Below are 55,729 nucleotides of genomic sequence, written 5' to 3' on the forward strand. Positions count from 1 at the left end.
CGCTCAAGGGGAACCTCTGCCGGTGCACCGGGTACCGGTCGATCCGGGATGCCCTCGCCGGCCGCGTGAACACCGAGGTGGCTCAGGCGGGGGAGGCGTTCGGGCGCGCCGTCGTCGCGCCGGCCGCCGCCCGGATCGTGAGCGGCCGTGAGCCGTACACCCTGGACGAGCCCGCGCCGCCCGGCCTGCTGCACGTCGCCGTGCTCGGCAGCCCGCACCCGCACGCGCGCATCACCCGCATCGACGCGACGGCGGCCCGCAGTGCCCCAGGCGTGCACCTCGTGCTCACCCACCACGACGTCCCCGGCACGCTCTACTCGACCGCCCGGCACGAGAACCGCCTCGACGACCCCGACGACACCCGCATCCTCGACCCCGTCCTCCGGTTCGCGGGCCAGCGGGTCGCCGTCGCGGTCGCCGAGACGCCCCGGCAGGCGCGCGACGCGCTCGCGCTGGTGGACGTCGAGTACGAGCCGCTGCCCGCCGTCTTCGACCCGGAGGCCGCGCGCCGGCCGGGCGCGCCCCTGCTGCACCCGGGCAAGACGCCCGCCGAGCACCGGGTCGCGGAGGCGAGCCGGAACGTCGTCGTGCAGATCCACGAGGAGCACGCGGACCCCGGGCACGACGGCGTCGACGCCGCCCTCGCGGCGTCGGCCGCCACCGTGACCGGCACCTGGACCACCGACCGCGTGAACCACGTCGCGCTGGAGACGCACGGCGCACGCGCCTGGCTGGAGCCGGGACCCGAGAACGTCCTGCACGTGCGCACCTCCACGCAGGTGCCGTTCCTCGTGCGCGACGAGCTGGCCCGGCTCCTCGACCTCCCGGAGCACCGGGTCCGCGTCGTGGCCGGACGCGTCGGCGGCGGGTTCGGCGGCAAGCAGGAGCTGCTCGTCGAGGACGTCGTGGCGCTCGCGGCCTTGCGCACCGGCCGGCCCGTCCAGTGGGAGCTCACCCGCGAGCAGCAGTTCACGACGGTGCCGTGCCGGCACCCGATGCGGGTCGGCGTCCGCGCCGGTGCCGACGAGAACGGCATCCTGACGGCGCTCGCGATCGACGTCCTGGCCGACACCGGCGCCTACGGCAACCACGCGCCCGGCGTCCTGTTCCACGGCGTGCACGAGTCCATGGCCGTCTACCGCGCCCCGAACAAGCGGGTCGACGCCGAGTCCGTCTACACGAACAACGTGCCGTCCGGGGCGTTCCGGGGGTACGGGCTGGGTCAGGTGCAGTTCGCCATCGAGGGCGCGATCGACGAGCTGGCCGCGCGGCTCGGCATCGACCCCGTCGAGATGCGGCGGCGGAACGTGATCCGGCCGGGCGACCCGTTCGTCGTCGGGCAGCCGGTGGACGGGGACCTGGAGTACGGGTCCTACGGGCTGGACCAGTGCCTCGACCTCGTCGAAGACGCGCTGAACCGGCAGCCCTTGGTGGTCGAGCCTGTCGAGACCTGGCTGGACGAAGGGTGGTCGGTAGGCCGCGGAGCAGCCCTCGCGATGATCGCGACCATCCCGCCGCGCGGGCACTTCACGCACGCCAAGGTCACCGTGGCCGACGACGGCGACTTCGTGGTCGACGTCGGCACCGCCGAGTTCGGCAACGGCACCACCACGGTGCACGCGCAGATCGCGGCGACGGAGCTCGGCGTGCCGACGAGCCGCGTGCGGGTCCGCCCGTCGGACACAGCGACCGCGGGCTACGACACCGGCGCCTTCGGCTCGGCCGGCTCGGTGGTCGCGGGCCTCGCGGTCGAGCGCGCGGCGGCGGCGCTGCGGGAGAAGCTGGACGGAGCGGGCCCGGCCGACGTCGCCGGCCTCTCCGCCGAGGCGACGCACGACGGTTCCCCCCGCTCGGTCGCGTTCAACGTGCACGGGTTCCGGGTGGCGGTGCACCGGGAGACCGGCGAGCTGCGGATCCTGCAGTCGGTGCACGCCGCCGACGCCGGAGTGGTGATCAACCCGGAGCAGCTCCGTGGGCAGATCGACGGCGGCGTCGGGCAGGCGCTCGGCTCGGCGCTCACGGAACGGATGGTGGTGCGCGACGGCGTCGTCGTGACGCGCACGCTGCGGCACTACCGGGTGCCGCAGCTGGCGGACGTCCCGGTCACGGAGGTGCTGTTTGCCGATACGGTCGACCGCCTCGGGCCCCGCGGCGCGAAGTCGATGAGCGAGGCCCCGTACAACCCGGTGGCCCCGGCGCTGGCCAACGCGATAGCTGACGCCACGGGGGTGCGCCCGCGGGACCTGCCGATTCAGCGGGACCGGCTGTGGGAGCTGCTGCACCCCGCCGATTCCTGACCTGAGCGGCAGGTCCACGCCGGTGCGTGATGATCAGTACGTGATGTCGAAGGTGGCGTCCTGGCGGTCCGTCGCCGACGAGCCGCCGCTCAGGACGTCGATGCGCAGCGCGAACCCGGAGTGGCGGATGTACCGGTCCGGGAAGTTGTAGGACCGGAACGACGTCCAGGAGCTGTCCCCAAGACCCGCGGTGGGGTAGAACGTCGCGTCGGCGCGAAAGATCGAGGTGCCGTCGTTCGGGTCGAGCCGCAGGTTGTAGTCGAAGTGCCGCAGGTACCTGCCCGGGAAGTTGACGGACTCGAAGGACACCCCGGCGGAGTCGGCCAGTCCAGGGACGACGCGCCACTGCTGGTCGGCGGTCGGGTCCATGGGGAACGGGTCGATCCGCGCGACGTTGTCCGCGTGCCGCACGTAGCGACCGGGGAAGTTGTACGACTTCAGCCGGTTCCAGCTCGGGGCGCCCCAGCGGTTGACCAGCGCGTCGTACTCGGCCGAGGTAATCGGGGTGATCGTCGTGTGCTTGGCGTTGATCGGCGGCGTGAACGCCTGCTGATTCATCACCGACCACGAGCCGCCGTCGACGTTCGCCGTCTGCCAGCCGTAGACCACGGCGTTGGCCGGCGCAAACGAGTCGCCCCACAGCCAGACCGTGCTGCTCGTGTTCGACTTGACCAGCACCGGGGCCTCGATCGCGTCGCCCTGCCGCATCCCGCCGCTGATCGTGGTGAAGCTGTTCGGAGCCCCGGTGGTCGAGCGCGCGACGTACAGATTGCCGTCGCCGATGTTCTTGTAGGACAGGTAGAACGTGGAGCCGTCGACCAGGACGTCGCCGTCCAGGACGTTGAACCCCGGGTCGAAGAAGACCTCCGGGGTGCCCATGTTCACGAAGTCGGTCGTGTAGTTGACCATGAACACGTCGCGAGTGCCGTTGTTCGCGGAGTAGATCACCGCGTACTGGTTCCGGGACGGCACCCAGAACGCCTCCGGCGCCCACGAGTGCGTCGCCATCGAGTGCAGCTTGACCCGCCGGTAACCCGTGAAGCTGGTCAGGTTCGTCGAGTCCCACACGTGGATGTACTGGTTGTTCTCGTTGAAGACGCGCCCCGTGAGGTCGGTCGCGAGCGCCACGAACGTGCCGTCCTGCTTGCGCAGGATGTACGGGTCACGCAGTCCTCGTGTGCCGTCGGTCGGCGTGACCACCGGGTCGTTCTGGTTCAGCGGCATCCAGTCCAGGCCGTCACGGCTGACCGCCAGGTGCAGGGCGTAGCTGTCCCCGGACGCGTTGGGCGACTCCTTGAAGTAGCCCATGACATAGGCGGAGTAGTTGGCGGCTGCTGCCGGCGGTGCGGTGAGGCTCACGGCGACGAGCGCGCCGGCGGCGGCGGTGGCCAGTGCGGTGAACGCCGCGAGAAGGCGGTGGCGCAAGGACATCGGTGGTTCCCTCCGGATGGGGCGGGCCGCGAGCGCGCGACGACCACCGGGTTGTGAACCCCGGCGCGATCACGGCGCTGTGTACTCGCGGTCCTTCGGCTGCGGTGACGAAGGTGGTGCACGACGGCGGCCATGTGAGCGCTAACATCTGACCGACTCGTACAGTGTGGGTAGCGCGGATCGACTCTGTCAAGAGTCGAGATGTCCGTTTGGTCCGAGGCGTGGGGCGCCGACGTCCTGGACCGGGTCAGCCGCCGCTGGACCCCGTCCGGGACACGCGCTACAGCAGCCGGACCGACCGGCCGTGCGGGTCGGTGAGCGCTACCGGCTCACCGTCCCGGGCCAGGATGAACTGGGGCGAGAGGCCATCGGGGAGCCGGGCCGCGACGTCGGGCAGGACGGTCCAGCCCTCGTTGCTCAGCCAGACGACGCCGCGCTCCCGCCGCAGCCGGTCCATCGTGGCGACGAAGGTCTCCAGGTCCGCCGGAGTGAGGTAGTAGAGAGCGGCGGAGTTCTGCACCACCACCGTGGCCTCGGCGGGCGCGTCGGCGACCAGGTCGGCGAGCCCCACCCTGAGGTCGCCCGTGACGAGGTCCGGCGGGTCGGCCGCCACTACCCGCACGGCGGCCCGCAGGGTCTCGACGCGGTCGGTGTGCTCGGGCCACACGAGGGCCTCGAGCCAGGCGACGTCGGCCGGGTCGCGCACGTCCAGCGGGTTGAGGTCGAGGCCGGCGCGCCAGACGATGTCGGGCATCCGCGTGGGCACCGGGCCCTCGATGGCGCAGGGCAGCAGCACGTCGCTCGGGCCGTCGGCCGGGTCGAGGCGGGTGCGTGTGCCGTCCGCGGAGGTGTACTCGTACGAGTACCGGTCGGGGTAGAGGCACAGCCCCGCCGACGCGCCCACCTCGATCAGCGCGATCGGACCGTCGATCGCCGCGAGGGTCGGCAGGAGCGTCGAGCAGCGCCGCGGCTCGTTGGTCTGGGTGGCGCGGGCGCGCATCTCGCGCTCCACCTCGGGCCACGCGGTCAGCAGCCAGGGCCCCACCCCGGCCCAGCCGCCGGACGGCGCCCCCGCCAGCCGCGCCGCCGCGAACAGCAGGTTGGGCTGCCGCTTGGGCTCGGGAAGGGCGTCCAGCAGGGCGCACGTCTCCGGATCGGCGGCGACACCCCGCGCCCAGTCCTGGTAGGTGGGTGAGCCGCCATTGACCGCCTGGACCTCGGCGAACTCGGCGTATGCAGCGGCGGTCTCCATGCCGCTCACGGTACCGACTCGGCGGCGTCCGTCTCTCAGGTGCCGAACGTAGGCCTGGTCGCTCCATGAGTGCTCTTGCAGCGACCAGGCCTGCGTTCGGCGGCAGTCGCGAAACTGGTGTTTCTTCGGGGTGACCTGCTGGGAATGTGGTTGAAACCCGACAGTGCGAGCATCGAAGCGTGATCAGTCCTATGGAGACGTCCGGCACCCCGTCCTCGGTGCCCGTGAGCGACGACGACGAGGCGTGGCTCGCCCGTGCCATCGAGGTCGCCAGCCAGAACGTGGCCGACGGCGGTGGCCCCTTCGGGGCCGTCGTCGTGCGCGACGGCGTCGAGGTGGCGGCCGCCGGGAACCGCGTGACGCGCGACCTCGACCCGACGGCGCACGCCGAGGTCGTGGCGATCCGCGCCGCCTGCCGGGCGCTGAACACGTTCTCGCTGGCCGGGACCACGCTCTACGCGTCGTGCGAGCCGTGCCCGCTGTGCCTGTCGGCGGCGCTCTGGGCCCGGGTCGACCGCGTGGTGTTCGCCGCGGACCGGCACGACGCCGAGCGGGCGGGCTTCGACGACCGCGAGTTCTATGAGCTGCTCGCGCGCGACCGGGCGACGTGGCCCAACCCCGTCGTCGAGCATCGGATCGCGCGTGCGGGCGAACCCTTCGAGGCGTGGCGGGCGTTCACCGCGCGGATTCAGTACTGAACCACCCGCGGACCCCAGGCCACCCCGCCCGGACCGCAGATCCAACCGGCCCGTCCCGCGAAGCCCGGAACCAAGCGGCTGCGGCCGGATAACGATCCGGTACCGCGCCCCACGTTTAACGACTGCGTAACCGGCCGACGCCGGGCGTGTAACCACGCGTCCCTAGCGTCCTCCGAGTGAGAAACGCGGGTTTCGGCTCACCCCACCCAGCACAACAGGAGAACCACTCATGAAGCTTTCCCGTCCTGGGCGCGCACTGCGCCTGACGGCCGTCGTGGCCGCTGCCTCGCTCGCCCTCGCGGCATGCGGCTCCGGCGACGACGCCCCCGCTGAGGGGGAGGGCCTCGGCGACCTCACGGTCCAGCTCTCCTGGATCAAGAACGCTGAGTTCGCCGGCGAGTTCATGGCCGACAGCAAGGGCTACTACCAGGACGCCGGCTTCGGCAAGGTCACGCTCAACGCGGGCCCCGGCGCCACCGAGAACCTGGTGGCCTCCGGCAAGGCCGACTTCGGCCTCACGAACGCCGTCACGGTGGGCCAGGTCGTCGCCAACGAGGACGCCCCCATCAAGATCGTGGGCACCACGTTCCAGAAGAACCCGTTCACGATCCTGTCCCTCAAGGACGGCGCGAACATCGAGACGATCGACGACCTCAAGGGCAAGAAGATCGGCGTGCAGGACGGCGGCAACGGGCTCCTGTTCGAGGCGCTCCTGGCGGCCAACGGCCTCACCAAGGACGACGTCGAGATCGTGCCCGTGCAGTACGACCCGCAGCCGCTGGTCAACGGCGAGGTCGACGGGTTCCTCGCGTACGTGACCAACGAGTCGATCATCGTCGAGTCGCAGGGCAAGGAGGTCACCAACCTCCTGTTCGCGGACAACGGCCTGCCGTTCGTCGCCGAGTCGATCATCGCCACCGACGAGACGATCGCCGAGCGCCCTGAGGTGGTCAAGGCGTTCCTGGAGGCCGAGATCAAGGGCTGGACCGACGCCTGCGCCGACCTGGAGGGCGCCGCGAAGCTCGCCGTCGACGACTACGGCAAGGACCAGGACCTCGACCTGGACAAGGAGACCCAGCAGAACACGATCCAGTGCGAGGACCTGATCAACACGGACGAGACCGCGGAGAACGGCCTGTTCACGATCAGCGACGAGCTGCTGGCGCAGAACCTGGAGACGTTCGAGGCGGCCGGGATCGACGCCGCCCAGGAGGACGTCTTCGACCTGTCGCTCCTGGGGGAGCTGCTCGAAGAGAAGCCCGAGCTCAAGGGCTGATCGTGACCGACCAGTCGATCACCGATGTCCCGGTAGGTGCCGGTCCCGCCACCAAGGGCGGGGCCGGCACCGGCCTGCACATCGCCAACCTGTCCAAGACGTTCGGCTCGGGCCGCAAGACGGTGACCGCGCTCGACGACGTCACGCTGCACACCGACCAGGGCAGCTTCCTGTCCCTGCTGGGCCCCAGCGGCTGCGGGAAGTCCACGATCCTGCGGATCCTCGCGGGGCTGGAGGCGGCGACCTCAGGCACCGCCAAGGTGGACGGCAAGGACCCGAAGCAGCTGCGCGCCGGTCACGAGCTCGGGATCGCGTTCCAGGACTCTGCTCTGCTGCCCTGGCGCTCGGTCGAGTCCAACCTGCGGCTCCCGTTCGAGGTCTCGGGCGAGCCCGTCGACCGCGCCCTGGTGGCCGAGCTGATCCGGCTCGTGGGCCTGACCGGCTTCGAGAAGGCCAAGCCGGGCCAGCTCTCCGGTGGCATGCGGCAGCGGGTGTCCATCGCGCGCGCCCTGGTGGTCAAACCGTCGGTGCTGCTGCTCGACGAGCCGTTCGGCGCGCTGGACGACATGACCCGGCAGCGCCTCAACCTGGAGCTGCTGCGGATCTGGACCGAGAAGCCCGCCACGACCCTCATGGTCACGCACGGCATCTCGGAGGCCATCTTCCTGTCGGACCAGGTGGCGGTCATGAGCCCGCGCCCGGGCCGGATCAAGGAGGTCATCGAGGTCGACCTGCCGCGCCCGCGCCTGCCGGAGATGATGCGCAGCCCGGAGTTCCACGCCCTGCACGACCACGCCTCGGAGCTCCTGTTCGAGGCGGACGCCGGGACCGACGTCGGGCAGAGCTCGGCCGCCACCGCAGAGAGCGCGGCCGGCGATGCGTGACCGGGCCCGCACCCGCGCCTGGCTGGGCGGCGCGGCCGGGCTGGCGGGCCTGGTCGCACTGTGGTGGCTGCTCGCCCTCACGGTCTTCGACGGCTCGTCCATGCCGACGCCGCCCGGCGTGCTGCGGCAGTACGCCGCCGACGGCTGGGCGTTCTACGCGACCAACTTCGGCGGGACCGTCGTCGAGGCCCTGATCGGGTTCGTGTGGGGCAACGGCCTGGCGCTCGTGCTCGCGGCCCTCGTGCTGCTCACGCCGCGGCTCGAACCCGTGATCTCCCAGATCGCGGTCATCAGCTACTGCGTGCCGACCATCGCGGTCCTGCCGATCCTGTACATCGTGCTCGGCCCGCCGGACCCGGGCGACCCCGCGCCGACGGCGGTGGTGCTGGCGGCCCTGTCGGTCTTCTTCACCACTGTGGTCGGTGCCGTGCTCGGCTTCCGGTCGGCGGACCGGGCCGCGCTCGACGTCGTCCACGTCTACGGCGGCGGCCGCTGGCGGCAGCTCGTCACGGTGCAGCTCGTCTCCGCGCTGCCGGAGATCATCAGCGCGCTCAAGATCGCGGCGCCCGCCGCGTTCCTCGGCGCGATCCTCGGGGAGTACATCGGCGGCGTCGACCGCGGCGTCGGACCCGCGCTCATCGCCGCAGGCCAGGGCCTCATGGTCGAGCGCGCCTGGGGCATCATGTTCGCCTGCGCACTGGTCGCGGGCATCGGGTACGCGGTGTTCGGCCTGCTGGGCCGGGTGGCGGTGCCGTGGTCGACCGGAGGGGGACGAGGATGAGCGGGGTCTCGACAAGCAGCACGCGGGTTGAGCCTGTCGAAACCAGGGTCTCGACAAGCTCGACCGGCGGCGGCTCGACCGGCGGCGGCACCGGCCGCGCCCTCGCCACCGGCCTGGGCAGGGCGCTCGGGACCGCGCTGCTCATGCTGACGATCCTCACCGTGGTGTGGGTGGTGTCCGTGGCGCTGGTCGACAACACGTTCGTCGCGAAGGGACCCGCGGAGGTCTACGAGTTCCTCTTCGCCGACGACGACGCCGCCCAGACCCGCGCCCAGATCCTCACCGGACTCGGCGTCACGCTGGGCGACGCCGCCATCGGGTTCGTGGCCGGCATGCTCGCGGCGACGGTCGCGGCGGCCCTGATCGTGCTGTCCAAGCCGGTCGAGACCGCCGTCATGCCCGTGGCCCTGATCCTGCGCGCCGTGCCGCTGATCGCGCTCACGCCGATCATCCGGCTGCTGTTCTCCGACGAGCTGGTCCGCGTCGCCGTGGTGTCCGGGATCGTGGTGCTGTTCCCGGCCCTCGTGAACGTCGTGCAGGGGCTGCGCTCGGTGTCGGCCCAGATGTCCGACGTCGTGCACGTGTACGGCGGCGGACCCCTGGCCCTGCTGATCCGGGTGGCGTTCCCGTCGGCGCTGCCCGCGCTCTTCGCGTCCGTCCGGATCTCCGTGCCGGGCGCGATCACGGGTGCGCTGCTCGCCGAGTGGCTGATCACCGGCCGGGGAATCGGCAGCATGGTGGTCAACGCCGTGGGCCAGTCCGAGAACAACCTGGTCTGGGCGTGCGTGCTGGTGGTGACGCTGGCGTCGCTCGCGCTCTACCTGGTGGCGCAGATCGTGGAGTCGTTCGTCCTGGCCCGCTACGGCCGCCGATAAGCCGGCCGGTCGAGAACACGGCTAGGTTCGTGTCATGCCCAGCAGCGGACACAACCCCGTTCTCGCCGAGGCGGTCGGGGTTGTGTTGGCCGCGGGGGCCGGCAGCCGGTTCGGAATGGCCAAGGCGCTCGTTCGGGGCGACGACGGCGTTCCGTGGGTCCAGCTCGCCTGTCGGGCGCTGCTCGACGGCGGGTGCCGGGACGTTGTCGTCGTGCTCGGGGCGCGGGCCGGCGAGGCCGAGGAGCTGGTGCCCGCCGGCGCCACGTCCGTGGTCGCGGCGGACTGGGCGAGCGGGATCGCGGCGTCGCTCCGCGCCGGCCTCGCGGCGGCAGGGGACACGGGGGCGGACGCCGCCGTCGTCTCCCTCGTTGACCTGCCCGGCCTGCGGGCCGACGCCGTCCGCCGGGTGCTGGCGACCGTCCCCGAGCCGGACACGGCCCGGCACGCGCTCGCCCGCGCGACCTACGGCGGCGAGCCGGGGCACCCCGTGCTCCTGGGCCGGGCGCACTGGCGCCCGCTGGCCGCCGCGGTGCACGGCGACACCGGCGCGGGACCCTACCTCCGGGCCCACGGCGCGGCACTGGTGGACTGCACCGACCTGGGCGGCGGGGACGACGTCGACCACCGGAGCTGAAGGTGGCGGTAGGGGCGGGGCCGCCCCGTGGCCTCGGGGTTCCCCCTGACGTTTCCCCGGTCCTGCCCGAATCATCTCGCCGTGCCCGGTCACGCTCCGTAGTCTCAGGAGCGTGGAGGCCACCGAACTCGCTCGCCTGCAGTTTGCCCTGCTCGCCGCTGTCCACTTCCTGTTCGTCCTGCTCACGCTGGGACTCGGCCCGGTCGTGGCGATCTTCAACATGCGCTGGGTGCACGCGAAGGGCGACCGGGCGCTCGTCTTCGAGAACGCGACCCGGTTCTGGGGCCAGCTCTACCTGGTGAACTACGCGCTCGGCATCGCGGCCGGGATCGTGCTGGAGCTCCAGTTCGGCCTCCACTTCCCGGGCCTGCTCGACGTCGCGGGGGAGGTCTTCGGTGCCCCGCTGGCCGTGGAGACCCTCGTCGCGTTCTTCCTGGAGTCGACCCTGCTGGGGCTGTGGGTGTTCGGCTGGCACCTGTTCCCGCGCGTCCTGCACGCGGGCATCTTCTGGGCGGTCGTGCTGACCGGCTACGTGTCGGCCTTCACGGTGATGGTGGCCAACGGGTTCCTGCGCAACCCGCTGGGGTACGCGCTGGAAGGCCCGCCGGACGCGCAGGTCGCGCGCATCACCGACGTCGGCGCGCTGGTCACCAACCCGGCCGCGCTGCTCTCCAGCCTGCACGTCGTGGGGGCCTGCCTGATGGCGGGTGGGTTCGTGCTCGTCGGGGTCTCGGCGTGGCACCTGCGGCGCACCGGCGGCGGCCTCCGGCTGCCGACCGGGCCCGACGAGGACCTGTGGCGCCACTCCATGCGGGCCGGCATCTGGACCGGCGCGATCGGTGTGCTGTTCGCCCAGGCGTTCGGCTACTCGCAGTTCGAGTACATCGACGAGACGGGGGCGGTGGACGGGAACGTCGACGTCAGCGTCCTCCTCGAGGTCATGATGCGGTCCGCCGACCTCGTGCTGCTCGGTGCGTTCGTGCTGCCGTTCCTGCTCATCGCCGGCGCCCTGTTCCGGATGCGCGGACGGCGAGCCCTGTACGCCACGCTGACCGCGCTGCTGCCGCTCCCGTTCGTGGTGGCGATCCTGGGCTGGCTCGCGCGCGAGCTGGGCCGCCAGCCGTGGATAGTCCAGGGCGTGCTGGGCGTGGACGACGCCGTGTCCGACCAGTCGAGCCGCACCGTCCTCGCCTCGCTGGTCCTGCTGGTGGGGCTCATGGTCACGCTCGCGGTGCTCGACTGGTGGGTGCTGGGCCGGCTCGCCCGCGCCGGTACCGACCGGCTCGTGCTGGGCGCCGCGGCGGGCGACGTCCTGCGCGACGACGGCGCGAGCGCCGACGTCCTGCTCCGGTTCGGCGCGGTGCCCGCGGCCGGTGCGCCTGGCGCGCCCCGTGCGCCGGGCGTCGAGCCCGGCCCGGAGGGAGCCCGATGAACGCCGCGGCCTGGGCAGTCCTGCTGACCGTCCTGGTGGTCGGGTGGGTGGTGCTCGACGGCGCGGTCCAGGGCGCCGGCGCGACCCTGCTGCAGGAGCGCGACCAGGACGGCGGCGCCCGGCGGCGCGAGCCGGACGAGCGGCGCGTGGTGCTGGCCGCCGTCGGGCCGCTGCTGCTGCCCGGCGAGGTGTGGCTCGTGGCCGGGCTCGGGGTGCTGGTCGGCGTGTTCCCGCACGCCGAGGCGGACCTGGTGAACGCCGGGTATCCCGTGGCGATCACGCTTATCGGGGCGTGGGCGCTGCGCGACGCCGGGATCTGGTTGCGCAGCAGGCGTCCCGGGCGGGTCTGGCGGAACGTGTGGGATGTCGTGCTCGTCGTGGCGAGCATCGTGCTCGCCGCGAGCTGGGGCGCGCTGCTCGGCGTCGCGTGGGGGAGCGGCCTCGCCGCGCTGGCCCTGGGCATCGTGGCGGTGGTCGTGACGCGCCTGCACGGGGACGCCGTCGTCGGGTGGCGCCTGCGCCGCACCGGGCCGCTGCCGGTGGTCGTGACCTCCGTGATGATCGCGGCCCCTGTGGTGGGTACGGCGATCGCGGCGTGGCCCCGGCTCGTCGGGGGCGGGATCTCCGACCAGGCCATGGCGGGGCTCGGCATCGTGGCGCTCGTGGTGCTGCCTGTGATACTCGCGGTGCAGGCCGTCGTCTGGTGGCTCGTGTCCCGGCCGCTGGGCAAGCGGGACACGCTGTTCTTCTGAGTTTTTCGCGGCCGGAACTTCGGCGTCAAAACGGACTTATCGCTCCAGCGCGCGACGAGATGCCGGTAAAGTCCTACCTACCATGACCATGAAGAACCGCATCATCTGCGCGCTCCTCGGCGCCCTGGCGTTCGCCGTCGCGACCCTGCTCCTGCCGTGGCTCCCGGATGCGCTCGTGGGGCTGCTCGGGACCGGTGGCGTGCTGCTGTTCCTGGCCGCGCTCGTGCTCCCGACCAGCACCCGCCAGCCGCCCGTGCACAGCCTGACGATCCTCGACAAGGGCTACCTGACGCCGGCCGAGATCCACCAGATCCTCGGGATCTGGCTGCCGACGGGCAGCTCCGCGCTGGACGCCCGGGACGCGCAGTGGACGGTGGCCCGGCACGTCGCCAAGTGGCGCGCGGACCACGTGGTCAACGTGATGGACTACCACGGCGTCGTCGCCGAGCGGCGGATCGAGCTGCTGTCGGCGGTCCAGTGGGTCGGCGTGCAGCTGCTGCCCGCGTTCCTCGGCCTGATGTTCCTGATCCCCACGCTCGCGCTCACCGGGTTCGACAAGATCGGCAACAACTTCCTGCAGACGATGCTGCTCTTCGCGATCTGGGGCACCGTCGCCCTGATCGCGCGCGGCATCCTGGAGAAGCACGTGATCCACCGGTTCGTGTGGGAGCCGGAGCTGACGTCGGACGGCACGCGCTTCGTCGAGCGCTGACCCGAGGAAGCGCGAGAGAAAGCATCGAGCGCTGACGTCTCGACAGGCTCGACCCGCGGGTGTGCCGGAGTGTCGGTGACTAGAGGCAGAATGGCTACGTGCCCCTGTACCGAGACGACGCGATCGTGCTGCGCACCCACAAGCTGGGTGAGGCGGACCGCATCGTCACGTTCCTGACGCGCGAGCACGGCAAGGTGCGCGGGGTCGGCAAGGGCGTACGGCGTACGTCGTCCAAGTTCGGGGCGCGGCTGGAGCCGTTCATGGCCGTCGACGTGCAGTTCCACACCGGCCGCAGCCCACGGCCCGGCATGGGGCTCGAGACCGTGACGCAGGTCGAGACGATCGGCGCGTACGCGCGCGCCATCAGCCAGGACTACGGCCTGTACACGGCGGGCACCGTGATGCTGGAGGCCGCCGACCGGCTCGTCTCGCAGGAGCACGAGCCCGCGGTGCAGCAGTACTGGCTGCTCGCCGGCGGGCTGCGCGCGCTGTCGGAGCGGCACCACGACGCCGGCCTGGTGCTCGACTCGTACCTGCTGCGGGCCCTCGCGGTGGCGGGCTGGGCGCCGTCGTTCGAGGACTGCGCACGCTGCGGCGAGCCGGGGCCGCACCACTCGTTCAACGTGGCGCAGGGCGGCGCCGTCTGCCCGCGCTGCCGTCCGCCGGGCTCCATCGCGCCCGCACCCGAGACCTTCGCCCTGCTGTCCTCGCTGCTCGCGGGCGACTGGGAGACCGCCGACGCGTCCGACGCGCGGCACCGCAAGGAGGCGAGCGGCATGGTCGCCGCCTACGGCCAGTACTACCTGGAGAGAACGTTGCGATCGTTGAAGATGGTGGAGCGCTGATGGCCCGGAACGCGAGCCGGCAGCTGGTGGCGCCGTACCCGCACCCGTCGGGCGAGCGCGCCCCGCGGATCCCCAAGGAGTTCGTGCCGCGCCACGTCGCGATCGTCATGGACGGCAACGGGCGATGGGCCAACTCGCGGGGCCTGCCCCGCATCGAGGGGCACCGCGCGGGCGAGAAGTCGCTGCTCGACGTCGTCGCCGGGGCCGTCGACGTGGGCGTCGAGTACGTCTCGGCGTACGCGTTCAGCACCGAGAACTGGAAGCGCTCGCCCGAGGAGGTGCGCTTCCTGATGAACTTCACCCAGGAGGTCATGCAGCGCCAGTGCGACGTCATGGCGTCGTGGGGCGTGCGGATCCGCTGGGCCGGACGCCGTCCGAAGCTGTGGAAGTCCGTGATCAACGTGCTCCAGGAGGCCGAGGAGCGCACCAAGGACAACGACCTCTGCACCCTGACGATGTGCGTCAACTACGGCGGCCGGGCCGAGCTGGCCGACGCCGCGGCTGCCATGGCGCGCGACGCCGCCGCCGGCCGCCTGGACCCGAAGCGGGTCAACGAGAAGACCGTGCAGAGGTACCTGTACCTCGCGGACCTGCCCGACGTGGACCTGTTCCTGCGGTCGTCCGGCGAGCAGCGCACGTCGAACTTCATGCTGTGGCAGGCGGCGTACGCCGAGATGGTGTTCCTCGAGGAGCCCTGGCCCGACGTCGACCGCCGCCACCTCTGGCGCGCCGTCGAGGAGTACGCGAAGCGCGACCGCCGCTACGGCGGAGCCCTGGACACCCCCACCGCCGCGAAGTGACCGTTGAGTGCGGGGTATTTGTTGGATCAGAAGGCCCGATCCAACAAATACCCCGCACTCAACGGTCACGGCGGGCGGTTACTCGGCCAGGGTGGTGGCCAGGGAGTCGATCAGCTTCGGCATGCCCTCGGGGTACTGGACCGAGAGGGCCGTGGGCGGCGAGACCGCGGAGACCGCGACGGTGCCGACCTGCTGCACCACCATGCCGTCCTTGACAGCAGGCAGGGCCTGCAGCTCCTTCTTGGTCGGGAGTGCCTTGGCCTGCTCCTCGGTGTACGTGTAGGCGACGACGAGGTCCGAGTCGAGCTTGTCGAGCTCCTCGTACGACAGCGTGTAGTAGAACTCACCGTCGTCCGGCGCGAGCTCCTCCACGGCCGGAGCGGTCTTGAAGCCGAGGCCTTCCAGGAATCCGGCGCGCGGGTCGCCGGCGCGGTAGACGTAGACCAGGCCCTCCTCGGGCGAGTCCACGATCGCCGCGACCGTCTTTCCCGCGAACTCGGGGTGTGCCTCGGCCTGGTCTGCCAGGTACTGCTTGATCTCGTCGACCTTGGCCTCGCCCGCAGCGCTGCGGCCCAGGGCGTCGTCCGTGGCGGTGATGATCTCGTCCCACGGCGTCTGCCACGCCGTCTCCGGGTAGGCGACGGTCGGGGCGATCTCGCTGAGCAGGTCGTACTGCTCCTGCGTGAGGCCCGAGTAGGTGGCGATGATGACGTCGGGCGCGGCGGCCGCGAACTCCTCGTAGGGCACGGTCGCGCCGGACTCGGCGTCGGTCAGCACGGTGGGGTGGTCGACGCCGGCCTCGTCATAGGCGTCCTCGACCCACGGCAGGAGGTTGCCCTCGCCAACCGTCCAGGTCTGCTCGGCGACCGCGACCGGGTACACGCCCGCCGCGATCGCGGCCTCGGTCGAGCCCCAGCCCCACGTCGCGACGCGCTCGGGCGCCTCGTCGATGGTGGTCTCGCCGAGGGCGTGCTTGATGGTCAGGGGGAACTCGTCGGTCGCGCCGGATGCGTTGGCCGACGGCGCCGCGTCGTCCGCCGCCGGGGCTTCGGACGCGCAGCCGGCGAGGGCGAGGGCGGACGCGGCGACAAGGCCGACGGCCGCCGCGAGGGAACGACGAGGGCGCACGGTAACTCCCGGGTGATCAGTCGAACGGCCGGCGGGCGCCGGTCGATGTGAGGGTAGCCTAACCACATTTGGTCACGGCGATGTTGCGGAATTGTGGAAGCGCCCCATGGGGACCACGAGCGGGGAGCCCGCCACCGGGTCCGGCACGACCTGGGCGCGCAGCCCGAACGCCTCGTCGACGACCTCGCTGGTGAGCACGCCCGACGGCGCCCCCTCGGCCACGATCCGCCCGGCCGACATCACGACCAGGTGGTCGGCGTACCGGGCGGCGAGGTTGAGCTCGTGCAGCACCATCACGACGGTGGTGCCCCGGTCCCGGTTCAGCTCCGTGAGCAGGTCCAGCAGGTCGAGCTGGTGGCGCACGTCGAGGAACGTCGTCGGCTCGTCGAGCAGCACGATGTCCGTCTGCTGCGCCAGGACCATGGCGATCCACACGCGCTGGCGCTGGCCGCCCGACAGCTCCGCGACCGGCCGGTCGGCCAGCTCCGCGATGCCGGTGGACTCCAGCGCGGTGGTGACCACCGCGTCGTCGTCGGACGAGTGCCGGCCGAACCAGCCCTGGTGCGGGTACCGGCCGCGGCTGACGAGCTCGGCGACCCGGACGCCGTCGGGCGCGATGGACGACTGGGGGAGCATTCCGATCTTGCGAGCGAGGTCCTTGCGGGGCATGGCCGTGATGTCGGCGCCGTCGAGCGTGACCCGGCCGCCGTCGAGCGGGTGCAGGCGGGCCAGGCCGCGCAGCAGCGTGGACTTGCCGCAGGCGTTCGGTCCGACGACGGCGGTGATCTTGCCGTCGGGCAGCGTGAGGTCGAGGCCCTCGATGACCCGCAGGCCGTCGTAGCCCAGGCTGACGCTCTCGGCGCGCAGGTTGGTCATCGGCTCCTCTTCTCGTTCGTGGCGAGCAGCCACAGCAGGTAGGGGGCGCCCACGAGCCCCGTGACGATGCCCACCGGGGCGGCGACGCCGAGCAGCCCGTGCTGCCCGACGACGTCCGCCACCAGGGTCAGGGCCGCGCCGGTGGCGGTGGACGCGGCCAGGGCGGCACCGCCGTCGTTCACCAGACGGCGGGCGATGGCCGGGGCGACCAGGGCGACGAAGGCGATCGGCCCTGCCGCGCTGGTCGCGAGTGCGACGAGCGCCACCGCGAGCAGCAGGGTGCCGACCCGGGCGGCGTCCACGCGCACGCCCAGGGCGCGCGCGTGGTCGTCGCCGAGCGATAGCGGGCTCTGCGTCCGCGAGACGACGGCGACCGCCGCGAGCAGCACGAGCGTCCCGGCGGCGACGAGCGCGAGCTGCTCGCCGCGGACGTCGGACACGGAGCCGACGGTCCAGGTCAGGACGGCGGCCGCCTCGCGCTCCTGCGAGCGAGCCATCATCCACGCCAGCAGGGACGAGCACAGGTAGGCGAAGCCGACGCCGACCAGCACGAACCGGATCGAGTGCAGTCCCTTGCGCCAGGCGAGGAGCCAGATCGCGAGGGCGATGACCCCCGCGCCCGTGAACGCCAGGCCGGACAGCGCGACACCGCTCAGCCCCAGGCCGAGCAGGCCGATCACGGCGCCGAGGCTGGCGCCGCTGGAGATACCGAGGATGTCGGGGGAGGCGAGCGGGTTGCGCAGCGTCGCCTGGAACAGGGCGCCCGCCAGGCCGAACGCGGCCCCGACCACGACGGCGGCCTCGACGCGGGGCAGGCGCAGCATCTGGATGATGAAGACGTCGCCCTTGTCGCCCAGTCCCAGGGCGCCGGCGATCGCCTGGCCTGGGGTCAGGCCTGCGGCGCCGATCAGGAGCGCGCCCGTCCCGACGACGAGCACCACGAGGACCATCCCGGCCACGACGATGAGCCGACGGCGGCGCCGGACGGCGCGCAGGTCCGCGACGGCGGCGACCGTGGTCGTGCTGACGGGGGCCATCAGGCACCCACCACGTTCCGGCTTCGGGCGACGGCGATCAGCACCGGCGCGCCCAGGAGAGCGGCGACGACGCCGGCCTCCAGCTCCGACCGGGGCAGGATCAGCCGGCCCAGGACGTCGGCGGAGAGCAGCATCACCGGGCCGAGCAGCGCGCCGATCCCCATGATCCAGCGATAGTCCGTGCCGACGAGGCGCCGCGCCGCGTGCGGGACCACGAGCCCGACCAGCGCGATCGGCCCGGCGAGCGACGTCGCGGTGCCGGCGAGCAGCACGATGGCGATGGCCGCGAGGGCGCGCGTGGTGCCGACCCGCTGCCCGAGCGCCGTCGCCACGTCGTCGCCGAGGGCCAGCATGTTGAGCCGGTGCGAGAGCACGGCGGCGAGAACGATGCCGACCACGATGAACGGCCACAGCCAGAGCACGGTGTCGAGGCCGCGGCCCGTCAGGGAGCCGACCGACCAGAACCGGTACAGGTTGAACGCCTCCTGGTCGCGGAGCAGGACCAGGGTGATGAGCGGCGTGATGAGCGCCGTCACTGCGGCGCCGACCAGCGCGAGGCGCACGGGCTGGCCGCGCCCCACCGAGAACACGATCGCAGCAGCGGCGGCCGCACCGAGGAAGGCGAACCAGACGTAGCCGATCGGCGAGGTGACGCCGAACAGCCAGACCGCGCAGACCACCGCGAGCGACGCGCCGGAGTTCAGGCCCAGCAGGCCGGGGTCGGCGATCGGGTTGCGCGTGACTCCCTGGATCAGGGTGCCCGCCGTGCCGAGCGCGACCCCGGCCGCCAGACCCACGATGGTGCGCGGCAGCCGCTGGTCCAGCACCACGTCGTGGTCCACGAAACCGGCGACCGGCGCGGTCAGGGCCCGCCAGACCTCGGCAGGGGCGATGTCGCGGACGCCGAGCGCGAGGCTCGCGAGGACGACCAGCAGCAGGGCGGCGAGCGCCGTGACCAGCGCGAGCGTCCGACGTCGGGCACGGTGGGCTACGGCTTCCGCACCCTCACGGCGTCCTGCGGGCGCAGCCGCAGGTGAGGTAAGCATTGCCTAAGTGTTCCACAAGGCAAGGGGTGGTCAGTACGCGCCGATTCGCCCTCGCCGGTACACGCTTCGGGTCAGTAGGAGTAGATGTCGCAGCCCCAGCCGTCGTTGTCGGCGTCGAGGTTGTGGTAGTCGCGCGAGCCGACCCAGACCGTCTTGCCGATGTCGGGGCAGTCGAGGTCGGGGTTCGTGGGCGAGACGGGGCACTGCCAGCGGCCGGCGCTGTAGACGCAGACGCCGTCGGCCGCCCTGTCGGACTGGTAGAGGCTGTTACCCGGGTACTTCACGATCCACGTGCCCGAGCGGGTCGCGGTGAACGTCTTGGCGTATCCGCCGGTGCTGGTGCTGCGGACCGCGCCGACCTCGCGGACGCCGTCCGTGCCGGCGGGGTCGAAGTAGATGGTCATGACCCTGTCGGACAGCGGGCGCCACTGCCCGTCCCGCTTGACCTTGATGTGTCCCTGAACGGTGATCGTCTTTCCCTTGGCCACTGGCTCGGGCTTGGCGTCGGCCGTGACGTTGGTGTCTTGGGCGGCCAGGGGTGCTGGCGCTGGCGTGAGCGCTGCGTGTGCGGGCGCGGACGCTGTGAGAGCCAGCGCGAGAACGCTCACTGCGGTGACGATGGTTCGGGGGATCATGGGGCCAGCTCCTGGGGCTCGTGGTGCCGGTCTGGCACGCTACGAGTGGGAGCCGCGGAGCGGTGGATTCTGACTTGATTCGGCCCGATGTCACCCAGGTGAAAGCCGCAGGTCGGAGACTTGATTTGGCCCGATCTCACCCAGGTGAAAGCCGCAGTCGGAGGGGAGATCCGGCCCCGGCAAAGTGCCTACCTCCCCAGGGTGTGTTGCCACGCGTAGACATTGTCAACGCAGCGCAACACCGACGGAGAACACCGAGCGCGCGGTCGTCGTCGCCGCGGAGCACGCGCCGCTTCGCGTCCAGCCGCTCCACGAGATCGAGCCGACCGACAGAGACGCCGCGCGCGTCCTGCGCCTGCTGCGGGAGCAGGCGCAGGACGCCTAACGGTGGTCGAGCTTGTCGAGACCTGGTTTCGACAAGCTCAACCAGCGATCGTCAGGCCCCGACGAGGTGACCGGCCAGGTAGCCGACCACCTTGTCGAGCGCCACGCGCTCCTGCTGCATGGAGTCGCGGTGCCGGATGGTGACCGCCTGGTCGTCCAGGGTGTCGAAGTCGACGGTGATGCAGAACGGCGTGCCGATCTCGTCCTGGCGGCGGTAGCGCTTGCCGATCGCCTGGGTCACGTCATAGTCGATGTTCCAGTACTTGCGCAGCTCGGCGGCCAGCTTCTCGGACGCCGGCAGCAGGTCCGCCGTCTTGGACAGCGGGAGCACCGCGGCCTTGACCGGGGCCAGGCGCGGGTCGAGGCGCAGCACCGTGCGCTTGTCGACGCCGCCCTTGGTGTTGGGCGCCTCGTCCTCGCCGTAGGCCTCCACGAGGAAGGCCATGAGGGACCGGGTCAGACCCGCGGCCGGCTCGATGACGTACGGGAAGTACTTCTCGTTCGTCACCGGGTCGCGGTACTCCAGGTCCTTGCCGGAGTGCTCCGTGTGGGTCTTCAGGTCGAAGTCCGTACGGTTCGCGATGCCCTCGAGCTCACCCCACTCGCTGCCCTGGAAGCCGAAGCGGTACTCGATGTCCACGGTGCGGGTCGAGTAGTGCGACAGCTTGTCCTTGGGGTGCTCGTAGTGGCGCAGGTTGTCGGCCGAGATGCCGAGGTCCGTGTACCAGTCGGTGCGGTAGTCGATCCAGTACTGGTGCCACTCCTCGTCCTCGCCCGGCTTGACGAAGAACTCCATCTCCATCTGCTCGAACTCGCGGGTGCGGAAGATGAAGTTGCCCGGCGTGATCTCGTTGCGGAACGACTTGCCGATCTGGCCGATGCCGAACGGCGGCTTCTTGCGCGCGGCCGCGGCGACGTTGGAGAAGTTCACGAAGATGCCCTGCGCGGTCTCGGGGCGCAGGTAGTGCAGGCCGGACTCGTCCTCGACGGGGCCGAGGTACGTCTTCAGCATCATGTTGAAGTCGCGCGGCTCGGTCCACCTGCCACGGGTGCCGCAGTTGGAGCAGACGATCTCGGCGAGGCCGCCCTCGGGGGCGCGGCCCTTCTTCTCCTCGAACTCCTCGATCATCTGGTCCTCGCGGAACCGCTTGTGGCACGAGAGGCACTCGGTGAGCGGGTCGGTGAACACACCGACGTGGCCGGAGGCCACCCAGACCTGACGGGGCAGGATGACCGACGAGTCGAGGCCGACGATGTCGTCGCGGCTCGTGACCATCGCACGCCACCACTGGCGCTTGATGTTCTCCTTGAGCTCCACACCGAGGGGGCCGTAGTCCCACGCAGAGCGCGTACCGCCGTAGATCTCACCCGACGGGAAGACGAAACCTCGTCGCTTCGCGAGCGAGACGACGGCGTCGAGCTTGGCGGTCTGCGCAGAGCGCACTGACTTGTCGGACACGAGGGTCTCTCCAGGGGAACAGGCGGGAAACAATGTCCGCCCAGCCTACCGTCCGGGCCGGTTGGGCCCCGCGCGAATAAGCCGACTCCCGTCGGTCGATCTGCACCCTCCGCTGGCCGAGCTTGTCGGGACCTGGTTTCGGCAGGCTCAGCCCGCGAGTGCTCGACCAGCGGGTCGTGACCGACCTCTCGCCGTCGATCTTTGACAACGGTTCTCAACAGGCGTGAGAATCGTTCTCATGACATCGACTCGCGCCGCTGGCGCTGGCCTGACCAGCCTCGTTCTCGCCGGTACGGCGACCCTCGCAGGCTGCTCCGCTCAGGGCATGAGCAGCGCCGCAGAGGAGTCCGACGGCGTCACCGTGCTCGCCTCGTTCTACCCGCTCCAGTACGTCGCCCAGCAGATCGGCGGCGACCTGGTCACCGTGGAGAACCTCACGCCCCCGGCCGCCGAGCCGCACGACCTCGAGCTGTCCCCGGTGCAGGTCCGGGAGGTCGGCACCGCCGACCTGGTGGTCTACCTGTCCGGCTTCCAGAACGCCGTCGACGAGGCCATCGAGGCCCGCGCGCCCGAGCACGTGGTCGACGCCGCCGACGCCACCGAGCTCGTGGTGCACCCGGAGATGATGGAGGAGGGGCACGAGGGCGAGACGGAGGAGGAGCACGCCGAGGAAGAGGGCGACGGTGCTACCGACCCGCACTTCTGGCTGGACCCGAGCCGGCTCGCGACCGTCGGGCAGGCCGTCGCCGACGAGCTGGCCGCCACCGACCCCGAGCACGCCGACGAGTACGCGGCCGGCGCCCTGCGCCTCGGCCAGCGTCTCGACGAGCTGGACCAGGAGTTCGCGGACGGCCTCGCCGCCTGCCAGGGCGCGGCCCTGGTGACGAGCCACACCGCGTTCGGCTACCTCGCCGACCGCTACGCGCTGGAGCAGGTCGGCATCTCCGGGCTCGACCCCGAGGCGGAGCCGTCCCCGGCCCGCCTGCGCGAGATCGGCGACCTGGTGAAGGAGCGCGGCGTCAAGACCCTGTACTCGGAGACCCTGGTGAGCCCCAAGGTCACCGACACCCTCGCGTCCGACCTGGGTATCGACACCGCGGTGCTCGACCCGCTCGAGGGCCTGTCGGAGGACGCCACGGCCGCGGGCGAGGACTACGTCTCGGTCATGCAGGGCAACCTGGCGGAGCTGGAGGAAGGCCTGGTCTGCGCATGACGGACACTAGGCAGGTGACCGAGACGAGCGAACCCGTCATCGAGGCCCGCGGCCTGCACTTTCGTGCGGGCGCGAGCCACATCTTGCGCGGCATCGACCTGACGGTCGAGCGCGGCGAAGTCGTCGCGCTGCTCGGCGCGAACGGCTCCGGCAAGTCCACGCTCGTGCGGGCGCTCGTCGGCATCAACGCGCCGTCGGAGGGCGGCGTGTGGCTGTTCGGCGAGCCAGTCGGGTCCGGACGGCGCAGCGCGGCGGTCGACTGGAGCCGCATCGGGTACGTGCCCCAGCGGGCCGGGGCGGGCGGCGGCATCCCGTCGACCGCGCAGGAGGTCGTCGCCTCCGGCCTGCTGCACGGCCGCCGCCTCCGGCTGCCGCGCGACTGGCGCGACCGGGTCGCGGCCGCCCTCGAGCAGGTGGGCCTCGCCGACCGCGTGCGCAACCCGGTGCATCTCCTGTCGGGCGGGCAGCAGCAGCGCATCCTCATCGCGCGTGCCCTGGTCCGCGATCCTGACCTGCTCGTCCTCGACGAACCCGTCGCCGGCGTCGACGTCGCCAGCCAGGAGGCGTTCGCGGCCACCATGCGGCGGCTGGTCGACGGCGGCCTCACGGTGCTCGTCGTGCTGCACGAGCTCGGGGAGCTCGAGTCCCTCGTGTCGCGCGCCGTCGTGCTGAAGCACGGCAAGGTCGTGCACGACGGCGCCCCGCCGCGCGCCCGGTACGACCACGACGGGGCGGGACACCGGCACCAGCACCCGCACGCCGACGACAACGGCAGCCGGGTCGCGCGGGAGACCGCCGAGACCCGGGCCTTCGACCTGGAGGTGCGCCCATGATCGCGCTCATGCTGTCCGACCCGTTCATGCAGCGCGCCCTGCTGGCCGCGCTGCTGGTGGGCGTGACCGCGCCCGTTGTCGGCACCTACCTTGTGCAGCGCAAGCTCTCCCTGCTCGGCGACGGGATCGGGCACATCGCCCTGACCGGCGTCGCCCTCGGCTGGCTCGTCGGCGCGGGCATGGGGCTGGCCCCCGACGACGTCCTCGCCGTCCCCGGCGCGGTCATCGCCGCGGTGGTCGGCTCCGTCCTCATCGAGGTGGTCCGACGCCGCGGCCGCACCTCCGGCGACTTGGCCCTCGCGATCATGTTCTACGGCGGCATCGCCGGCGGCGTCCTGCTCATCGGGATCGCCGGCGGCTCCTCCGGGAACCTCATGCAGTACCTGTTCGGCTCGATCTCCACGGTGTCCGACGCCGACCTCTGGCTCACCGTCGTCCTCTCGGTGGTGGTCCTGTCCATCGGTGTCGGCCTGCGGCACGCGCTGTTCGCGGTGAGCCACGACGAGGAGTTCGCCATCGCGTCCGGCCTGCCGGTCTGGGCGCTGAACGTCGTCGTCGCGGTCGTGTCGGCGCTCACCGTGACCGTCGCGATGCGCGTCGTCGGCCTGCTGCTGGTCAGCGCGCTGATGATCGTGCCCGTCGCCGTGGCCCAGCAGGTCACGCACGCCTTCGGGCGGACCATGCTCACGGCGTGCGTCGTCGGCGTCGTGGTCTGCCTGTCCGGGCTCACCATCACCTACTGGTACAACGTCTCGCCGGGCGCGACTATCGTGGTGCTCGCCATCGCGGTGTACGCGGTGGTCTCGCTGGTGGCCCCGCTCCTGACCCGACAGCGCCCCGCCCACGACCCGCATCCCGACCTACCCGACGACGTCGACCTGCCCGCTGCCGCCACGGAACGTGCTGCAGCCGCCGCGAAGGAGTGCCGCTGATGGCCGCACGCATGACCCGCCAGCGGACAGCCGTCGTCGAGGCGCTCGACGAGCTCGCCGACTTCCGCTCGGCCCAGCAGCTCCACGAGACCCTCCGCGCCCGTGGCGAGTCCGTCGGCCTCGCCACCGTCTACCGGGCGCTGCAGGCCCTCGCGGAGGCGAGCGAGGTCGACGTGCTGCGCGCCGAGGACGGCGAGAGCCTCTACCGCCGCTGCGTGCGCCGCGAGCACCACCACCACCTGGTGTGCCGGCACTGCGGCAGGACCGTCGAGATCGACGGCCCCACCGTCGAGGCGTGGGCCTCGAAGGTCGCCGCCGCCCAGGGCTTCGACGACATCGAGCACACGGTCGAGCTGTGGGGCACCTGCTCGGACTGCCGCGCCGCGGCGTCGAAGTAGAACCCCGGCGGGATCGGCAGGGAGCGGTGGTTTCCGCTTTGAACTGGTCGATGTGCAGGAAGAGTTCCGGTGGGTGTCCGCATTCGCCGGAGCACGTGGCAGGATGCGTGCATGACCTCAGCACGGCACCCCGCGGACCGGCGGGGACCGCTCCCCGCGCTGGCTGAGGTGGTGGTGGTCGGCGGCGGCGCGCTCGGCGCGTCGGTGGCCTTCCACCTCGCCGAGGACGGCGTGGACGTGCTGCTCCTGGAGGCCGACGAGCTCGCCTCGGGCAGCTCGGGCAAGCCCATCGGGGGAGTGCGGGCGCAGTTCTCCGACCCGGCGAACGTCGAGCTCGGCAACCGCAGCCTGGACCTGTACGAGGACTTCGCGAACCGCCCGGGCGCGGACATCGGGCTGCAGCAGCCGGGCTACCTGTTCCTCCTGCCGGGCGCCGCCGACGTCGCCCTGTTCGAGGAGTCGGTCGCCATGCAGAACGAGCACGGCGTGGCGAGCCGCATGCTCAGCCCCGACGCAGTCCGCCGGCTCAACCCGTACGTCGACGTCGACCGCTACGCCGGGGCCGCCTACGCCGCGCGCGACGGGTTCGCGTACCCGCTGGCCGTCGTCGAGGGCTACGCGGACGGCGTCGAGCGGCACGGCGGGCGCGTCCGCACGCACGTCACGGTGCGCGACGTCGAGACCCGGGGCGACCGGGTCGTCGCGGTCTGGACGAGCCAGGGGCGGGTGCGCACCGGCGCCGTCGTGCTGTGTACCGGGGCGTGGACCCGGGACCTGGCGACCAAGGCCGGGCTGGACCTGCCCGTCGACCCGTACCGGCGGCAGATCGGCTTCACCCCGCCGCTGGACCCCGCGCCGCCGCGCATCCCGTTCACCATCGACTACGGCACCACCTTCTACTTCCACAACGCCGAGCCCGGCGGCCTGCTGCTCGGCATCGCCGATCCCGCGACCCCTGTCGCGTTCGAGCGCACCTACGACCCCGGCTGGCTGCCGCTGCTGCGCGGGGCGATCCGCACCTGTGCCCCCGGGCTGGTCGACGCGCCCGTCGCGCGGGGCTGGGCCGGGCTCTACGAGATGACGCCGGACCACAACGCGCTCATCGGCGAGGCGACCGGGGTGCCGGGCCGCGTGCTGTACGCCGCGGGGTTCTCCGGGCACGGGTTCCTGCAGGCGCCCGCCGTCGGCGAGGTGGTGCGCGACCTGTACGCGGGCCGCCCGCCGCGGATCGACGTGTCCGGGTTCAGCGCCGACCGGTTCGCCGGACCCGGCGTGCAGACGACCACCACGAGCCCGCCTACTACGAGCCCAGGGCGACGAGGCCCTGAGGCGAACATCATCTGAAAGACAAGGAGAGATCGATGCCGGCACCGACGTTCCTCGAGCCCTGGCAGCTGAGGGCCGCGTTCGCGCGCAGCCTCTCGGACATGTACGGCAAGGAAGTGCCCGCCTACACGACGCTGCTGGACGTGTCGCACGAGGTCAACGCCGACTTCGTGACGCAGCACGGCGCGGACGCCGAGCGGCTCGGCTCCATCGCGCGCGTCACCGCGGAGCGGCACGGCGCGATCCGGGTGGGCACGCCCACCGAGATGGCGCAGGTCGCCCGGATCTTCGGCGCGATGGGCATGCACCCGGTCGGGTTCTACGACCTGCGTGACGCCTCGTCCAGCTCGGTCCCCGTCATCTCGACTGCGTTCCGCCCGATCGAGCGGGAGGAGCTGGCCCGCAACCCGTTCCGGGTCTTCACGTCCATGCTCGTCACGGCGGACCGGCGGTTCTTCACCGCGGACCTGGAGCGGCGCCTGGAGAGCTTCCTCGGCGCCCGCACGCTGTTCGGCCCGGAGCTGCTCGCCCTCGCCGATCGCGCAGAGGTCGAGGGCGGCCTGCCCGAGGACCAGGCGGCCGAGTTCCTGCGCCTTGCGACCGAGGCGTTCGAGCTGTCCCGGGAGCCCGTGGACCAGGCCTGGTACCGCGAGCTGGAAGGCGTCAGCGCGGTGGCGGCCGACATTGGCGGCATCGCGTCGACGCACATCAACCACCTCACGCCCCGCGTGCTCGACATCGACGACCTGTACGCCCGCATGGAGGCCCGCGGCATCACGATGATCGACGCCATCCAGGGCCCGCCGCGCTGGGAGGGTCCCGACGTGCTGCTCCGCCAGACGTCGTTCCGCGCGCTGGCCGAGCCGCGCACCTTCCGCACCGCCGACGGCGAGATCGTCAGCGACTCCCTCCGCGTGCGGTTCGGCGAGGTCGAGGCGCGCGGCATCGCGCTCACCCGCGAGGGCCGCGCCGCGTACGACGCCGCGGTGATCGAGATCGACGAGGCCGCCGCCGCGGCCCGCGCTGACGACCCCGGGTTCACCGAGGCCCAGCGTCAGGAGCTCGCCCGCGGCGTCTGGCAGAAGACCTTCCCCACGACCGAGGGGGCGCTCGCCGACCTGGGCCTGGGCTGGTTCACCTACGAACTGCTGGTCGAGCCTGTCGAGACCCGGGCCCCCGCCGTGGTCCGTCAGCCCATCGTCTACGAGGACTTCCTGCCGCGTTCCGCGGCGGGCATCTTCCAGTCCAACCTGACCTCGGACGGCGCGAAGGACGCCAGCCAGGAGGGCACCGACCGGGACGCCGACTGGATGGCGGGCGCCCTCGGCCGCGAGCTCAACGACCCCTTCGACCTGTACGCCGACCAGGTGGCCAGGTCGCTCACCGGCGTCGCCGAGACCCTCGGCGTCGACCCGGCCACCCTCACCACGCCCAACCGCACAACGGGAGCACCGCGATGACCAGCACCACCCCTGACACCCTGACCACCGAGCTGCGGGACGCCGCCTTCGCCGCGCTGGAGCGGCTGGGCGCCGACCTGTCGCTGGTCGAGCCTGTCGAGACCGCTGGCGGGGTCTCGACAAGCTCGACCAGCGGCGGCTCGACAAACGGTGTTCTTCCCGTCGTGTCGCCCCTGTCCGGCCAGCCGCTCCTGCACCTGCGCCGTGGCGGCGCGGCGGAGGCCGCCACCGCCGTCGGGCAGGCCGCCGACGCCTTCACCACCTGGCGCTCCGTGCCCGCCCCCGTGCGCGGCCAGGTGATCAAGCGCCTGGGCGAGCTGCTCACCGAGCACAAGGCCGACCTGGCCGAGCTCGTCACGATCGAGGCGGGCAAGATCACCAGCGAGGCCCTGGGCGAGGTCCAGGAGATGATCGACATCTGCGACTTCGCGGTCGGGCTGTCGCGGCAGGTCGGAGGGCGCACCATGCCGTCCGAGCGCCCGGGCCACCGCCTCATGGAGACGTGGCACCCGATGGGCGTCGTCGGCGTGATCAGCGCGTTCAACTTCCCGGTGGCCGTGTGGTCCTGGAACACGGCGGTGGCGCTCGTCTGCGGCGACACCGTCGTGTGGAAGCCGAGCGAGAAGACGCTGCTGTCCGCCGTCGGCGCCTCCGCGCTGCTCGACCGGGCGCTGGCCGAGGCCGGGTTCCCGGCCGGCGTCTCGCAGCTCCTGCTGGGTGACCGCGAGGCCGGCGAGGCCCTCGTGGCGGATCCCCGCGTGGCGCTCGTGTCCGCGACCGGCTCGGAGCGGATGGGGCAGCAGGTCGCGCCCGTCGTCGCGGCGCGCGGTGGCCGGTACCTGCTGGAGCTGGGCGGCAACAACGCGGCGATCGTCGCGCCGTCGGCGGACCTCGACCTCGCGGTGCGCGGCGCCGTGTTCTCCGCCGCCGGCACGGCCGGGCAGCGCTGCACCTCGCTGCGCCGCCTGATCGTGCACGAGTCGATCGTGGACGACGTCGTCGCGCGGCTCGCGAAGGTCTACACGGGCCTGCCGGTGGGCGACCCGCGCACCGAGGGCACGCTGGTCGGCCCGCTGGTCGACGCCGGGGCGCGCGAGCGCATGCTCGCCGCGATCGACGAGGCCGTGGCCGCGGGCGGCGAGCTCGTCGTGGGCGGTGCCGCCGTGACCGTGCCGGGCGCCGAGGACGCGGCGTACGTGCACCCGGCGATCGTGCGCATGCCCGAGCAGGCCGACGTCGTCAAGCGCGAGACGTTCGCGCCGATCCTGTACGTGCTGACCTACTCGGAGCTGTCCGAGGCGATCGCCGTGCACAACGACGTGCCCCAGGGCCTGTCGTCGTCGATCTTCACGCTGGACGTGCGCGAGGCCGAGACGTTCCTGTCGGAGGTCGGCTCGGACTGCGGCATCGTGAACGTCAACATCGGGACCTCCGGTGCGGAGATCGGCGGCGCGTTCGGCGGCGAGAAGTCGACCGGCGGCGGCCGCGAGTCCGGCTCGGACGCCTGGAAGCAGTACATGCGCCGCGCCACCAACACGGTGAACTACTCGACGGAGCTGCCGCTGGCGCAGGGCGTCAACTTCGGCTGAGCCACCGCCGTTGGTCGAGCTTGTCGAGACCCCTCCGAGGTCTCGACAAGCTCGACCAGCGGCTGCGGTCAGGAGAGCGACGCCGGGACCACCGCCATGGAACCGGTGGCGGTGGTCGGGACGTCGGTGCTCGGGGCGTACCTGTTCACGGCGCTGATGGAGACCCCGAGCCGCGTCGCGACCTCGTGGAGAGTGAGGTTCTGCTCCCACCGGAGCACGCGAATCTCGCTGATCTGCTGCGTCGTGAGCGGCAGTGCCGGCTCCGCGGCCGCAGGCGTCGTCGCGTCGCCGGACAGCGCGTCCCAGTCGGCGACCGTGGCCGAGACCGGCGGGTTCAGGTCCGACGCCGGCTTCCTCGGTGCGTACTTGTCCTCGAGGTGCACCCGTTCGATGCTGCCGGTGTTGAGCAGCTCGGTCAGGCCGCTGGCGGACCGGTGGGGGGCGGCCTGGCCGCTGTCGGTGCGACCCGCGTCGGCCAGTCCGGCGTCGGCCGTAGCCGTTGTCGTGGGGGCGGCATCGGCGCGGACGCCGTCGCGCTCGTCGACGGCGGAGGCTCCGGCCGCGGATCCGGTGTCGGCCAGCTCGGCGCCGGCCTGCTCGGCGCCGGGCTGTTCGGTGTCGGCCTGTTCGGTGTCGGCCCGGCCGGGCACCTCGACGCCCGGCACGCCAGCACCGGGCAGGACGATGCCGGGCAGCAGGACGCCCTTCGGAGCGGCGTCGACGGCTGCCGGGTCCGGCATCCACTCGCCAGCTAGCGCCGCGGCCTCCTGAACGACGTCACGAATCGTTCTTTCAGACTCCAGGTGGGGGCGAGTCACCTCCGCCGTGACGGCGGCAGGCACATGGCGGTGGACCCGGGTCACCGCGGCGTTCACGTCGGCGATGCGCGCCGCGCGCTCGCTCTCGGGGGCGATCTGCGCCAGCCGCACCGCGTCGAGCATGTCCAGCACGGCCGTCTCCTGGTCCGCCTGGATCTGCGCCAGCCGGTCGATGTCGCGCGCGCTCGAGGCAGACTGGAAGAACAGGTGCACGGCGATTGCCGCCAGGACCGGTGCGACGGCGCGAGACGCGGCAAAGATGCCCTCACCGAGCAGCCAGCCGTGCCATGCGGCGAGTGCGCCGGACAGAACGCCGACGACGATCGCGCCGCCGAGCCAGCGCGAGTGCCCTACGGGCTGGCGGCCGGTCTCGAGCGCCCGGTCGGCGCGCCGTCGTCCCTCCCAGGCGAGGCCGATCACCAGCGCCTCGTAGGCGACGCCGAGCGCGTAGCCGAGCCGCGGCCCCTCGTAGGCGGCAATGGTGTGGGACATGCCGATGTAGGCCCAGGCCGAGAGCCCGAAGGCGCCCAGGGCGAACCCCGGGTTGCGGCGCGTATCGGCGATGACCGCAGGGCCGCGTCGGGGGCGCTTCTCCGATGCCATGATGGGTAGATCCCTTTCCGTCGGAACAGGTGCGTGGGGCCGGAGGGCAGCCGGGAGTGTGATCGGAGCCCGGCCGCCGTGGTCGTGCAAGGCTGATCTTCGCCTACGTTGGGCCCTTTGTGCTCTTTACGGAGAAGATCTGTGCTGAAAGATAGCCCCCGGACGCCGTCGGGACGCTCTCGGGTTATCCACAGATCCAGCGGGCGAGGGGTTGTCAGGAGCGGTCCATCGCGAACCATGGACCCCATGACTCGGACACGGAACTCGATCTCCCGGGCCGCGCCGGCCGCGGCGAGCCCCGCCGGCGACCCCCTCGGCCGGCTGACCCTCGACGAACGCCTCGGCCTCGCGACCCGGCTGGAGGGCCGCCTGGTCGAGCACGTGCTGCGGCCGGTCAACGCCGACGCCGTCCGCCGCCAGGTCGACTACGTCGGTTCGCAGATGCTCGACCTCGACACCGACGGCGTCGACCCTGGCGTGCGCGCCGCGATGACGCTGGACGGCGCCGTCGACATGCTGGTGCACTCGGGGCCGCGCGGCGTGGGCGGCTCCCTGGTGCACCGGGTCCTCGGCACCGCACCCCCGGACGCCGCCGACGGCGCCTGCCCGGCCGGCCTGGTCGTGGACGACGCCGAGCGCGCGCTGCTGGCGCAGTGGGCCGACGGCGGCGTGCTGGGCTACTTCATCGTCACGGACCTGGTGGACGAGCACGCCGTGCTGCACAACCTCGAGGACGACCTCGAGTACCGGGTCTTCACCGGGCGCTCCGGCATCCGGCCCGACGCGCTGGCCCCGGGCCTGCCTCTGTCCGGGCGGATCCTGCCGGTCGGCGCCGTGTGGATCTTCGCGGACACCCCGATGGTCTTCTCGCCGGACTCCATCACCGACGTCGTGCGCGGTGTGGTGGGGCTGCTGGCGTCCGCGCCGTCCCCGGCCTACCGCAACCCGCGCACGCTGGCCCGGGCGCGCGAGCTCGTCGCGGACCACCACCGTGCGTTCCGCGACCTCTTCGGGGACGTGCTGGTGGAGGGCACAGCCACGCACGTCCTGGACTGCTACCTGCGGTTCAAGGACCGGATCGGCGCCCCGGCGGAGGAGTTCGCGCTGCTGCCCTCGCTCCGCGACGAGCGCTGGCTGCCCGACGACGCCGCGGACCCCGACGACGCCGCGTTCGCCCTGGTGCACCACCCGGTCAAGGGGCTGCGCCTGCTCGACTGGTACGGGCAGCTCCGCGAGGTGCACACCCCGCCGCTCGCGCCGTGGAAGCCGCAGCGGCTGGCGCAGGTGCTGGCCGACCCGGACGTCCCGTCCTGGGTGCTGGCGCTGCTCGCCGAGCGCCGCCCGGAGCACCTGGACGAGCTGTACCGGGCGGCGACCGGCAGGCCCGGCTTCGCCTGGGAGCGGGACGGCGCCGCGCTCCTGCGCGACCGTGAGCCGCCGGCGGGCCGGGACGAGCCGGGGATCGTCATGGCGTCGTCGGTCATGGGACGGGTCCCGCCGCCGGGCTGAGCAGAGGCGGTCAGGTCACTCGGCGGGGACCCACTCGTCCGGCAGGGTGAACGTGGTGTGGAACTCGGCGGGACGGTAGCCCTCCCGCTCCGCCGTCACCGTCACGCGCACGCGGTGCGCCGCACGGTCGCCCCCGATCCAGATGCGCGGACCGGGCGCGTACTCCCACGTGATGGTCTCGGCGTCGTCGAGGTCGTACCAGTTCCACGTGTAGGTGACGTTCGGGTCCTGCTCGACCTCGCAGTGTGCGAACCAGCCGGAGTGCACCTCGCCCGGGCTCAGGAGGATCGAGCAGCTCGGCCTCGGCACGGACGGCTGTGGCACCGTGTCGGTGGCGTTGGAGAGCGCCACGGCGTCGGCGTACCCGGTCCGGGCGGCGGTGAGCTTGACCTGGACGGACTTGCCCACGTCGTCGAGCGCGACGGTGTAGGTGCACGACCCGAGGTTGTCCCGCTCCGCGCCGCCGATGCTCCACAGGCACGCGGTGCTGGCCGGCTCGGGCGTCCAGCCGGAAGCCTCCGCGACGATCTCCTGGCCTACCTGCACCTGCGCCGGGATCACCACGGCGCCCGGCTGGAACTGGGCCGGGGCCGGGTCCTGCTCGACGGGCGGTGCGGGCGTGGCGACCGGAGAGCTCTCGGGCGTCGCCGACGGCGTCGCCTTCGGCTTCTTCTTCCGGGTCGGGCTCGGGCTGGGTTCGCCCGACGGCTCGGCCGACGTCGACGCCTCGGCCTGGGGCGTGGTGACCGCGCCGGGCGTGTCGTCGGGACCCAGGAAGTGCACGAGTGCCGTCGCGCCGCCGCCGCCGGCCAGCACCAGACCCGCGGCGACCAGGCCGGTCAGGACCCTGCGCCGCGCCCGGCCCGACGGCGCGGGCGCCGCAATGCGGTCCGGCGCGGTCGTGGAGTCGGACGACGGCGCCCCGGCGCGCAGCACCGTCTCCTCGTCGGGCACGCCAGGGCCGTCCAGGCCGGTGCCGACGGGCTCGGCGTACTGCGGGCCCGCGAGCGCCGCGAGCACCGCCGCCGTCGTCGGGCGCCCGGCGGGGTCCTTGGCCAGGCAGGCGCCGACCAGGCCCCGCAGGCCGGGCGGCACGGCGTGGAGGTCGGGCGCCTCGTGCACGAGCCGGTAGGTGATCGTCGCGAGGCTGCCCGTTCCGAACGGCGGTGTGCCGGCCGCCGCGAGGTGGGTGACGGCGCCGAGCGCCCAGACGTCGGAGGCGGTGGTGACGGCCTCGCCGCGGGCCTGCTCGGGCGACATGAACTGAGGCGTTCCCGGCTGCATGCCCGTGGTGGTCAACGACGTTGCGGCCGAGTCGGACACGACGCCCATGTCGATCAGCACCGGCCCGCCGGGGCCGAGCAGGATGTTGGCGGGCTTGACGTCGCGGTGGACGAGGCCCTCGCGATGGATCGCGTCGAGGGCCTCGGCCAGGCCGGTGACGAGCTCGCGGACCGCGGCCTCGGGCAGGCTCCCCAGCTCGGCGACGGCCTGCGCCAGGGTGGGTCCGGGCACGTACTCGGTGGCCAGCCAGGGCCGGGGCGCGTCGACGTCGAAGTCGACGACGGCGGCCGTGCGGTGGCTGCGTATCCTCGTCGCGGCCGACACCTCGCGGCGGAAGCGAGCCCGGAACTCGCGCTCGTCGGTGCGCTCCGGGTGGATGACCTTGATCGCGAGCGGGCGGCCGCTCCGGGTGGCTCCGAGGTACACCACGCCCATGCCGCCCTGGCCCAGCCGGCCGCGGATCTCGTAGCCGCCGAGCTCGGGTGGGTCGTTGGCGGTGGGCGGCGCGATCTCAGGTGCGCGGACATGTCGCGCCACATCGGACAGCACGGGGAACTCCCTCGGGTCGGGTGCGCTCGACCGGGCAAGGCAGATCGGCACGCTCCCCCGGACGGCGGAACGCAGCGTATCGGAGATGACAGATGTCATGCCGACCCGGTGACGCCTGGCAGCGGTCCCGCCTGCGCCCGCGCAGCAGTGTGAAGGCATGACATCGACAAGCAGCCCCATGAGGGAGACAGCGGCGGGGGTCGGCGGCGTCGCGGCGATCGCCGCGACAAGCCTCGTCAAGGAGTTCCGCGGCCCCGGGGGCACGGTCCGCGCCGTCGACGGGCTCGACCTGGTGATCCGGCCCGGCGAGGTGGTGGCGTTCCTCGGCCCGAACGGCGCGGGCAAGACCACCACCATCGACATGGTGCTCGGCCTGGCCGCGCCGACCTCGGGCACGGTCCGCGTGTTCGGCAAGGAGCCGGGTCAGGCCATCGCCGACGGCCAGGTCGCCGCCGTCATGCAGACCGGCGGCCTGCTGCGCGACATCACGGTGGGCGAGACGGTCGAGCTCACGGCGGCGCTGTTCGGCCGCACCGGCCCGGCCGGCCCTTTCCTCGAGCGCGCCGGGATCGCCGACCTCGCCGACCGCATGGTCGCCAAGTGCTCCGGCGGCCAGCAGCAGCGCCTGCGGTTCGCCATGGCGCTGGTCTCCGAACCTGACCTCCTGCTGCTCGACGAGCCCACCACCGGCATGGACGTGGAGGGCCGCCGCGAGTTCTGGGCAGCGATCCGGAACGACGCCGCGGCCGGCCGCACGGTCGTCTTCGCCACGCACTACCTGGAGGAAGCCGACGCCTACGCGGACCGGATAGTCCTGGTCAGCCACGGCCGCATCGTCGCCGACGGCAGCGCGGCCGAGGTCAAGGCCCTCGCCGCCGGGCGCACGATCAGCGCCGAGCTGGACGACCCCGGCACCGCCGCGCGCATCGCCGAGCAGGTCCGCGCGCTGCCGGGCGTCGACAGCGTCGACGTCCGCTCCACCCGGCTGCTGGTGCGGGCCGCCGACTCCGACGCCGTGGCCCGCCACCTGCTCACCGCCACCGGAGCCCACGACCTGGGGATCACGTCCGACAATCTGGAGGACGCGTTCATCGCCCTCACCTCGGACCACGCCGCCGGCGCGAACACCCCGACAGCCACGACGACCACAACCGCCACGTTCGAAGGAGCCACGCGATGACCGCCACGTCCCTGCCCGAGGTGACCCGGCCGACGTCGGGCAGCGCCGCGCGCCCGTCCCGGGGGACCGGGTTCAGCATGACCTACCTGCGCCTGGAGCTGCGCCGCATGCTGCGCAACCGGCGGTCCCTGATCTTCTCGTTCGTGATGCCGCCCGTGTTCTTCCTGCTCTTCGGCACGTCGGCCGAGTACAAGACCACGCAGGTAGGCCCCGACGCGAACGTCGTCGCCTACGTCCTGGTGTCGATGGCGCTGTACGGGGCGCTGCTCACGGCGACCGGTGGCGGGGCGGGCGTCGCCGTGGAGCGCGCCCAGGGCTGGACCCGGCAGCTGCGCCTCACACCGCTCAACCCCTGGGCGTACGTGCTGATCAAGGTGCTCGCCTCGATGACGCTCGGCGCCGTCTCCGTGCTGATCACCCTCGCGGTCGGCGCGTTCGCCGGCGCGCAGATGCCCGTCTCGGCATGGATCGCCTGCGCGCTCATCGCCTGGTTCGGCTCCCTCGTCTTCGCGGCGTTCGGCCTGTTCATGGGGTACCTGCTGCCCACCGAGAACGTGATCCAGATCCTCGCGCCCGTCCTGGCCCTGCTGTCCTTCGCGGGCGGCCTGTTCATGCCGCTGGGGGACACCTGGTTCGCCGAGGTCGCGAAGTTCGTGCCCACCTACGGCCTCGCCGAGCTCGTCCGTGCCCCGCTCGGCGGCGACACCGTCGGCGTGGCGGCGATCGCCAACGTGGTGGCCTGGGCCCTGATCTTCTTCGCCGGAGCGGTCTGGCGGTTCCGCAAGGACACGGCCCGGGTGTGAGGATGACGGCGTGACGACGCAACAGGCGCCCCTCGACGCCCCGGCCCGCCTGGCCCGGAACCAGGGAGCCGGGCTGGCCCGGTTCGGCCCGCTGCTCGGCATGATCTGGATCGTCTTCCTCTCCGAACCGTTCCGGGAGACGCTGGACGCCCCGACCGTCGCGCTGCGCATGGTCGGCGTGGTGGGCGTAGCGGGGACCGCGGCGCTGTTCGGCTGGGTGCTGTTCCGGTTCCGATGGCGCAAGCCACTGACGCCAGGCAGGACGGCGATCTTCGTCGCCGCCCAGCTCGCGAGCGTCGGCTTGACCACTCTCGCCGCCGCGCAGCACGGCCTCGTCGGGCTCGTGTTCGTCTGCGTCAGCGTGGTGCTGATCATGCCGCGGCGGGCCGGCGTCGTGACCGTCGCCGTGCTCGTGCTCGCCCTGTTCCTCCTGCCCCGGGTGGTATCCGGCTGGCAGCCCGAGGACGGCACGGTGGTCTCGGCCGTGCTCGCGAGCCTCGCCATGCTCGGCTTCCGCGGCGTGATCGAACGCAACCGGAAGCTGACCATGGCCCAGGAGGAGGTCGCCACGCTCGCCGTCTCCCGCGAGCGGGAACGGATAGCCCGCGACATGCACGACATCCTCGGGCACTCCCTGACCGTCGTGTCCGTCAAGGCCGAGCTCGCGACGCGCCTGCTGCGCGCAGGCGAGGGGCAGGACGGCACGCCCGCCCTCACCCCCAACGCCGAGCGAGCGGCGACCGAGCTCGCCGAGATCCAGGCGCTCGCCCGCTCGGCGCTCGCGGACATGCGGGGCATGGTGGCCGGCGAGCGTCAGGTCACACTGGCGGGCGAGCTCGCTGCCGCGCGGTCGGCGTTCGACGCCGCCGGGATCACCGCCGACCTGCCCGGCGCGGTGGACGAGGTCGCCGAGGAGCACCGCGAGGTCTTCGCCTGGGCACTGCGCGAGGGCACCACGAACGTGCTGCGGCACGCCGCCGCCCGCCGCGTGGTGGTGGGGCTGACCCCGGACGCCCTGGTGATGGACGACGACGGGCGCGGCGCCGGCGTGGGCGAGCGGACGCCGTCGGGCAGTGGTGGGAACGGGCTGGCCGGGCTCACCGAGCGGGCCCGGGCCGCCGGGCTGGACGTGGAGACCGGGCCGGGCCCGCTGGGCGGCCTCCGCCTCGCGGTCCGCGTGCCGCACGAGAGAGCCGCCGCGCGCGGCGGAGAGGTTGCCTCATGATCCGGCTGCTCCTGGCCGACGACCAGGCCCTGGTACGCGGTGCGCTCGCGGCGCTGCTCGACCTGGAGACCGACCTGGAGGTCGTGGCGCAGGTCGGGCGTGGCGATGAGGTGGTGGCCGCGGCACTGGCGGCGCGGGCCGACGTCGCGCTGCTCGACGTCGAGATGCCCGGCCTGGACGGGATCGGCGCGGCCGCGGCGCTCACGGCGCAGGTGCTGGGCTGCCGGTCGCTGATCGTGACCACGTTCGGGCGGCCCGGCTACCTGCGGCGCGCGCTGGACGCGGGTGCGAACGGGTTCGTGGTCAAGGACACGCCCGCCGGGCAGCTCGCCGACGCGGTGCGCCGCGTGCACTCCGGGCTGCGGGTTGTGGACCCGGACCTGGCGGTCGCGTCCCTGACGGTGGGCTCCAGCCCGCTCACGGAGCGGGAGGCGCAGGTGCTGGCCCTGGCGGCCGACGGCGGGACTGTGGCCCAGGTCGCCGCCGAGGCCTACTTGTCGGAGGGGACGGTGCGCAACTACCTGTCCTCCGCGATGGGCAAGACCGGCGCGCGGACCCGGGCCGAAGCCGTGCGGATCGCGCGGGAGAACGGCTGGCTGTGACCCCGCGCCCCTGCAACAAGGACGGGGTCAGCCGCCGCTGACGCTCAGCTCGGCCTCGCGCAGCTTGGCCTCGAACTCCTCGGACAGGTCGCGCGAGTCGAGCCAGCCGTAGGGCAGGTGCGGCGTCTTGGGGGAGCCGGCGCGGCCGCGCGGCCCTTCGGCGTCGTCCCCGGGGTAGGGGGCGTCCAGGTCCAGGGCGTCGAGCCGCTCGCGCAGCTCGGCCAGGGTGCTGACCAGCGCGAGGGCCTGCCGCTTCTCGCCGCCGACCGCGTACCCCTTCAGGTACCAGGCCATGTGCTTGCGCAGGTCGCGCATGCCCTTGCCCTCGTCGCCGTCGAAGTAGTCGATCATCAGCGTGCCGTGCCGGTAGATCGTGTCGGTGACCTCGCGCAGGCCCGGCCGGACCCGCAGGCCGGAGCCGTTGAACGCGGCGGCGAGGTCGGCGAACAGCCAGGGGCGGCCCTGGCAGCCCCGGCCGACGACGACGCCGTCGGCGCCCGTCTGCTCGATCATGCGCACCGCGTCCTCCGCGGACCAGATGTCGCCGTTGCCGAGCACGGGGACCGTGCGTACGGCTTCCTTGAGGCGCGCGACGGCCTCCCACTCGGCCTGCCCGGAGTAGTGCTGCGCGGCGGTGCGGGCGTGCAGCGCGACGGCGGCGGCGCCGAGCGACTCCGCGATCCGGCCCGCCTCCAGGTAGGTCAGGTGGTCGTCGTCGATGCCCTTGCGCATCTTGACGGTGACGGGCACGCCGTGGGGCTCGGCCGCCTCGACCGCCGCCTTCACGATGTCCGTGAAGAGCTGGCGCTTCCAGGGCAGGGCGGCGCCGCCGCCCTTGCGGGTCACCTTGGGCACCGGGCAGCCGAAGTTGAGGTCGACGTGGTCGGCGCGGTCCTCGCCGGCGATGATCTTGACGGCGGCGCCCACGGTGGCCGGGTCCACGCCGTACACCTGCGCGGAGCGCGGCGTCTCGTCCTCGCCGAACGTCACGATGCGCAGCGCCTCGACGTTGCGCTCCACGAGCGCCCGGCTGGTGACCATCTCCGCGACGTACAGGCCCGGATCGAACCCGGTCGACTGCCCAGCCTCGCGGCACAGCGTGCGGAACGCGCGGTTGGTCACGCCCGCCATGGGCGCGAGCACCACCGGCGTGGCGACGGTGAGGGGCCCGATCTGCAGGGGCGCGAGCAGGGGAGCCGCGGGCGTGTGCGCGGCCGGGCGGGTAGCTGTGTCGAGGGCGGAGGTCACGGCGCCATTCTCCCATCTGTGCCGTGACTCGCGGCGGCGTGTGGCGACGTTCACGTCTCCGTTGCTCCGACGCACCGCTCTGTGATCTAATGAATCAACGCATTGATTCAATAAATGGAGGCATCATGCACGCGCTGGTCATCGTGATCGCCCTGGGACTGCCGGTCCTGATCGTCGCCCTCATCGTGCTGCTGGTGGCCCAGCGCGGTGGTCCGCCGCACGACCTCGACGCGACGGTCGTGGCCGCCCGCCGGCACGAGACGCGCATCTCGGCGGTAGCGGCTACGACGAGCATCGTGATCGCGCTGGCCCTCTGGATCGCGGCGGCGACCTGGAGTCAGCCCGGCGTGCTGCTCGGCGTGGCGCCGTTCGCCGCGGCCCTGACGTTCAGCCTGGCGCGGGCGGTGGGCGAGGCGCGCTGGCCGCGCCCCACCGGCGAGGTCCGCAGCGCGCCGCTGGTGCGGCGGAGCCTGGGTGACCAGGGCGGATGGCGGCTGCCGCTCCTCGCGAGCACGGTCGCGGGGCTCGTCGTCGCGCTGGTGGTGTTCGGGCTCACCGCCGCCGGCGACGGGCGCAGCGTCGAGCGGGTGCTCGATGCGGGCCGTGAGACCCACAGCGCCGGGCCGTACCCCGGCTGGGCGGTCGGCGTGCCCGCGCTGCTCGTCCTCGCGCTCGCCGTCGGTGCGACGCTCGTGGCGCTGCGCGCGGTGACCCGGCGGCCGCCGATCGGCCTGCTCTCCCCGGAGCAGGACGACGCGATCCGGCGCACGTCCGCGGCCCGGGTGCTCGCCGGAGCGCAGCTGTGGGTCGGGGTGGGGGCCGCGGCGTACCTGGCCTTCGCGGCCGGTGCGCTGCTCAGGGTGGACTGGCTGGGCGGTGGCATCGTCTGCCTGCTCCTGGCCGTGGTCGCCTTCGTGGGGTCCGTGGTGGTCGCCGCCACGGCGCTGCCGTCCCGGCGGACCCGGGCCGCGGTCGGCGTGCCGCGAACCGCCACGCCAGGGCCCGTGGCATGACCGCGCTGCGGGTCGACCTGACCTCCCCGGTCCCGGTCTACGAGCAGATCCGCACCCAGGTCTCGGCCCTCGTCGCGGTCGGCGGCCTGCGTCCCGGCGACCGGCTGCCCGCGTCGCGCGACCTGGCCAGGGACCTCGGGATCGCCGTCGGCACGGTGCAGCGGGCCTACCGGGAGCTGGAGGCGGGGGGCGTCGTCACCAGCCGACGGCGCGTGGGCACGGTGATCGCGGAGCCGCCGGCGGGCGCCCCGCTCGGGCCCGAGCCGGGGGACACTCTGCCGGGCGGCGAACCGGGAGACCCAGCCCGTCCGCCGACGTCGGGCACAGGCGGGCTGGTCGACGAGGCCCGCGCCCTCGTGGCCAGAGCCCGCGCCCACGGCCTGAGCGACGAGGCGGTCCTGGCCCTCGTCCGCGGAGCGCTGCTGCCCGAACGCCCCTGAGATGACCATGCAGCTGCTGCCACGGGAGGCCCTCGCGTGGCAGCAGGTACATGGTCATCCTGGCCGGGGCCCGGCCGGCCATCTTTTGCCGATCTCGCGGTCCGCATCTGTAATTGTCTCGCCGGAGCCTCGAGGGGCGCGAGGCCACCGGACGCGTCGACGGATCACCGTGACGCGCTCGACCGACGGGGGTCTCGCGATGCAGGCCGAAAGCTCCACCCAGCTCACGACGGCGAAGATCAGCGTCGCCACACTCACCGCGATGGTCGTCGGCTCGATGGTGGGGGCCGGCGTCTTCTCGCTCCCGAGCCGGTTCGCCGGCGAGACCGGGGTGCTCGGCGCGCTGATCTCGTGGCTGGTGGCAGGCAGCGGCATGCTCATGCTCGCCTTCGTGTTCCAGCGGCTCGCGATGCGCAAGCCCGACCTCGACTCGGGCGTCTACGCCTACGCGAAGGCCGGCTTCGGCGAGTACCTCGGCTTCTTCTCGGCGTTCGGGTACTGGGCGAGCGCGTGCGTCGGCAACGTCACCTACTGGATCCTCATCATGTCGACGGTGGGCGCGATCCTGCCCGTGCTCGGCGACGGCGACACCCCCGTCGCGTTCGTCGCGTCGTCGGCGTGCGTGTGGGGGTTCTACCTGCTGGTGCGCCGCGGCGTGAAGGAGGCCGCGGCGATCAACCGCATAGTCACCGTCGCCAAGGTGGTGCCGATCATCACGTTCGTGCTCATCGCCGTCTTCCTGCTGGACCCGCAGGTGCTCGTGGACAACTTCGAGGGCTACGGGATCACCGGCCCGCTGTTCGACCAGGTGCGCGGCACCATGCTCGCCACGGTCTTCGTCTTCCTCGGGGTCGAGGGCGCGAGCGTCTACTCGCGGCATGCGCGGCGCCGGGAGGACGTCGGCCGGGCGACGGTCCTCGGCTTCCTGATGGTGCTCGCGATCTTCGCGTCGGTCACCATCGTGTCCTACGGGATCCTCCCGATGGAGGAGCTCGCCGACCTGCGCCAGCCGTCGATGGCGGGCGTGCTCGAGGCGGCCGTGGGCGGCTGGGGCGCCGCGTTCGTGAGCGTCGGCCTGATCGTGTCCGTGCTCGGCGCCTACCTGGCCTGGACCCTCATGTCGTCTGAGGTGCTGTTCGTCGCCGCCAAGGACCGCGACATGCCGAGGTTCCTCGCCCGGTCGGACGCGAACGACGTGCCCCGGGCCGCGCTGCTGCTGACCACGATCCTCATCCAGGTCGTCCTGTTCGTCACCCTGCTGTCCGATGACGCGTTCACGTTCGCGCTCGACCTGACCAGCGCCCTGTCCCTCATCCCGTTCCTGCTCGCCGCCGGGTACGCGCTCAAGCTCGCGCTGGGGCGCGGCGGCCCCGCGGCCGGCAGCCCGACGACGGGCGACCTCGTCGTCGCGGCGCTCGCCGTGCTCTACACGGCGTTCCTGCTGTTCGCGGCCGGGCTGACGTTCGTGCTGCTGTCGTTCGTCATCTACGCCCCGGCGACGATCCTCTTCGCGATGACGCGCCGCGAGCAGGGCCGGCGGGTGTTCAGCACGGGCGAGCTGGTGATCTTCGTCGTGTCGGTGATCGGCGCGGTGACCGGCGTCGTCGCCCTGGCCACTGGCGCGATCTCCATCTGACCCCGGCCGCGACGTCCCGCGGCCGGTCCGTACCGGAGGAAGGCACACACCATGACGATCCAGAGCGGCGAGACGCCACTGCCCTCGGCGGCCTACGGGGTGCACTCCGAGGTGGGGCGCCTGCGCAAGGTGCTCGTCTGCCGGCCGGGCCTCGCCCACCGCAGGCTCACGCCGACCACCTCGGACGACCTGCTGTTCGACGACGTGCTCTGGGTGGACCGGGCGATCGAGCACCACGCGCGGTTCGTCGCCGACCTGCGGTCCCGCGACGTCGACGTCGTCGAGCTGCACGACGTGCTCGCCGAGACGCTGCGCGTGCCCGGGGCGCGGGACTGGCTGCTGGACCGCAAGATCGTCCCGGGGGTCGTCGGGACAGGGCTGATCGACGCCACCCGGGAGTTCCTCGAGAACCTGGTCCCCGAGCAGCTCGCCGAGTACCTGATCGGCGGGCTGGCCACCCAGGACGTGCCCGACCTGCCTGCGGCGTACCGGACGCTGGCCGAGTACACGGCGGACGCCCGCGAGTACCTCATGGCCCCGGTGCCCAACACGCTCTTCACGCGCGACACGACCTGCTGGCTCTACGGCGGGGTCACGCTCAACCCGCTGTACTGGCCCGCGCGGCACGACGAGACGCTGCTGATGAAGGCCGTCTACCGGTTCCACCCGGACTTCGTCGGGTCGACGGTCTGGTGGGGCGACCCGGAGACCGACCACCAGCGGGCCACGCTCGAGGGCGGCGACGTCATGCCCGTGGGGAACGGCACGGTGCTGGTGGGCATGAGCGAGCGCACCTCGCGGCAGGCGATCACCCAGCTCGCGGCGGCGCTGTTCGACGGCGACGCGGCCGAGCGGGTGGTCGTCGCCGGCATGCCCAAGCTGCGCGCCGCCATGCACCTGGACACCGTCATGACGTTCGCCGACGTCGACACGGTGACGGTCTACCCGCGCATCGTGGGCGCCATCCACCCGTTCGTGCTGCGGCCGGGCGACCCTTCGACAGGCTCAGGGCAGCGCCGCGGCGGCGTCGCCGTCACGGACGAGGGCAGCGCGACGTTCCTGGACGTCGTGGCGCGCGAGACCGGGCTCGGGGCGCTCCAGGTCATCGAGACGGGCGGCGACGTGTACGAGTCGGAGCGCCAGCAGTGGGACAGCGGCAACAACGCCGTGGCGGTCGAGCCGGGGGTGGTGTTCACGTACGACCGCAACACCACCACGAACGACCTGCTCCGCAAGGCCGGGATCGAGGTCCTCGAGATCGAGGGCGCGGAGCTGGGCCGCGGCCGCGGCGGGGGCCACTGCATGACCTGCCCGATCATCCGCGACCCGGCGTCGTGATGTCCGCTGGTCGAGCCTGTCGAGACCGGTCTCGACAGGCTCGACCAGCGGAAGCGGGTCAGGCGCGGAGCCAGACCGTGGTGTCGGTGGGCAGAGCGCCGTCCACGAGCTCTCCCGAGGCCACGAGCACGTCCACGTCGTCCGGCAGGACGACGGGCGCACCGCCCAGGTTGGCGAGCACGACCACGCCGGCCACCTGGAAGGCGACGACGTCGGGGGAGCCGGCCAGGGCGTCGACCCACGCGAGCCCGCCCGTGCCGATCTTCTCGGCCCGGCGCAGCTCCAGCGCCGTCCGGTACATCTCGTAGGTCGAGCCCGCGACGCCGTACTGCCGGTCTGCGGCGAGGTCGGCGTAGGCGTCGGGCTGCGGCAGCCAGGTCTTGTCCGTGGGGCCGAACCCGTTGCCCGGCGCGCCGCCGACCCACGGCAGCGGCACGCGGCAGCCGTCGCGGCCCGGCTCGGCGCCATCGGTCCGGAAGAAGGACGGGTCCTGGCGCACCTCGGCGGGCAGCGCCGTGTGGTCCGGCAGGCCCAGCTCCTCGCCCTGGTACACGTACGCGGATCCCGGCAGGCCGAGCATCATCAGGGTCGCCGCGCGGGCGCGGCGCAGGCCGAGCGCGGCGTCGGGCTGCGGGTCGGTCGCGGCGATGCCGTTGAGCTGGCGGCCACCGATCTCGGCGAGGCCGAAGCGCGAGGCGTGCCGCACGACGTCGTGGTTGGACAGCACCCAGGTGGTCGGGGCGCCGACGGCGTCCATCGTGTCGAGCGACACGCCGACGACGGTGCGCAGCCGCGCCGCGTCCCACGGCGCGGTGAGGAACGAGAAGTTGAACGCCTGGTGCATCTCGTCGGGCCGCACGTAGCGGGCCAGGCGGCTCAGCGGCTCCACCCAGGCCTCGGCCACGAGGCAGCGGTCGCCGGGGTACTCCGCGAGGACGCTGTGCCAGGAGCGGTAGATCTCGTGCACGCCGTCCTGGTCGAACATCGGGCCGCTGTTGCCGGCGCCCGTGGAGCCGTCCTCCGGCGCGCCCGGGTCCGTCGTCGGCTCGTCGACCGTGCCCTCGACCATGGAGACCTCGCCCGACCAGTCGGGCAGGCCGGGCGCCTTGACCATGCCGTGCGCGACGTCGACGCGGAAGCCGTCCACGCCCCGGTCGAGCCAGAACCTCAGCACCGCCTCGAACTCCGCGCGGACCTCGGGGTTGTCCCAGTTCAGGTCCGGCTGCGAGGAGTCGAACATGTGCAGGTACCACTGGGGTCCCTTGTCACCGCCGCGCCCTGAGCCTGTCGAAGGGCGCTGCCCTGAGCCTGTCGAAGGGTCGTCCCCCGGAGCCAGCCGCGTCCACGCCGGGCCGCCGAAGATCGACTGCCAGTTGTTCGGCGGCTCGTCGCCCGCCGGGCCGCGCCCGTCGCGGAACATGTACCGGTCGCGCGCCGCCGAGCCGGGGGCCGCGGCCAGCGCCTCCTGGAACCAGACGTGCTGGTCCGAGGAATGGTTGGGCACCAGGTCCACGATGATCTTGAGGTCGCGCTCGTGGGCGCCTTCCAGCATCTCGTCGAAGTCCGCGAGCGTGCCGAACAGCGGGTCGATGTCGCGGTAGTCGGCGACGTCGTACCCGGCGTCCTTCTGGGGGGAGCGGTAGAACGGGCTGAGCCAGACGGCGTCGACCCCGAGGCCCTTGAGGTGGTCGAGCCTGGCGGTGACGCCCGGCAGGTCGCCGATCCCGTCGCCGTTCCCGTCCGCGAACGAGCGCGGGTAGACCTGGTAGATCACCGCGTCGCGCCACCACTCGCCGCTGGCGGCGGGGGAGTGGACGGGCGCTCCGGCGGCGAGGTCGTCGGCGGTGAGGGCAGTACGTGTCACGGGTCGGGTCCTCGGGAGAATTCGGGAGTATTCGGATGTAACGCTTTCAGCAAGCGTACGGGAGGATCCGGCCCCGAAATGTCACCGCCCAGACACTGGGACGGGCGGTGGCCCGCGTCAGGGGCGGCGGGACGGGGCGGCGCCCGTGGAGCCGCGGACCACCAGCTCCGGCGTGAACAGCAGCTCCGAGCGGGGCGCCCGCTCGCCGTGGATCTCGGTGAGCAGGGCGCTGACCGCGGCGTGCGCCATGTCGGCGACGGGCTGGCGCACGGTCGTCAGCGGCGGGTCGGTGAACGCGACCAGGGGTGAGTCGTCGTACCCGACGACGCTCACGTCGTCGGGCACCGACAGGCCGCGGGAGTGCGCGGCTCGGATGGCGCCGAGCGCCATCAGGTCCGAACCGCAGACGACGGCGGTGTGGCCCGAGTCGAACAGGTCGCCGGCCGCCGCCTGGCCGCCCTCCAGCGTGTAGAGGGTGAGGCTGACGTGCTCGCGGGCCTCCTTCTCGTCGGCCGCGAGGCCGTGCCGCACGAGCTGCGCCGCGAACGCCTCGATCTTGCGCTTGGCCGGCACGAACCGGTCGGGCCCGATCGCCATGCCGATGCGGCGGTGGCCCAGCGCCACCAGGTGGCGGACCGAGAGCTCGACGCTGGCGGCGTCGTCGGGGGAGACGAACGGGGCGTCGATGCCCGCGGCGTACCCGTTGATCAGCACGATCGGCAGGCCGCGCCCCCGCAGCCGCTGGTAGCGCTCGGTGGACGCCCGGGTGTCGGCGTGCTTGCCGGACACGAAGATGATGCCGTCCACGGCGTGGTCGATCAGGGTCTCGACGTACTCGTCCTCGGTGGTGCCGCCCGGCGACTGCGTGCACAGCAGCGGGGTGTAGCCGCGCGAGGCGAGCTGCGACTCGATAGCTTGCGCAAACGCCGGAAACACCGGGTTGGACAGCTCGGGGACCACCAGGCCGATGAGGCCCGCGGGGCGCGCGCGCAACGCGGACGGGCGCTCGTAGCCGAGCACGTCCAGGGCGGCGAGCACCGCCTGGCGGGTCTCGCCGGCCACGCCGGGCTTGCCGTTGAGCACGCGCGACACGGTCGCGGTGGAGACCCCAGCCTGCTCGGCGAGGTCGGTCAGTCGGGTGCGCACGCCTGGCAGCCTATGGGACATGCGGCTCCTTCGTGCCGAGTGATCGCGCGGTGTCGGGATTGCCGCTGCAAGCGATGCTGAAACTTTATCGCAACGACTTGCAAGATCGTGCAACGTCCCCTTACGGTTCGGGACATCAACCAGGCCCGACGTCGGGCCGCGAACCATCGGGAGTGACGATGCGACGGAGCATCCTGACCGCCGCCGCGCTGACCGCGACGCTGGCGCTCGCCGCCTGCTCGGGCGGCGCGGAGGAACCAGCGGGCGAGGAGTCGGCGGCGGCGCCGGACGGCGCGGGCGCCACCCTCACCGTCTGGGTCGACGAGACCCGCCAGGCCGCCGTCGAGGAGGCCGCGGCCGGCTTCGAGGAGTCGACGGGTGCCAAGGTGAAGGTGGTCCTGAAGAACTTCGAGGACATCCGCCCCGACTTCCTGGCCCAGGTGCCCACGGGCAAGGGCCCGGACATCACGGTCGGCGCGCACGACTGGCTGGGCGAGCTGACGTCCAACGGCGTCGTCGCCCCGATCGAGCTCGGCGACACCGCCGACGCGTTCGAGCCGGTCTCCGTGGCCGCGTTCACGCAGGACGACCAGGTCTACGGCCTGCCGTACGCGGTGGAGAACATCGCGCTCATCCGCAACACTGAGCTCGCCCCCGAGGCGCCCGCCACCTGGGACGACGCGATCGCGGCAGGCAAGGACGCCGGCACGAAGTACCCGCTGCTGATCCAGACGTCCACCGAGGGCGACCCCTACACGTTCTACCCGCTGCAGACGTCGTTCGGCGCCCCGGTCTTCGAGCAGAACGCCGACGGCTCCTACAAGCCCGAGCTCGCGCTCGGCGGCGAGGGTGGCACCGCGTTCGCCGAGTGGCTCGCGGCGCAGGGCGACGCGGGCAACCTGAGCACCGACGTCACCTACGACATCGCCGTGGCGGCGTTCGCCAAGGGCGAGTCGCCGTTCATCGTCGGCGGGCCGTGGATGCTCGAGCAGTTCGGGGACCTCGACCTGGCGATCGACCCCATCCCGAGTGCCGGCGGCGAGCCCGCCCAGCCGTTCGTGGGCGTCGCCGGCTTCTACGTGAGCGCGCAGAGCGAGAACGCGCTGCTCGCCAACGACTTCCTGGTCAACCACATGGCCACCCCCGAGGCGCAGCTCGCGCTCTACGAGGCGGGGGACCGCCCGCCGGCCCTGATCGAGGCCGCCGACACCGCGTCGGAGGACCCGATCACCGCGGGCTTCCGCGAGGTCGGCTCCGACGCCGTCCCGATGCCGTCGCTGCCCGAGATGGGCGCCGTGTGGGCGTACTGGGGCGTGACCGAGGCCGCCATCGTGTCGGGCAAGTCCGACCCGGCCAAGGCCTGGGACAAGATGGTCGCCGACATCCAGGGCGAGATCGGCTGATGTCGTTGCCTGCGACCCGGGGCTCCGTCCGGACCGGCTGGAGCCCCGGGTTTCTCGTCAAGCTCGTCCTGATCGCGCTGGTCGACGCCCTCGGCGGCTACGCCGTCCTGGCCGCGTGGAGCGCGGAGTCGTGGGGTCTGCTGGCCGCCATGGTGGCGCTGCTGCTCGTGGCGAACTGGGCCTACTTCTCCAAGCGGGCGCTGCCCCTGAAGTACATCCTGCCGGGCCTCGCCTTCCTGCTCGTCTACCAGGTGTACGTCGTGGCCTACACGGGCTACGTCGCGTTCACCAACTACGGCGACGGGCACAACTCCACCAAGGAGCAGGCGATCGAGGCCCTCCTGGTGCAGAACGAGCGCCGGGTGGAGGGCTCGCCGTCGTCGCCGCTGACTGTGGTGTCGGAGGTTTCGACAGGCTCTACCCGGCGCGCCGACGCGCTCGGCTTCGCGGTCGTCTCGCCCGACGGCGTGGTCGAGGCGGGCACCGCCGACCAGCCGCTGGAGGCCGTCGACGGCGCGACCGTGTCGGGCGGCCAGGTGACGGCCCTGCCTGGCTACGACGTGCTGGAGTACGCCGAGGTCCTGGAGCGGCAGCAGGAGGTCACCGACCTGCGGGTGCCCGTCTCGGACGACCCGAACGACGGCTCGGTACGCACCCAGGACGCCCGCACCGGCTACGTCTTCACGTCCACGCTGACGTACGACCCGGCGTCGGACACCATGACCGACACCACGACCGGGGTGACGTACACCCCCAACGACGACGGCCAGTTCGAGGCCGCCGACGGCACCACCCTGCCGGTGGGCTGGCGCGTGCTGGTGGGGCTGGACAACTTCGTCACCGCGTTCGGCGACGACCGGTACGCGGGCCCGTTCGGCAAGATCCTGGTCTGGACGTTCGCGTTCGCGGTGATCTCCGTGGCCTCCACGTTCCTGCTCGGGCTGTTCCTCGCGATCGCGTTCAACGACCCGCGCCTGCGCGGCCGCCGGATCTACCGGACGCTGGTGATCTTGCCGTACGCGATCCCGGGGTTCCTCGCGGCCCTGCTGTGGTCGGGCCTGCTGAACCGGTCGTACGGGTTCGTCAACGAGGTGCTGCTCGGCGGGGCGCAGATCCCCTGGCTCACCGACCCGGTGCTCGCCAAGCTGGCGGTGCTCGGCGTCAACCTGTGGCTCGGGTTCCCGTACATGTTCCTGATCTGCACGGGCGCGCTGCAGTCCCTGCCGACGGACGTCCTGGAGGCCGCGAAGATCGACGGCGCGGGCCGCTGGCGCACCTGGCGGTCGATCACCCTGCCGCTGCTCCTGGTCGCGACGGCGCCGCTGCTCATCTCCAGCTTCGCCTTCAACTTCAACAACTTCACGCTGATCTACATGCTCACCGGCGGCGGACCCCGGTTCGACGACGCCTCCGTGCCGCTCGGGCACACCGACATCCTCATCTCGATGGTCTACTCGGTCTCCGGGCTCGACGGGACCGCCGCCAAGGACTACGGCCTGGCCAGCGCCCTGTCGATAGTTATCTTCCTGGTGGTCGCGACCATCTCCGCCCTCGCGTTCCGGCGCACCCGCTCGCTCGAGGAGATCGCCTGATGGGCACCACGTCCGCCCCGATGTCCCGTCCGCCGTCCCTGACCCGCCCGGCGGCCCCGCCCCGCCGGCCCGCGGCGGCACGCCGCTTTTCCTTCACCCGCCACTCCACCCCTGCCCGCTGGTTCTCCGAGATCGGCTGGCGGCACCTGGTCGGCGTGCTCGCCGTCCTCTACGCGGGCTTCCCGCTCGTCTACGTCGTCTCGGCCTCCCTGGCCGACGGCGGCACGCTCACCGGCTCGAACGACCTGTTCGCGTCGGTGTCGGGCGCCAACTACGTGGCCCTCGGCGGCACGCGCTTCTGGACCTGGATGGGCAACACGCTCGTGGTGGCGGTCGCCACCGGCGTCGGGACCGTGCTCATGGGCGCCGCGGCCGCCTACGCCTTCTCCCGGTTCCGGTTCAGCGGCCGCCGGGTGGGGCTCACGGCGCTGCTCGTGATCCAGATGTTCCCGCAGATGCTCGCGTTCGTGGCGATCTTCCTGCTGCTCATCTCGCTCGGGAACGTGGTGCCGGTGCTCGGCCTGGACTCCAAGCTGTCGCTGATCTGCGTGTACCTGGGCGGAGCGCTCGGCGTGAACACGTTCCTCATGTACGGGTTCTTCAACACGGTGCCGCGCGAGATCGACGAGGCCGCGAAGATCGACGGCGCCTCGCACGCGCAGATCTACTGGACCATCGTGCTGCGGCTGACCGCGCCGATTCTCGCCGTGGTGGGGCTGCTCAGCTTCATCAGCACGTTCGGCGAGTTCATCATCGCGCGCGTGCTGCTGCAGTCGGAGGAGAGCTGGACGCTCGCCGTCGGCCTCTACGGCTGGGTCTCGTCGCTGCAGGACGCCAACTGGGGCCTGTTCACGGCGGGCGCCGTCGTCTCCGCGGTGCCGGTGCTCGCGCTGTTCCTGTTCCTGCAGAAGTACATCGTCGGCGGGCTGACGGCGGGCTCCGTCAAGGGGTGACCGCCCGGATGCCCCGACGGCGGCGCCGAACCGCAAGCTACGAGTCGGTTCGTGGCTGCTGCCGGCGCCGAACCGCACGTTACGAGTCACCAGCGGTGCCGAACCGCAACGGGGACGTCCATCGGGCGCTTGGCGGACTCGTAGCCCTCGGTTCGGCGACTGGTTGGACGTTCACCTTGCGGTTCGGGGCGTGGGCTCCGTTCGGACCGGCCGACCGACCATCCCCCGCCCGACCAGGCCCTACGCCCCGCGACGGACTCCCGGGCGTCACACCGAGGACGCCGGGGCGACCAGCCGGCCGTGCAGTGCGATGGCCGACAGGTCCGTGAGGGACGCGACCTGGTCGACCACGACGCGCAGGCGTGCGGCGTCGTCGTTCGCGGCGCGCCAGTCCGCCGCGAAGGGCTTCTCCAGCTCGTCGGGACCGCGGTCGGCGATGACGCGCACCAGGTCGGTCAGGATCTCCCGTTCCCGCAGGTAGCGGGGCTCCTGGCCGCGCGGCGCCATGACGTAGGTGACGGCGATGCCCTTGAGCGCGAGGATCTCGTGCTCGGTGTCGGCGGGCACCACGAGCCGGGCGGCGTACCGCGTCAGGGGCCCCTCCCCGTACACAGCGCGCGTGGCCTCGATCGCCGACCCGATGAACCGGCCGATGAGCTGGCTCGTCATGTCCTTGAGCGAGGCCAGGGAGCTGCGCGACCCGTCGAAGGCCCGCATCAGGTGCCCGGTGCCGCGCAGGTGCTCCTGGAGCCGCCCGATCGCCGCGTCGATGGCGTCCGCCGTGTACCACTCGCCGTACCAGGACCGCACGTACTCGGCCACGCGCGCCCGCTCCTCGGCGTCCGCCATGAGGTCCAGGTCGATCCGGCCGGCGACGACGCCGTCCTCGACGTCGTGCACGGAGTAGCTGATGTCGTCGGCGAGGTCCATGACCTGCGCCTCCAGGCACTTGACGCCGTCCGGCGCATCCTTGCGGAGCCACGTGAACACGGGCAGGTCGTCGGGGTAGACGCCGAACTTGCGGCTGGCCGTGCCGTCGGGGCGGGCCGGGCCGGCGCCGTAGGCCCAGGGGTACTTGACGCTCGCGTCGAGGCTGGCCCGGGTCAGGTTGAGGCCGGCGGGGACGCCGTCGAACCCGATCACCTTGGGCTCGAGCCGGGTCAGCAGGCGCAGAGTCTGCGCGTTGCCCTCGAAGCCGCCGATCGGCTCGGCGATCTCGGCGAGCGCCGTCTCGCCGTTGTGCCCGAAGGGCGGGTGCCCCAGGTCGTGCGTCAGGCAGGCGGTGTCGACGACGTCGGGGTCGCAGCCCAGCGAGCGGCCCATGCCGCGACCCACCTGAGCGACCTCGAGGGAGTGGGTCAGGCGCGTGCGCACGAAGTCGTCGTGGCCCGCGCCGAGCACCTGGGTCTTGGCCCCGAGCCGGCGCAGCGCGGAGGAGTGCACCACGCGGCCGCGGTCGCGTTCGAAAGGAGTCCGGGCCTGCGACTTGGGCGGTTCGGTCACCCAGCGTTCGACGTCGTGCGCGCTGTACGACGGCGGGATGCTCTTCCCAGGTGGTTGCTCCACGTCGGCCACTCTAGCCACCGTGGCTGACATCCCCGGAATCCCGGGCTGCGTCGTCAGCGGAGGCGGGCGCTCAGCCCTGCCTCCGCCGCGCCAGCACTACTTGTTGTTGCTGTACCAGCTTAGGCCGCCGGGCAAGTTGATGGAGTGCTTCTTCGTCTTGGAGTTCCAGGTCCAGGGACCGATCTTGAAGCTCATGGACGACAAGCCCCTCTGGGTGATGTTGAACTTGAGCGGGCCGAGCGCCAGCCGCTTGCGATACCGGATTCCCATGTTCCTGACTTTCCTCCTCGGGTCGGGGCAAAGCGTACCGAACTGCGCTAGCCCGGCAAACCGAACTTTGCCCCAAAGGTTGGCCACAGCAGTTGCTGCCAGGCGAGGGGCTCGTCTGGCAGCAACTGCTGTGGTCATCGGGTCTCGACAGGCTCGACCAACGGGGCTCGACCAACGGGGCTCGACCAACGGGGCTCGACCAACGGGGCTCGACCAACGGGGCTCGACCACCGAGGTGGGAGGGGTCAGTCGCGGGCCGCGACCCAGGCGTCGCTCGCGCGCTGGACGTCGTCCGGCGTCACCGACTCGGCCACCGTGACGAAGTACCAGCGGTGGCCGAACGGGCAGCGGACCGCGGCCTGCCGGAACCCCTCGAACCAGTCGCCCGGCTCGGCCAGGCTGGTCGCCCCGGCGCCGAGCGCCCGGGCGTACGCGGCATCGGTGTCCTCGACCGGGATCGTGAAGCTCGCGTGCGTGGGCGCGCCCGGCTCGGGCGCGACGGAGTCCGGCGGGAAGGCGGCGGCCACGGTGAACGTCGACTCGCCCGCGTCGGACCGCAGGATCAGGTCGGAGTGGATCACGACGTCGCCGGCCGTGATCACGTCGAGCGTCTCGGCGCCGAGCGCCGCCCCGTAGAAGTCGATGGCCGCGCGGGCGTCGCTCACGGAAATGTTGGGGTGCAGGGCTGAGTTCTTCATGCCACCGATGCTTCCGCAGCCCGGTTGTGCCAGTCTTGGAAGAATGCGACAGGTGTTCGACGGCGGCCCCGCCGTCACGGAGGCGCTCGAGACCGGCCCCACGCTCGGCATCGTGAACCCCGCGCGGGCCCGCGACCGGTTCGCGCTGGCGCGCGTCGAGCCCGCCCCCGACCTCGCCGACCTCGTGGACTGGCACTGGGTGATCACCTGGGACCTGCCGCCCGGCGTCACGTTCACGCAGGCCGTGGTGCCCCACCCGGTGGGCCAGGTCGTCGCGGAGGACGTCGGGTTTCTCGCCTATGCCATGCCCGCCGCGGCCGTCGACCGGCGCACCCTGTCCGGCTCGGGCGGCGTCGTCGGCACCAAGCTGCGCCCGGGCGGCTACCGGGCCCTGCTCGGGCTCACCCACCCGGGCCGGCGCGGCGCCGTCGAACCCGCAGGCTTTCTCGGCCCGACGGCGGCACGCACCTGCACCGAGGCGCTCGCCCAGGCGGGGGCCGGCCGGGCGGACGCCGCCGTCCGGACCGTCACCCCGCTGCTCCGGGCCGCCGCCGAACGGGCCAGGACCCCGCGGTCGACCGCTGCGCTCGCCGCCCTGGCCGAGGCGTTCGCGGCCATCGCCGACGCCGTGCCCGGCACCACGGTCGCTGCGCTCGCGGCCCGGCTCGGCACCACTCCGCGCTCGCTGCAGCGCCTGTTCGCCGACTGGGTGGGGGTGAGCCCCAAGTGGGTGCTGCGGCGGCACCGCGTGCACCTCGCCGCCGAGATGCTGGGCCGCGACCCGGGCCTGGACCTGGCGGGGCTCGCGGCCGCCGTCGGCTACTACGACCAGGCGCACTTCACCGGGGACTTCGTGCGGGCGGTCGGCGTGGCCCCGGGCGAGTACGCCCGGAGCTGCGCGGCGGCGTCCGGTGTCGGTGGGCGCGCATAGACTGCGGAGCGTGGCCGGGCTGATCAGACGTGAGGATGTGGACCAGGTCCGCGAACGCGCGCGGATCGACGAGATCGTCTCGGCGCACGTGACCCTCAAGCCCGCCGGGGTGGGCGCGCTGGTGGGCCTGTGCCCCTTCCACGACGAGCGCAGCCCCAGCTTCAACGTGCGGCCGAGCGTGGGCCGCTACCACTGCTTCGGGTGCGGCGAGGGCGGCGACGTCATCGAGTTCGTCATGAAGATGGACGGGCTGAGCTTCACCGAGGCCATCGAGTACCTCGCGGGCAAGACCGGCGTGCAGCTGCGCTACGAGGAGGGCGGCTCCGCCCGCCCCCGCGACGAGCCGGGCAAGCGGCAGCGCCTGCTGGAGGCCAACAAGGTCGCCGCCGAGTTCTACGCCGAGCAGCTCATGGGGCCCGACGCCGCCGCCGCGCGCGCGTTCCTCGCCGAGCGCAGCTTCGACCGCTCCGACGCCGAGCTGTTCGGGGTCGGGTTCGCGCCCAAGGGCTGGGACGCGCTGCAGCGCCACCTCCAGGGCCGGGGCTTCACGCAGGCGGAGCTGGTCGCGAGCGGGCTGATGTCGCAGGGCCAGCGCGGCATCTACGACCGGTTCCGCGGCCGGGTGATGTGGCCCATCCGCGACGTGACGGGCGCCGTGATCGGCTTCGGCGCGCGCCGCCTGTTCGAGGACGACCAGGGGCCCAAGTACCTCAACACCCCCGAGACCAGCCTCTACAAGAAGTCGCATGTGCTGTACGGCATCGACCTCGCCAAGCGGGAGATCGCCAAGGGCAAGCGCGTGGTGGTGGTCGAGGGGTACACGGACGTCATGGCCGCGCACCTGTCCGGCGTGACGACGGCGGTGGCGACGTGCGGCACGGCCTTCGGCGCCGACCACGCCAAGGTGGTGCGGCGCCTGCTCGGCGACACGACGGCGGGCGGCGGCATGCAGCTCGCGTCCGGCGGCACCGTGGGCGGCGAGATCATCTTCACGTTCGACGGCGACGCGGCCGGGCAGAAGGCCGCCGAGCGCGCGTACGGCGAGGACCAGCGGTTCTTCGCGCAGACCTACGTGGCCGTCGCCGACGGCGGCATGGACCCCTGCGACCTGCGCATGGCCAAGGGCCCCGAGGCGGTGCGCGCGCTGGTCGACGACCGGAAGCCGCTGTTCGCCTTCGTGATCCAGGCCAAGATCAAGCAGTTCGACCTGAACACCGTGGAGGGGCGGGTGTCCGCCGTGCGCGCGGCGGCGCCGGAGATCGTGGGGATCCGCGACCGCAGCCAGCGGGACGGCTACACGCGCCAGGTCGCGGGCTGGATCGGCACGGAGATCGACGAGGTGCGGCGTGAGGTGGCGCGCGCGGCGTCGACGCCGTCGCTGCGCCGCGCCCCCGGCCGGCCCGAGGGCGATCGCGGGCCCTCGGGCGCGGCGGCGCAGGGCGGCCGGGGTGGATCGGACGATGCCAGGCGTGGCGGTCCGGACGCGCCCCCGACGGCGGCGCGCGCGTCGCAGCTGCCCGCCCCCGACCCGCGCGACCCCGTGGCCCGCGACGAACGGCTCGCGCTCGTGGCCGTGCTGCAGTACCCGCAGCACGTTCCGGCGTCGTTCGACGCGCTGGGCGAGGACGCGTTCTCCGTGCCCGCCTGGCGGGCCGTGCACACCGCGATCCGGGCGGCCGGGGGAGCCGCGGCCGGACGTGACGTGTCCGCGGCGCAGTGGGTCGCCGCCGTGCTGGAGCAGGCCTCGGAGACGGTGGCGGGGATCGTCACGCAGCTTTCGGTGGCGTCCCTTCCGGAGGACCGGGAGGCGGCCGTCCCGGCGTTCGTCGAGGGTGTGGTGCACCGTGTGCTCGACATGGGGCTGATGCGGCGAGTCGCCGACGCGCGGAGCCGCCTGCAGCGCCTGGACCCGGCGGACGCGGAGACCTACCAGGCGGCGTTCGCCGAGCTCCTGGCGATCGAGGCCGAGCGCCGCACCCTCCGCGAGAGCGCCAGCGCCTGATCCCGTCGTTGAGTGCTGGCTATTTGCGCCTCAGCGGGCCCTGACACCGCAAATAGCCAGCACTCAACGAC

Annotated in this window: 49 protein-coding genes (1 of these 49 only partly in view); 33 read left to right on the forward strand and 16 right to left on the reverse strand. The window is 72.5% G+C overall.

What is annotated here, in order from left to right:
- Positions 1-2,297 carry the 3' portion of a molybdopterin-dependent oxidoreductase gene (locus ACFT2C_RS07165; RefSeq protein ID WP_377206337.1) on the forward strand. Its footprint begins 460 nt before the window's first position, so 2,297 of the gene's 2,757 nt are visible here — the last part of the coding sequence; its start codon lies beyond the left edge, outside the window; its stop codon occupies positions 2,295-2,297.
- Positions 2,298-2,330: 33 nt separating this feature from the next.
- Here the strand turns inward: ACFT2C_RS07165 and ACFT2C_RS07170 are convergent, their stop codons facing one another.
- Together ACFT2C_RS07170 and ACFT2C_RS07175 are read right to left on the reverse strand one after the other, a co-directional pair.
- Positions 2,331-3,728: a glycoside hydrolase family 43 protein gene (locus ACFT2C_RS07170; protein WP_377206338.1), complete on the reverse strand. Its 1,398-nt coding sequence runs from the start codon at positions 3,726-3,728 to the stop codon at positions 2,331-2,333.
- A gap of 280 nt (positions 3,729-4,008) precedes the next feature.
- The gene (locus ACFT2C_RS07175; RefSeq protein ID WP_377206339.1) at positions 4,009-4,980 is read right to left on the reverse strand and encodes a DUF2332 domain-containing protein; all 972 of its coding nucleotides are present in this window, start codon (positions 4,978-4,980) and stop codon (positions 4,009-4,011) included.
- A 191-nt stretch (positions 4,981-5,171) separates the two neighbouring features.
- On the opposite strand from ACFT2C_RS07175, the gene ACFT2C_RS07180 reads away from it, so the two are divergent.
- The 11 genes from ACFT2C_RS07180 to ACFT2C_RS07230 all read left to right on the forward strand — a co-directional run bounded on the left by ACFT2C_RS07180 (position 5,172) and on the right by ACFT2C_RS07230 (position 14,669).
- On the forward strand, positions 5,172-5,678 hold the full coding sequence (locus ACFT2C_RS07180; RefSeq protein ID WP_377206396.1) for a nucleoside deaminase: 507 nt from the start codon (positions 5,172-5,174) through the stop codon (positions 5,676-5,678).
- Between the two features lie 229 nt (positions 5,679-5,907).
- On the forward strand, positions 5,908-6,954 hold the full coding sequence (locus ACFT2C_RS07185) for an ABC transporter substrate-binding protein (RefSeq protein WP_377206340.1): 1,047 nt from the start codon (positions 5,908-5,910) through the stop codon (positions 6,952-6,954).
- 17 nt (positions 6,955-6,971) lie between these two features.
- The gene (locus ACFT2C_RS07190; RefSeq protein WP_377206397.1) at positions 6,972-7,838 is read left to right on the forward strand and encodes an ABC transporter ATP-binding protein; all 867 of its coding nucleotides are present in this window, start codon (positions 6,972-6,974) and stop codon (positions 7,836-7,838) included.
- Positions 7,831-8,619 carry an ABC transporter permease gene (locus ACFT2C_RS07195; RefSeq protein ID WP_377206341.1) on the forward strand — a complete coding sequence of 263 codons (789 nt, stop codon included), beginning with the start codon at positions 7,831-7,833 and terminating at the stop codon, positions 8,617-8,619. The genes ACFT2C_RS07190 and ACFT2C_RS07195 overlap by 8 nt, the downstream gene beginning before the upstream one ends.
- Positions 8,616-9,494 (forward strand): ABC transporter permease, encoded by an 879-nt coding sequence (locus ACFT2C_RS07200; protein ID WP_377206342.1) that lies wholly within the window; start codon positions 8,616-8,618, stop codon positions 9,492-9,494. The genes ACFT2C_RS07195 and ACFT2C_RS07200 overlap by 4 nt, the downstream gene beginning before the upstream one ends.
- 34 nt (positions 9,495-9,528) lie before the next feature.
- Positions 9,529-10,128 carry an NTP transferase domain-containing protein gene (locus ACFT2C_RS07205; protein WP_377206343.1) on the forward strand — a complete coding sequence of 200 codons (600 nt, stop codon included), beginning with the start codon at positions 9,529-9,531 and terminating at the stop codon, positions 10,126-10,128.
- Between the two features lie 112 nt (positions 10,129-10,240).
- Positions 10,241-11,560, forward strand: coding sequence for a cytochrome ubiquinol oxidase subunit I (locus tag ACFT2C_RS07210; RefSeq protein ID WP_377206344.1), 1,320 nt, complete (start codon positions 10,241-10,243; stop codon positions 11,558-11,560).
- A complete protein-coding gene (locus tag ACFT2C_RS07215; protein ID WP_377206345.1) occupies positions 11,557-12,312 on the forward strand; it encodes a cytochrome d ubiquinol oxidase subunit II in 756 nt (251 codons plus the stop codon). Before ACFT2C_RS07210 ends, ACFT2C_RS07215 begins: the two co-directional genes overlap by 4 nt.
- An 82-nt stretch (positions 12,313-12,394) precedes the next feature.
- Positions 12,395-13,024, forward strand: a complete 630-nt coding sequence (locus ACFT2C_RS07220; RefSeq protein WP_377206346.1) for a hypothetical protein — start codon at positions 12,395-12,397, stop codon at positions 13,022-13,024.
- A 98-nt stretch (positions 13,025-13,122) separates the two neighbouring features.
- Positions 13,123-13,869 carry a DNA repair protein RecO gene (gene recO, locus ACFT2C_RS07225; protein WP_377206347.1) on the forward strand — a complete coding sequence of 249 codons (747 nt, stop codon included), beginning with the start codon at positions 13,123-13,125 and terminating at the stop codon, positions 13,867-13,869.
- Positions 13,869-14,669 carry an isoprenyl transferase gene (locus ACFT2C_RS07230; protein WP_377206348.1) on the forward strand — a complete coding sequence of 267 codons (801 nt, stop codon included), beginning with the start codon at positions 13,869-13,871 and terminating at the stop codon, positions 14,667-14,669. The genes recO and ACFT2C_RS07230 overlap by 1 nt, the downstream gene beginning before the upstream one ends.
- Before the next feature lie 78 nt (positions 14,670-14,747).
- Here ACFT2C_RS07230 and ACFT2C_RS07235 read toward each other — a convergent pair whose 3' ends face one another.
- The 6 genes from ACFT2C_RS07235 to ACFT2C_RS07260 form a co-directional block, all read right to left on the reverse strand.
- Positions 14,748-15,797 (reverse strand): iron-siderophore ABC transporter substrate-binding protein, encoded by a 1,050-nt coding sequence (locus ACFT2C_RS07235; RefSeq protein WP_377206349.1) that lies wholly within the window; start codon positions 15,795-15,797, stop codon positions 14,748-14,750.
- Positions 15,798-15,869: 72 nt separating this feature from the next.
- Positions 15,870-16,673 (reverse strand): ABC transporter ATP-binding protein, encoded by an 804-nt coding sequence (locus tag ACFT2C_RS07240; protein ID WP_377206350.1) that lies wholly within the window; start codon positions 16,671-16,673, stop codon positions 15,870-15,872.
- Positions 16,670-17,710 (reverse strand): FecCD family ABC transporter permease, encoded by a 1,041-nt coding sequence (locus tag ACFT2C_RS07245; protein ID WP_377206351.1) that lies wholly within the window; start codon positions 17,708-17,710, stop codon positions 16,670-16,672. Before ACFT2C_RS07245 ends, ACFT2C_RS07240 begins: the two co-directional genes overlap by 4 nt.
- A complete protein-coding gene (locus tag ACFT2C_RS07250) occupies positions 17,710-18,756 on the reverse strand; it encodes a FecCD family ABC transporter permease (protein WP_377206352.1) in 1,047 nt (348 codons plus the stop codon). Before ACFT2C_RS07250 ends, ACFT2C_RS07245 begins: the two co-directional genes overlap by 1 nt.
- Positions 18,757-18,827: 71 nt before the next feature.
- Complete coding sequence (locus tag ACFT2C_RS07255; RefSeq protein ID WP_377206353.1) at positions 18,828-19,391, reverse strand: hypothetical protein; 564 nt, start codon at positions 19,389-19,391, stop codon at positions 18,828-18,830.
- A gap of 436 nt (positions 19,392-19,827) precedes the next feature.
- Positions 19,828-21,234, reverse strand: coding sequence for a glycine--tRNA ligase (locus tag ACFT2C_RS07260; RefSeq protein ID WP_377206354.1), 1,407 nt, complete (start codon positions 21,232-21,234; stop codon positions 19,828-19,830).
- 238 nt (positions 21,235-21,472) lie between these two features.
- On the opposite strand from ACFT2C_RS07260, the gene ACFT2C_RS07265 reads away from it, so the two are divergent.
- From ACFT2C_RS07265 to ACFT2C_RS07295, 7 genes are all read left to right on the forward strand, one after another.
- Positions 21,473-22,447, forward strand: coding sequence for a metal ABC transporter substrate-binding protein (locus ACFT2C_RS07265; RefSeq protein ID WP_377206355.1), 975 nt, complete (start codon positions 21,473-21,475; stop codon positions 22,445-22,447).
- Positions 22,448-22,461: 14 nt separating this feature from the next.
- Positions 22,462-23,280 (forward strand): metal ABC transporter ATP-binding protein, encoded by an 819-nt coding sequence (locus tag ACFT2C_RS07270; RefSeq protein ID WP_377206356.1) that lies wholly within the window; start codon positions 22,462-22,464, stop codon positions 23,278-23,280.
- On the forward strand, positions 23,277-24,212 hold the full coding sequence (locus ACFT2C_RS07275) for a metal ABC transporter permease (protein WP_377206357.1): 936 nt from the start codon (positions 23,277-23,279) through the stop codon (positions 24,210-24,212). The genes ACFT2C_RS07270 and ACFT2C_RS07275 overlap by 4 nt, the downstream gene beginning before the upstream one ends.
- Entirely contained in the window at positions 24,212-24,610 is a 399-nt protein-coding gene (locus tag ACFT2C_RS07280) for a Fur family transcriptional regulator (protein WP_377206358.1), read from the forward strand. The genes ACFT2C_RS07275 and ACFT2C_RS07280 overlap by 1 nt, the downstream gene beginning before the upstream one ends.
- 111 nt (positions 24,611-24,721) lie before the next feature.
- Positions 24,722-25,954 (forward strand): NAD(P)/FAD-dependent oxidoreductase, encoded by a 1,233-nt coding sequence (locus ACFT2C_RS07285; RefSeq protein ID WP_377206359.1) that lies wholly within the window; start codon positions 24,722-24,724, stop codon positions 25,952-25,954.
- A gap of 17 nt (positions 25,955-25,971) precedes the next feature.
- Complete coding sequence (locus ACFT2C_RS07290) at positions 25,972-27,396, forward strand: 2-oxoadipate dioxygenase/decarboxylase family protein (protein WP_377206360.1); 1,425 nt, start codon at positions 25,972-25,974, stop codon at positions 27,394-27,396.
- The gene (locus ACFT2C_RS07295; protein WP_377206361.1) at positions 27,393-28,985 is read left to right on the forward strand and encodes an aldehyde dehydrogenase family protein; all 1,593 of its coding nucleotides are present in this window, start codon (positions 27,393-27,395) and stop codon (positions 28,983-28,985) included. The genes ACFT2C_RS07290 and ACFT2C_RS07295 overlap by 4 nt, the downstream gene beginning before the upstream one ends.
- 68 nt (positions 28,986-29,053) lie before the next feature.
- On the opposite strand, the gene ACFT2C_RS07300 is transcribed toward ACFT2C_RS07295, so the two are convergent.
- On the reverse strand, positions 29,054-30,406 hold the full coding sequence (locus ACFT2C_RS07300; RefSeq protein WP_377206362.1) for a helix-turn-helix domain-containing protein: 1,353 nt from the start codon (positions 30,404-30,406) through the stop codon (positions 29,054-29,056).
- 246 nt (positions 30,407-30,652) lie between these two features.
- On the opposite strand from ACFT2C_RS07300, the gene ACFT2C_RS07305 reads away from it, so the two are divergent.
- The gene (locus ACFT2C_RS07305; RefSeq protein ID WP_377206363.1) at positions 30,653-31,915 is read left to right on the forward strand and encodes a hypothetical protein; all 1,263 of its coding nucleotides are present in this window, start codon (positions 30,653-30,655) and stop codon (positions 31,913-31,915) included.
- Between the two features lie 15 nt (positions 31,916-31,930).
- On the opposite strand, the gene ACFT2C_RS07310 is transcribed toward ACFT2C_RS07305, so the two are convergent.
- Positions 31,931-33,847 (reverse strand): protein kinase, encoded by a 1,917-nt coding sequence (locus tag ACFT2C_RS07310; protein WP_377206364.1) that lies wholly within the window; start codon positions 33,845-33,847, stop codon positions 31,931-31,933.
- 79 nt (positions 33,848-33,926) lie between these two features.
- Here ACFT2C_RS07310 and ACFT2C_RS07315 point away from each other — a divergent pair, with 79 nt between their 5' ends.
- The 4 genes from ACFT2C_RS07315 to ACFT2C_RS07330 are packed head-to-tail and all read left to right on the forward strand — an operon-like array spanning position 33,927 to position 37,558.
- Entirely contained in the window at positions 33,927-34,928 is a 1,002-nt protein-coding gene (locus ACFT2C_RS07315) for an ABC transporter ATP-binding protein (protein ID WP_377206365.1), read from the forward strand.
- On the forward strand, positions 34,925-35,731 hold the full coding sequence (locus ACFT2C_RS07320; RefSeq protein ID WP_377206366.1) for an ABC transporter permease: 807 nt from the start codon (positions 34,925-34,927) through the stop codon (positions 35,729-35,731). The genes ACFT2C_RS07315 and ACFT2C_RS07320 overlap by 4 nt, the downstream gene beginning before the upstream one ends.
- A 10-nt stretch (positions 35,732-35,741) precedes the next feature.
- Positions 35,742-36,956 carry a sensor histidine kinase gene (locus ACFT2C_RS07325; RefSeq protein WP_377206367.1) on the forward strand — a complete coding sequence of 405 codons (1,215 nt, stop codon included), beginning with the start codon at positions 35,742-35,744 and terminating at the stop codon, positions 36,954-36,956.
- Positions 36,953-37,558, forward strand: coding sequence for a response regulator (locus tag ACFT2C_RS07330; protein WP_377206368.1), 606 nt, complete (start codon positions 36,953-36,955; stop codon positions 37,556-37,558). Before ACFT2C_RS07325 ends, ACFT2C_RS07330 begins: the two co-directional genes overlap by 4 nt.
- A gap of 27 nt (positions 37,559-37,585) precedes the next feature.
- Here ACFT2C_RS07330 and dusB read toward each other — a convergent pair whose 3' ends face one another.
- Positions 37,586-38,806 (reverse strand): tRNA dihydrouridine synthase DusB, encoded by a 1,221-nt coding sequence (gene dusB, locus ACFT2C_RS07335; protein ID WP_377206369.1) that lies wholly within the window; start codon positions 38,804-38,806, stop codon positions 37,586-37,588.
- 125 nt (positions 38,807-38,931) lie between these two features.
- On the opposite strand from dusB, the gene ACFT2C_RS07340 reads away from it, so the two are divergent.
- The 4 genes from ACFT2C_RS07340 (at position 38,932) to ACFT2C_RS07355 (ending at position 43,233) form a co-directional block, all read left to right on the forward strand.
- On the forward strand, positions 38,932-39,819 hold the full coding sequence (locus tag ACFT2C_RS07340; RefSeq protein ID WP_377206370.1) for a hypothetical protein: 888 nt from the start codon (positions 38,932-38,934) through the stop codon (positions 39,817-39,819).
- Positions 39,816-40,259 (forward strand): GntR family transcriptional regulator, encoded by a 444-nt coding sequence (locus ACFT2C_RS07345; protein ID WP_377206371.1) that lies wholly within the window; start codon positions 39,816-39,818, stop codon positions 40,257-40,259. Before ACFT2C_RS07340 ends, ACFT2C_RS07345 begins: the two co-directional genes overlap by 4 nt.
- A gap of 199 nt (positions 40,260-40,458) precedes the next feature.
- Positions 40,459-41,895, forward strand: a complete 1,437-nt coding sequence (locus ACFT2C_RS07350; protein WP_377206398.1) for a basic amino acid/polyamine antiporter — start codon at positions 40,459-40,461, stop codon at positions 41,893-41,895.
- 51 nt (positions 41,896-41,946) lie between these two features.
- A complete protein-coding gene (locus ACFT2C_RS07355; RefSeq protein ID WP_377206372.1) occupies positions 41,947-43,233 on the forward strand; it encodes an arginine deiminase in 1,287 nt (428 codons plus the stop codon).
- A gap of 58 nt (positions 43,234-43,291) precedes the next feature.
- On the opposite strand, the gene ACFT2C_RS07360 is transcribed toward ACFT2C_RS07355, so the two are convergent.
- The gene (locus ACFT2C_RS07360; protein ID WP_377206373.1) at positions 43,292-45,097 is read right to left on the reverse strand and encodes a glycoside hydrolase family 13 protein; all 1,806 of its coding nucleotides are present in this window, start codon (positions 45,095-45,097) and stop codon (positions 43,292-43,294) included.
- Between the two features lie 117 nt (positions 45,098-45,214).
- Positions 45,215-46,264, reverse strand: a complete 1,050-nt coding sequence (locus tag ACFT2C_RS07365; RefSeq protein ID WP_377206374.1) for a LacI family DNA-binding transcriptional regulator — start codon at positions 46,262-46,264, stop codon at positions 45,215-45,217.
- Positions 46,265-46,422: 158 nt separating this feature from the next.
- Between ACFT2C_RS07365 and ACFT2C_RS07370 the strand changes: the two genes are divergently transcribed.
- From ACFT2C_RS07370 to ACFT2C_RS07380, 3 genes are read left to right on the forward strand one after another with little or no spacing between them, the layout of a single operon-like run.
- The gene (locus ACFT2C_RS07370) at positions 46,423-47,646 is read left to right on the forward strand and encodes an extracellular solute-binding protein (protein ID WP_377206375.1); all 1,224 of its coding nucleotides are present in this window, start codon (positions 46,423-46,425) and stop codon (positions 47,644-47,646) included.
- Complete coding sequence (locus ACFT2C_RS07375; RefSeq protein WP_377206376.1) at positions 47,646-49,238, forward strand: ABC transporter permease subunit; 1,593 nt, start codon at positions 47,646-47,648, stop codon at positions 49,236-49,238. Before ACFT2C_RS07370 ends, ACFT2C_RS07375 begins: the two co-directional genes overlap by 1 nt.
- Entirely contained in the window at positions 49,238-50,191 is a 954-nt protein-coding gene (locus ACFT2C_RS07380) for a sugar ABC transporter permease (protein WP_377206377.1), read from the forward strand. Before ACFT2C_RS07375 ends, ACFT2C_RS07380 begins: the two co-directional genes overlap by 1 nt.
- Positions 50,192-50,458: 267 nt before the next feature.
- Here the strand turns inward: ACFT2C_RS07380 and ACFT2C_RS07385 are convergent, their stop codons facing one another.
- The 3 genes from ACFT2C_RS07385 to ACFT2C_RS07395 form a co-directional block, all read right to left on the reverse strand.
- Positions 50,459-51,787: a deoxyguanosinetriphosphate triphosphohydrolase gene (locus tag ACFT2C_RS07385; RefSeq protein WP_377206378.1), complete on the reverse strand. Its 1,329-nt coding sequence runs from the start codon at positions 51,785-51,787 to the stop codon at positions 50,459-50,461.
- A 66-nt stretch (positions 51,788-51,853) separates the two neighbouring features.
- A complete protein-coding gene (locus ACFT2C_RS07390; RefSeq protein WP_377206379.1) occupies positions 51,854-52,165 on the reverse strand; it encodes a DUF4236 domain-containing protein in 312 nt (103 codons plus the stop codon).
- 107 nt (positions 52,166-52,272) lie between these two features.
- The gene (locus ACFT2C_RS07395; RefSeq protein WP_377206380.1) at positions 52,273-52,725 is read right to left on the reverse strand and encodes a VOC family protein; all 453 of its coding nucleotides are present in this window, start codon (positions 52,723-52,725) and stop codon (positions 52,273-52,275) included.
- Positions 52,726-52,768: 43 nt separating this feature from the next.
- Between ACFT2C_RS07395 and ACFT2C_RS07400 the strand changes: the two genes are divergently transcribed.
- Together ACFT2C_RS07400 and dnaG are read left to right on the forward strand one after the other, a co-directional pair.
- Entirely contained in the window at positions 52,769-53,656 is an 888-nt protein-coding gene (locus tag ACFT2C_RS07400) for a helix-turn-helix domain-containing protein (RefSeq protein ID WP_377206381.1), read from the forward strand.
- A gap of 10 nt (positions 53,657-53,666) precedes the next feature.
- Entirely contained in the window at positions 53,667-55,658 is a 1,992-nt protein-coding gene (gene dnaG, locus ACFT2C_RS07405) for a DNA primase (protein WP_377206382.1), read from the forward strand.
- Positions 55,659-55,729 lie beyond the last annotated feature (71 nt).

The organism is Promicromonospora sp. NPDC057138 (assembly GCF_042670845.1).
Taxonomy (GTDB): Bacteria; Actinomycetota; Actinomycetes; order Actinomycetales; family Cellulomonadaceae; genus Promicromonospora.

Bases quoted from the DNA above. Each gene is read 5' to 3' on its own strand.
- ACFT2C_RS07170 (WP_377206338.1), bottom strand. From the start codon at position 3,728: ATGTCCTTGCGCCACCGCCTTCTCGCGGCGTTCACCGCACTGGCCACC.
- ACFT2C_RS07175 (WP_377206339.1), bottom strand. From the start codon at position 4,980: ATGGAGACCGCCGCTGCATACGCCGAGTTCGCCGAGGTCCAGGCGGTC.
- ACFT2C_RS07180 (WP_377206396.1), top strand. From the start codon at position 5,172: ATGGAGACGTCCGGCACCCCGTCCTCGGTGCCCGTGAGCGACGACGAC.
- ACFT2C_RS07185 (WP_377206340.1), top strand. From the start codon at position 5,908: ATGAAGCTTTCCCGTCCTGGGCGCGCACTGCGCCTGACGGCCGTCGTG.
- ACFT2C_RS07195 (WP_377206341.1), top strand. From the start codon at position 7,831: ATGCGTGACCGGGCCCGCACCCGCGCCTGGCTGGGCGGCGCGGCCGGG.
- ACFT2C_RS07200 (WP_377206342.1), top strand. From the start codon at position 8,616: ATGAGCGGGGTCTCGACAAGCAGCACGCGGGTTGAGCCTGTCGAAACC.
- ACFT2C_RS07205 (WP_377206343.1), top strand. From the start codon at position 9,529: ATGCCCAGCAGCGGACACAACCCCGTTCTCGCCGAGGCGGTCGGGGTT.
- ACFT2C_RS07215 (WP_377206345.1), top strand. From the start codon at position 11,557: ATGAACGCCGCGGCCTGGGCAGTCCTGCTGACCGTCCTGGTGGTCGGG.
- ACFT2C_RS07220 (WP_377206346.1), top strand. From the start codon at position 12,395: ATGACCATGAAGAACCGCATCATCTGCGCGCTCCTCGGCGCCCTGGCG.
- ACFT2C_RS07230 (WP_377206348.1), top strand. From the start codon at position 13,869: ATGGCCCGGAACGCGAGCCGGCAGCTGGTGGCGCCGTACCCGCACCCG.
- ACFT2C_RS07240 (WP_377206350.1), bottom strand. From the start codon at position 16,673: ATGACCAACCTGCGCGCCGAGAGCGTCAGCCTGGGCTACGACGGCCTG.
- ACFT2C_RS07245 (WP_377206351.1), bottom strand. From the start codon at position 17,710: ATGGCCCCCGTCAGCACGACCACGGTCGCCGCCGTCGCGGACCTGCGC.
- ACFT2C_RS07250 (WP_377206352.1), bottom strand. From the start codon at position 18,756: ATGCTTACCTCACCTGCGGCTGCGCCCGCAGGACGCCGTGAGGGTGCG.
- ACFT2C_RS07255 (WP_377206353.1), bottom strand. From the start codon at position 19,391: ATGATCCCCCGAACCATCGTCACCGCAGTGAGCGTTCTCGCGCTGGCT.
- ACFT2C_RS07265 (WP_377206355.1), top strand. From the start codon at position 21,473: ATGACATCGACTCGCGCCGCTGGCGCTGGCCTGACCAGCCTCGTTCTC.
- ACFT2C_RS07275 (WP_377206357.1), top strand. From the start codon at position 23,277: ATGATCGCGCTCATGCTGTCCGACCCGTTCATGCAGCGCGCCCTGCTG.
- ACFT2C_RS07280 (WP_377206358.1), top strand. From the start codon at position 24,212: ATGGCCGCACGCATGACCCGCCAGCGGACAGCCGTCGTCGAGGCGCTC.
- ACFT2C_RS07285 (WP_377206359.1), top strand. From the start codon at position 24,722: ATGACCTCAGCACGGCACCCCGCGGACCGGCGGGGACCGCTCCCCGCG.
- ACFT2C_RS07290 (WP_377206360.1), top strand. From the start codon at position 25,972: ATGCCGGCACCGACGTTCCTCGAGCCCTGGCAGCTGAGGGCCGCGTTC.
- ACFT2C_RS07295 (WP_377206361.1), top strand. From the start codon at position 27,393: ATGACCAGCACCACCCCTGACACCCTGACCACCGAGCTGCGGGACGCC.
- ACFT2C_RS07300 (WP_377206362.1), bottom strand. From the start codon at position 30,406: ATGGCATCGGAGAAGCGCCCCCGACGCGGCCCTGCGGTCATCGCCGAT.
- ACFT2C_RS07305 (WP_377206363.1), top strand. From the start codon at position 30,653: ATGACTCGGACACGGAACTCGATCTCCCGGGCCGCGCCGGCCGCGGCG.
- ACFT2C_RS07310 (WP_377206364.1), bottom strand. From the start codon at position 33,847: ATGACATCTGTCATCTCCGATACGCTGCGTTCCGCCGTCCGGGGGAGC.
- ACFT2C_RS07315 (WP_377206365.1), top strand. From the start codon at position 33,927: ATGAGGGAGACAGCGGCGGGGGTCGGCGGCGTCGCGGCGATCGCCGCG.
- ACFT2C_RS07320 (WP_377206366.1), top strand. From the start codon at position 34,925: ATGACCGCCACGTCCCTGCCCGAGGTGACCCGGCCGACGTCGGGCAGC.
- ACFT2C_RS07330 (WP_377206368.1), top strand. From the start codon at position 36,953: ATGATCCGGCTGCTCCTGGCCGACGACCAGGCCCTGGTACGCGGTGCG.
- ACFT2C_RS07340 (WP_377206370.1), top strand. From the start codon at position 38,932: ATGCACGCGCTGGTCATCGTGATCGCCCTGGGACTGCCGGTCCTGATC.
- ACFT2C_RS07345 (WP_377206371.1), top strand. From the start codon at position 39,816: ATGACCGCGCTGCGGGTCGACCTGACCTCCCCGGTCCCGGTCTACGAG.
- ACFT2C_RS07350 (WP_377206398.1), top strand. From the start codon at position 40,459: ATGCAGGCCGAAAGCTCCACCCAGCTCACGACGGCGAAGATCAGCGTC.
- ACFT2C_RS07355 (WP_377206372.1), top strand. From the start codon at position 41,947: ATGACGATCCAGAGCGGCGAGACGCCACTGCCCTCGGCGGCCTACGGG.
- ACFT2C_RS07365 (WP_377206374.1), bottom strand. From the start codon at position 46,264: ATGTCCCATAGGCTGCCAGGCGTGCGCACCCGACTGACCGACCTCGCC.
- ACFT2C_RS07370 (WP_377206375.1), top strand. From the start codon at position 46,423: ATGCGACGGAGCATCCTGACCGCCGCCGCGCTGACCGCGACGCTGGCG.
- ACFT2C_RS07375 (WP_377206376.1), top strand. From the start codon at position 47,646: ATGTCGTTGCCTGCGACCCGGGGCTCCGTCCGGACCGGCTGGAGCCCC.
- ACFT2C_RS07380 (WP_377206377.1), top strand. From the start codon at position 49,238: ATGGGCACCACGTCCGCCCCGATGTCCCGTCCGCCGTCCCTGACCCGC.
- ACFT2C_RS07385 (WP_377206378.1), bottom strand. From the start codon at position 51,787: ATGTCAGCCACGGTGGCTAGAGTGGCCGACGTGGAGCAACCACCTGGG.
- ACFT2C_RS07390 (WP_377206379.1), bottom strand. From the start codon at position 52,165: ATGACCACAGCAGTTGCTGCCAGACGAGCCCCTCGCCTGGCAGCAACT.
- ACFT2C_RS07395 (WP_377206380.1), bottom strand. From the start codon at position 52,725: ATGAAGAACTCAGCCCTGCACCCCAACATTTCCGTGAGCGACGCCCGC.
- ACFT2C_RS07400 (WP_377206381.1), top strand. From the start codon at position 52,769: ATGCGACAGGTGTTCGACGGCGGCCCCGCCGTCACGGAGGCGCTCGAG.